Origin of the sequence: Vibrio sp. OPT20 (assembly GCF_963889365.1) — a bacterium.
Classification (GTDB): domain Bacteria; phylum Pseudomonadota; class Gammaproteobacteria; order Enterobacterales; family Vibrionaceae; genus Vibrio; species Vibrio splendidus.
On the sequence record NZ_CAWPOA010000052.1, the window covers coordinates 304,656 to 362,326 of the forward strand.

The 57,671-nt window shown below is 44.2% G+C and carries 55 protein-coding genes, 1 riboswitch and 1 other annotated feature (1 of these 57 only partly in view); of the genes, 16 read left to right on the plus strand and 39 right to left on the minus strand.

Annotated elements, in window-relative coordinates:
- Positions 1-235: 235 nt before the first annotated feature.
- Together focA and AACR09_RS11475 are read right to left on the minus strand one after the other, a co-directional pair.
- Entirely contained in the window at positions 236-1,078 is an 843-nt protein-coding gene (gene focA, locus AACR09_RS11470) for a formate transporter FocA (protein WP_017078992.1), read from the minus strand.
- 363 nt (positions 1,079-1,441) lie between these two features.
- Positions 1,442-2,749: an ATPase gene (locus AACR09_RS11475; RefSeq protein WP_193834997.1), complete on the minus strand. Its 1,308-nt coding sequence runs from the start codon at positions 2,747-2,749 to the stop codon at positions 1,442-1,444.
- A gap of 257 nt (positions 2,750-3,006) precedes the next feature.
- On the opposite strand from AACR09_RS11475, the gene AACR09_RS11480 reads away from it, so the two are divergent.
- The 3 genes from AACR09_RS11480 (at position 3,007) to AACR09_RS11490 (ending at position 4,891) form a co-directional block, all read left to right on the plus strand.
- The gene (locus tag AACR09_RS11480) at positions 3,007-3,237 is read left to right on the plus strand and encodes a TIGR02647 family protein (RefSeq protein WP_004734587.1); all 231 of its coding nucleotides are present in this window, start codon (positions 3,007-3,009) and stop codon (positions 3,235-3,237) included.
- A gap of 114 nt (positions 3,238-3,351) precedes the next feature.
- A complete protein-coding gene (locus tag AACR09_RS11485) occupies positions 3,352-4,206 on the plus strand; it encodes an NAD(P)H-binding protein (RefSeq protein WP_193834998.1) in 855 nt (284 codons plus the stop codon).
- Positions 4,199-4,891 (plus strand): YdcF family protein, encoded by a 693-nt coding sequence (locus AACR09_RS11490; RefSeq protein ID WP_193834999.1) that lies wholly within the window; start codon positions 4,199-4,201, stop codon positions 4,889-4,891. The genes AACR09_RS11485 and AACR09_RS11490 overlap by 8 nt, the downstream gene beginning before the upstream one ends.
- A gap of 129 nt (positions 4,892-5,020) precedes the next feature.
- Here AACR09_RS11490 and AACR09_RS11495 read toward each other — a convergent pair whose 3' ends face one another.
- Together AACR09_RS11495 and cysS are read right to left on the minus strand one after the other, a co-directional pair.
- Positions 5,021-5,599, minus strand: a complete 579-nt coding sequence (locus AACR09_RS11495) for a thymidine kinase (protein WP_004734584.1) — start codon at positions 5,597-5,599, stop codon at positions 5,021-5,023.
- Positions 5,600-5,696: 97 nt separating this feature from the next.
- The gene (gene cysS, locus AACR09_RS11500; RefSeq protein WP_017078988.1) at positions 5,697-7,082 is read right to left on the minus strand and encodes a cysteine--tRNA ligase; all 1,386 of its coding nucleotides are present in this window, start codon (positions 7,080-7,082) and stop codon (positions 5,697-5,699) included.
- Positions 7,083-7,273: 191 nt separating this feature from the next.
- Here cysS and AACR09_RS11505 point away from each other — a divergent pair, with 191 nt between their 5' ends.
- The 4 genes from AACR09_RS11505 (at position 7,274) to AACR09_RS11520 (ending at position 10,564) form a co-directional block, all read left to right on the plus strand.
- Entirely contained in the window at positions 7,274-7,768 is a 495-nt protein-coding gene (locus AACR09_RS11505; RefSeq protein WP_004734582.1) for a peptidylprolyl isomerase, read from the plus strand.
- 77 nt (positions 7,769-7,845) lie between these two features.
- Positions 7,846-8,580, plus strand: a complete 735-nt coding sequence (gene lpxH / locus AACR09_RS11510) for a UDP-2,3-diacylglucosamine diphosphatase (RefSeq protein WP_193835000.1) — start codon at positions 7,846-7,848, stop codon at positions 8,578-8,580.
- 123 nt (positions 8,581-8,703) lie between these two features.
- The gene (locus AACR09_RS11515; RefSeq protein ID WP_102491431.1) at positions 8,704-9,921 is read left to right on the plus strand and encodes an EAL and HDOD domain-containing protein; all 1,218 of its coding nucleotides are present in this window, start codon (positions 8,704-8,706) and stop codon (positions 9,919-9,921) included.
- A gap of 118 nt (positions 9,922-10,039) precedes the next feature.
- Entirely contained in the window at positions 10,040-10,564 is a 525-nt protein-coding gene (locus AACR09_RS11520) for a YchJ family protein (RefSeq protein ID WP_193835001.1), read from the plus strand.
- Between the two features lie 249 nt (positions 10,565-10,813).
- On the opposite strand, the gene hisIE is transcribed toward AACR09_RS11520, so the two are convergent.
- The 9 genes from hisIE to AACR09_RS11565 form a co-directional block, all read right to left on the minus strand.
- Positions 10,814-11,464, minus strand: coding sequence for a bifunctional phosphoribosyl-AMP cyclohydrolase/phosphoribosyl-ATP diphosphatase HisIE (hisIE, locus tag AACR09_RS11525; protein WP_017094419.1), 651 nt, complete (start codon positions 11,462-11,464; stop codon positions 10,814-10,816).
- Positions 11,461-12,234: an imidazole glycerol phosphate synthase subunit HisF gene (hisF, locus tag AACR09_RS11530; RefSeq protein ID WP_017109916.1), complete on the minus strand. Its 774-nt coding sequence runs from the start codon at positions 12,232-12,234 to the stop codon at positions 11,461-11,463. Before hisF ends, hisIE begins: the two co-directional genes overlap by 4 nt.
- Positions 12,216-12,953 carry a 1-(5-phosphoribosyl)-5-[(5-phosphoribosylamino)methylideneamino]imidazole-4-carboxamide isomerase gene (gene hisA / locus AACR09_RS11535; RefSeq protein WP_193835002.1) on the minus strand — a complete coding sequence of 246 codons (738 nt, stop codon included), beginning with the start codon at positions 12,951-12,953 and terminating at the stop codon, positions 12,216-12,218. The genes hisF and hisA overlap by 19 nt, the downstream gene beginning before the upstream one ends.
- A 43-nt stretch (positions 12,954-12,996) precedes the next feature.
- Positions 12,997-13,611, minus strand: coding sequence for an imidazole glycerol phosphate synthase subunit HisH (gene hisH / locus AACR09_RS11540; RefSeq protein WP_017094420.1), 615 nt, complete (start codon positions 13,609-13,611; stop codon positions 12,997-12,999).
- 24 nt (positions 13,612-13,635) lie between these two features.
- Positions 13,636-14,724, minus strand: a complete 1,089-nt coding sequence (hisB, locus tag AACR09_RS11545) for a bifunctional histidinol-phosphatase/imidazoleglycerol-phosphate dehydratase HisB (RefSeq protein WP_054541046.1) — start codon at positions 14,722-14,724, stop codon at positions 13,636-13,638.
- 131 nt (positions 14,725-14,855) lie between these two features.
- Positions 14,856-15,896, minus strand: coding sequence for a histidinol-phosphate transaminase (gene hisC / locus AACR09_RS11550; RefSeq protein WP_193835003.1), 1,041 nt, complete (start codon positions 15,894-15,896; stop codon positions 14,856-14,858).
- A gap of 9 nt (positions 15,897-15,905) precedes the next feature.
- On the minus strand, positions 15,906-17,225 hold the full coding sequence (gene hisD, locus AACR09_RS11555) for a histidinol dehydrogenase (protein ID WP_017094422.1): 1,320 nt from the start codon (positions 17,223-17,225) through the stop codon (positions 15,906-15,908).
- Positions 17,225-18,121, minus strand: coding sequence for an ATP phosphoribosyltransferase (gene hisG, locus AACR09_RS11560; protein ID WP_029222074.1), 897 nt, complete (start codon positions 18,119-18,121; stop codon positions 17,225-17,227). The genes hisD and hisG overlap by 1 nt, the downstream gene beginning before the upstream one ends.
- Positions 18,122-18,174: 53 nt before the next feature.
- Positions 18,175-18,310, minus strand: a sequence feature (His leader region).
- A 189-nt stretch (positions 18,311-18,499) separates the two neighbouring features.
- Positions 18,500-20,092: a Na+/H+ antiporter NhaC family protein gene (locus tag AACR09_RS11565; RefSeq protein WP_193835004.1), complete on the minus strand. Its 1,593-nt coding sequence runs from the start codon at positions 20,090-20,092 to the stop codon at positions 18,500-18,502.
- A gap of 112 nt (positions 20,093-20,204) precedes the next feature.
- Positions 20,205-20,382, minus strand: a riboswitch (Lysine riboswitch).
- Positions 20,383-20,746: 364 nt separating this feature from the next.
- Between AACR09_RS11565 and AACR09_RS11570 the strand changes: the two genes are divergently transcribed.
- Positions 20,747-21,157 (plus strand): H-NS family histone-like protein, encoded by a 411-nt coding sequence (locus AACR09_RS11570; protein ID WP_004734569.1) that lies wholly within the window; start codon positions 20,747-20,749, stop codon positions 21,155-21,157.
- A gap of 166 nt (positions 21,158-21,323) precedes the next feature.
- Here the strand turns inward: AACR09_RS11570 and AACR09_RS11575 are convergent, their stop codons facing one another.
- The gene (locus AACR09_RS11575; RefSeq protein WP_004734568.1) at positions 21,324-22,628 is read right to left on the minus strand and encodes an inosine/guanosine kinase; all 1,305 of its coding nucleotides are present in this window, start codon (positions 22,626-22,628) and stop codon (positions 21,324-21,326) included.
- 102 nt (positions 22,629-22,730) lie between these two features.
- Positions 22,731-23,000: a hypothetical protein gene (locus AACR09_RS11580; protein ID WP_004734567.1), complete on the minus strand. Its 270-nt coding sequence runs from the start codon at positions 22,998-23,000 to the stop codon at positions 22,731-22,733.
- Positions 23,001-23,203: 203 nt separating this feature from the next.
- Between AACR09_RS11580 and mnmA the strand changes: the two genes are divergently transcribed.
- From mnmA to purB, 3 genes are all read left to right on the plus strand, one after another.
- A complete protein-coding gene (gene mnmA / locus AACR09_RS11585; protein ID WP_193835005.1) occupies positions 23,204-24,340 on the plus strand; it encodes a tRNA 2-thiouridine(34) synthase MnmA in 1,137 nt (378 codons plus the stop codon).
- Between the two features lie 53 nt (positions 24,341-24,393).
- Complete coding sequence (hflD, locus tag AACR09_RS11590) at positions 24,394-25,011, plus strand: high frequency lysogenization protein HflD (protein WP_004734565.1); 618 nt, start codon at positions 24,394-24,396, stop codon at positions 25,009-25,011.
- A 143-nt stretch (positions 25,012-25,154) separates the two neighbouring features.
- A complete protein-coding gene (purB, locus tag AACR09_RS11595; protein ID WP_017083261.1) occupies positions 25,155-26,525 on the plus strand; it encodes an adenylosuccinate lyase in 1,371 nt (456 codons plus the stop codon).
- A 261-nt stretch (positions 26,526-26,786) separates the two neighbouring features.
- Here purB and htpX read toward each other — a convergent pair whose 3' ends face one another.
- Positions 26,787-27,650, minus strand: coding sequence for a protease HtpX (gene htpX, locus AACR09_RS11600; RefSeq protein ID WP_010439977.1), 864 nt, complete (start codon positions 27,648-27,650; stop codon positions 26,787-26,789).
- 277 nt (positions 27,651-27,927) lie between these two features.
- On the opposite strand from htpX, the gene AACR09_RS11605 reads away from it, so the two are divergent.
- Positions 27,928-28,095 (plus strand): hypothetical protein, encoded by a 168-nt coding sequence (locus AACR09_RS11605; protein WP_004734547.1) that lies wholly within the window; start codon positions 27,928-27,930, stop codon positions 28,093-28,095.
- Positions 28,096-28,205: 110 nt separating this feature from the next.
- Here AACR09_RS11605 and bioD read toward each other — a convergent pair whose 3' ends face one another.
- Genes bioD through bioB form a run of 4 tightly spaced genes read right to left on the minus strand, consistent with a single transcriptional unit; the run spans position 28,206 to position 31,940 of the window.
- The gene (gene bioD / locus AACR09_RS11610; RefSeq protein WP_029225749.1) at positions 28,206-28,889 is read right to left on the minus strand and encodes a dethiobiotin synthase; all 684 of its coding nucleotides are present in this window, start codon (positions 28,887-28,889) and stop codon (positions 28,206-28,208) included.
- A complete protein-coding gene (gene bioC, locus AACR09_RS11615) occupies positions 28,886-29,689 on the minus strand; it encodes a malonyl-ACP O-methyltransferase BioC (protein ID WP_108150658.1) in 804 nt (267 codons plus the stop codon). The genes bioD and bioC overlap by 4 nt, the downstream gene beginning before the upstream one ends.
- Positions 29,690-30,901: an 8-amino-7-oxononanoate synthase gene (gene bioF, locus AACR09_RS11620; RefSeq protein WP_193835006.1), complete on the minus strand. Its 1,212-nt coding sequence runs from the start codon at positions 30,899-30,901 to the stop codon at positions 29,690-29,692.
- Positions 30,888-31,940: a biotin synthase BioB gene (bioB, locus tag AACR09_RS11625; RefSeq protein WP_004734551.1), complete on the minus strand. Its 1,053-nt coding sequence runs from the start codon at positions 31,938-31,940 to the stop codon at positions 30,888-30,890. Before bioB ends, bioF begins: the two co-directional genes overlap by 14 nt.
- A gap of 159 nt (positions 31,941-32,099) precedes the next feature.
- On the opposite strand from bioB, the gene bioA reads away from it, so the two are divergent.
- Positions 32,100-33,377 carry an adenosylmethionine--8-amino-7-oxononanoate transaminase gene (gene bioA, locus AACR09_RS11630; protein WP_193835007.1) on the plus strand — a complete coding sequence of 426 codons (1,278 nt, stop codon included), beginning with the start codon at positions 32,100-32,102 and terminating at the stop codon, positions 33,375-33,377.
- A gap of 104 nt (positions 33,378-33,481) precedes the next feature.
- Here bioA and AACR09_RS11635 read toward each other — a convergent pair whose 3' ends face one another.
- From AACR09_RS11635 to lrp, 6 genes are all read right to left on the minus strand, one after another.
- Positions 33,482-33,748, minus strand: coding sequence for a DksA/TraR family C4-type zinc finger protein (locus tag AACR09_RS11635; protein ID WP_017093538.1), 267 nt, complete (start codon positions 33,746-33,748; stop codon positions 33,482-33,484).
- A 211-nt stretch (positions 33,749-33,959) separates the two neighbouring features.
- Positions 33,960-35,267, minus strand: a complete 1,308-nt coding sequence (gene serS, locus AACR09_RS11640) for a serine--tRNA ligase (RefSeq protein ID WP_004734554.1) — start codon at positions 35,265-35,267, stop codon at positions 33,960-33,962.
- Between the two features lie 142 nt (positions 35,268-35,409).
- The gene (locus tag AACR09_RS11645; RefSeq protein ID WP_276527036.1) at positions 35,410-36,765 is read right to left on the minus strand and encodes a replication-associated recombination protein A; all 1,356 of its coding nucleotides are present in this window, start codon (positions 36,763-36,765) and stop codon (positions 35,410-35,412) included.
- Between the two features lie 64 nt (positions 36,766-36,829).
- Positions 36,830-37,426, minus strand: a complete 597-nt coding sequence (gene lolA, locus AACR09_RS11650; protein WP_004734556.1) for an outer membrane lipoprotein chaperone LolA — start codon at positions 37,424-37,426, stop codon at positions 36,830-36,832.
- A gap of 341 nt (positions 37,427-37,767) precedes the next feature.
- Complete coding sequence (locus AACR09_RS11655; protein ID WP_193835008.1) at positions 37,768-40,950, minus strand: DNA translocase FtsK 4TM domain-containing protein; 3,183 nt, start codon at positions 40,948-40,950, stop codon at positions 37,768-37,770.
- A gap of 162 nt (positions 40,951-41,112) precedes the next feature.
- Positions 41,113-41,607 carry a leucine-responsive transcriptional regulator Lrp gene (gene lrp / locus AACR09_RS11660; RefSeq protein WP_004734558.1) on the minus strand — a complete coding sequence of 165 codons (495 nt, stop codon included), beginning with the start codon at positions 41,605-41,607 and terminating at the stop codon, positions 41,113-41,115.
- 156 nt (positions 41,608-41,763) lie between these two features.
- Here lrp and ald point away from each other — a divergent pair, with 156 nt between their 5' ends.
- Positions 41,764-42,888 (plus strand): alanine dehydrogenase, encoded by a 1,125-nt coding sequence (gene ald, locus AACR09_RS11665; protein ID WP_102545086.1) that lies wholly within the window; start codon positions 41,764-41,766, stop codon positions 42,886-42,888.
- Positions 42,889-43,117: 229 nt separating this feature from the next.
- Here the strand turns inward: ald and AACR09_RS11670 are convergent, their stop codons facing one another.
- Together AACR09_RS11670 and cysB are read right to left on the minus strand one after the other, a co-directional pair.
- Positions 43,118-44,326 carry a methyltransferase gene (locus tag AACR09_RS11670; RefSeq protein ID WP_193835009.1) on the minus strand — a complete coding sequence of 403 codons (1,209 nt, stop codon included), beginning with the start codon at positions 44,324-44,326 and terminating at the stop codon, positions 43,118-43,120.
- Positions 44,327-44,668: 342 nt separating this feature from the next.
- Positions 44,669-45,643 (minus strand): HTH-type transcriptional regulator CysB, encoded by a 975-nt coding sequence (cysB, locus tag AACR09_RS11675; RefSeq protein WP_004734561.1) that lies wholly within the window; start codon positions 45,641-45,643, stop codon positions 44,669-44,671.
- 322 nt (positions 45,644-45,965) lie between these two features.
- On the opposite strand from cysB, the gene AACR09_RS11680 reads away from it, so the two are divergent.
- Both AACR09_RS11680 and miaE read left to right on the plus strand, forming a co-directional pair.
- Positions 45,966-46,730: a hypothetical protein gene (locus AACR09_RS11680; protein WP_004734562.1), complete on the plus strand. Its 765-nt coding sequence runs from the start codon at positions 45,966-45,968 to the stop codon at positions 46,728-46,730.
- A 102-nt stretch (positions 46,731-46,832) separates the two neighbouring features.
- Positions 46,833-47,627, plus strand: a complete 795-nt coding sequence (gene miaE, locus AACR09_RS11685; protein ID WP_322621709.1) for a tRNA isopentenyl-2-thiomethyl-A-37 hydroxylase MiaE — start codon at positions 46,833-46,835, stop codon at positions 47,625-47,627.
- Positions 47,628-47,732: 105 nt separating this feature from the next.
- On the opposite strand, the gene pyrF is transcribed toward miaE, so the two are convergent.
- The 11 genes from pyrF to AACR09_RS11740 form a co-directional block, all read right to left on the minus strand.
- Positions 47,733-48,428 (minus strand): orotidine-5'-phosphate decarboxylase, encoded by a 696-nt coding sequence (pyrF, locus tag AACR09_RS11690; protein ID WP_017078954.1) that lies wholly within the window; start codon positions 48,426-48,428, stop codon positions 47,733-47,735.
- A gap of 122 nt (positions 48,429-48,550) precedes the next feature.
- Entirely contained in the window at positions 48,551-49,726 is a 1,176-nt protein-coding gene (lapB, locus tag AACR09_RS11695; protein ID WP_004734543.1) for a lipopolysaccharide assembly protein LapB, read from the minus strand.
- A 12-nt stretch (positions 49,727-49,738) separates the two neighbouring features.
- Positions 49,739-50,011, minus strand: a complete 273-nt coding sequence (locus tag AACR09_RS11700; RefSeq protein ID WP_004734544.1) for a LapA family protein — start codon at positions 50,009-50,011, stop codon at positions 49,739-49,741.
- Between the two features lie 129 nt (positions 50,012-50,140).
- Positions 50,141-50,425 carry an integration host factor subunit beta gene (ihfB, locus tag AACR09_RS11705; RefSeq protein ID WP_010439923.1) on the minus strand — a complete coding sequence of 95 codons (285 nt, stop codon included), beginning with the start codon at positions 50,423-50,425 and terminating at the stop codon, positions 50,141-50,143.
- Between the two features lie 121 nt (positions 50,426-50,546).
- Entirely contained in the window at positions 50,547-52,217 is a 1,671-nt protein-coding gene (gene rpsA, locus AACR09_RS11710) for a 30S ribosomal protein S1 (RefSeq protein ID WP_017057038.1), read from the minus strand.
- Between the two features lie 106 nt (positions 52,218-52,323).
- Positions 52,324-53,004, minus strand: a complete 681-nt coding sequence (cmk, locus tag AACR09_RS11715; protein ID WP_193835010.1) for a (d)CMP kinase — start codon at positions 53,002-53,004, stop codon at positions 52,324-52,326.
- A gap of 293 nt (positions 53,005-53,297) precedes the next feature.
- Positions 53,298-54,044, minus strand: a complete 747-nt coding sequence (gene kdsB, locus AACR09_RS11720) for a 3-deoxy-manno-octulosonate cytidylyltransferase (protein ID WP_193835011.1) — start codon at positions 54,042-54,044, stop codon at positions 53,298-53,300.
- On the minus strand, positions 54,044-54,223 hold the full coding sequence (locus AACR09_RS11725) for a Trm112 family protein (RefSeq protein ID WP_004736429.1): 180 nt from the start codon (positions 54,221-54,223) through the stop codon (positions 54,044-54,046). The genes kdsB and AACR09_RS11725 overlap by 1 nt, the downstream gene beginning before the upstream one ends.
- On the minus strand, positions 54,204-55,211 hold the full coding sequence (lpxK, locus tag AACR09_RS11730; RefSeq protein ID WP_193835012.1) for a tetraacyldisaccharide 4'-kinase: 1,008 nt from the start codon (positions 55,209-55,211) through the stop codon (positions 54,204-54,206). The genes AACR09_RS11725 and lpxK overlap by 20 nt, the downstream gene beginning before the upstream one ends.
- A gap of 14 nt (positions 55,212-55,225) precedes the next feature.
- On the minus strand, positions 55,226-56,974 hold the full coding sequence (gene msbA, locus AACR09_RS11735; RefSeq protein WP_004736248.1) for a lipid A ABC transporter ATP-binding protein/permease MsbA: 1,749 nt from the start codon (positions 56,972-56,974) through the stop codon (positions 55,226-55,228).
- A gap of 31 nt (positions 56,975-57,005) precedes the next feature.
- Positions 57,006-57,671 carry the 3' end of a DNA internalization-related competence protein ComEC/Rec2 gene (locus AACR09_RS11740; RefSeq protein WP_193835013.1) on the minus strand. 1,662 nt of this gene lie beyond the right edge of the window, so 666 of the gene's 2,328 nt are visible here — the last part of the coding sequence; the start codon falls outside the window, past its right edge; the stop codon is at positions 57,006-57,008.

Below are 57,671 nucleotides of genomic sequence, written 5' to 3' on the forward strand. Positions count from 1 at the left end.
TCATTGCCATTGATCCTTGGGTGATTTCAAAGACATATACACACGTGCAGAACTGCGTTGTTAAGCGTTCAAATGATAATTTAAGAAATCAACGAGTAAGTTTTCCACAAATAAAAAACGGCCTGCAATGCAGGCCGTCTTGTAAATGTCATAAGTCAGTTCAATGTTTTCACTGAGCTTTAACTAATCTTGTCACTGAGCTAGTCACACAAGCTTTGTTGATCCGCCATCTTTATTAATCGCGTAAATAAATCAACCAATACCACATGCCAACAAAGATACCGCCGCCGATGATGTTACCGATAGTAACGGGCAGCAAGTTGTTCATCAGAAAGTCCATCATGTTTAGGTCAACATAGTCTGCCGGATTAGCCCCTGTCATTGTCCAGAATTCAGCTGGAGCAAATGTTTTGATACCGATAGCTAAAGGAACTTGGAACATATTCGCAATACAGTGCTCAAAGCCCGATGATACAAACATCGCGACAGGTAAAATCAGTACTGCAATTTTGTCAGTCAGTGTTCGTCCACTAAACGTCATCCATACCGCGATACAAACCAATACGTTACACATAATGCCAAGCGCGATAGCTTGGATAAAACCATGGTGCATTTTGTGCTGAGAAATGGCCATGGCATTCAAACCCACTTGCCCATGGTCGAACATGTACTGTTTAGTCAGAAGCATGCATGCCACTAGCAATAAAGCACCAATAAGGTTACCGATATAAACGGTCGCCCAGTTCTTTACTAGGGTTCCCCAGGTAATCTTGCCACTTGCGCGAGCAACAAGCGTCAACACCGAACTGGTAAACAGTTCACCGCCAGTAACAACAACGAGGATTAAGCCCAAGCTAAATGCAAGGCCACCTAGGACGCGAGTAATACCCCAAGGTAAATCACCAGCGCCAGTGGTTACAATTGTGTAGAACACAAACGCAATACCGATATGTATGCCAGCTGAAATCGCTAGGAGAAAAGATTTGGTTGGATCTTTGGTTGCTTTACCTACGCCAATATCTGCAGCGCGCTCAGCCATTTGTGGCGGTAATAATGAGTCAAATTGGTTCAGATTCATGATGATTTACATTTTGAAACATGTTGTCGGGAGCGAGATAATCCTCTCTTTCATTTCTGAATTCAAGAGCTATTTGGGACTCAAAATACCTCCCACAACCTTGTGGAAAGGAAATAGCCCAAGTTATTCAAAATTCATACAACTTTAGTAGTAAAAAGAAAACTATGCTGAATGAAAGGTTATCAACTTAAAAAATGGCACACTTATAAATATCAATAAGTTACGAAAGAAAGCAAAGGAATAACGTACACTATAATGACTCACAGATCGCTGTTGCCTCTAGATTTTGATATAGATCAACAGAACGTAAAAAAGCGCCCTTAGGCGCTTTTAACTGAATCACAAATACAGAAATTAGTGATGCTAAACCGAAGGTTCAATCACTTCTTCTGATGATTGTTCTAAAGCAGAGCCCTCTAGATTCGACTCTGGACTCAAAGGGATTACATCAGAATCACTTTCATTGGCAACTTTACCACCTAGGTTTCTCAAGCTGTCCACTAGCTCTTCTAAACTCTTAATATGCGCATCACTATTGGTAATCTGCTCATCTAGAAGATTGCTATGCTTAGTCGCCTCAGACAATTGTTGCGCCTGCTTCTGATTATCACTCTCTAGCTTAGCGAGTTGTTCAGTCAAAGTTTCAATTTCTGACTTTAATGACTCTGTCATATCTAAGCTTTTTAACGCTTTCACACTCGCTATAATCTTCTGAGATTGCTGACGCAACCCAACATCTCGGTAATCTTCATCATTAACCACTTGTGAAATGCTCAGCAACTGATTCTCTGCATTCAAAACCGATTGTTCGAACTTGTCGCCTTTTACACTCGCGAGCACTTTTACTTCATGAGCGACACTGCGTACGTGGTTCAACTCAAACTCCGCAGCGTGCACCGCATCTTCAATGATCGACTTTTCACGGGGACTGGCTTTGACTTGGCTTTCTGCCAAAGCAATTTGAGATGCTGCTTTAGCAAACGTCAGTGGAGCAACGTCATCAAAATCTTCATCTTCCAAGAACTCTAACTCGTCCTTCAATGGTTCGATGTATTTCTTATGTGCCACTTTAACTTCTAATAAGCGAGCATTATTAAGAAACTCCACCTGTGCTTCTTGAGCGTCTTCAAGCTCATCGACCAGCACATACTCAAACAACTCGCTGTATTCTGAATACAAGCGTTTGTAGCTAGAGGTAAACATGGTATCTGCGCCAAGGAACTTGAGGTAATCCATTTGCACAATCGAATCCGCTAGTACTCGGTCAGCCTTCTTCTTTAGCACTAATATCGAGTCATAATTTGATTTGATCAACGCAATTTTTTCATCAAAAGCTTCAGCGTAAGTCAGGCTCGAAAAAATTGAATAACTCTTGGTGAGCCGAGTTTCGTCTTTCAGTAAATCCGCATAAATGCTTTCAGCGTCGTCCCAAGCGTCTAAGAGTTCATTGTAATTCTCTGGAGCATAGAGAGACAACTGAGCGTGGTCTTCAAGCTTAGCCTCCCATTCGGAGTAAACGCTTTGGACAGACTGAAATGAACGGACCTCGATTGTAGATTCGTTATTGTTGTTTGTGGTTTGGTTCGCGTCTGTCTGCTCTGAAGGTGTACTCTGACACCCTGCGATAGCAAATAGCATACTGATCATTAATGCTACTTTGTTCGCTCTCACTTATGCATATCCTTTTTATACAATATTCGCTCAATGCAAATTATTTCTAGTCACAATATATTACAACCACTTAGCAATAAACATCACTGATGATTTAAGTGGGTGCAAATCACCCAATATAACCAAAATAAACCCATCACTCGATGATTAATCAATCAATTTGGTATCACTTATCAATTCTCTTTATTTGCTATTGCCTGAGCCGTGAATGCGCACTAAGGTGAAGGTAGAGAACGTTATGAATATATAGGTTAATTATGAAGTACAACGCTGAAAACATTGCTGATTTAAACCTCCTTCTTCAATTTGATGTAAGTAGTGCCGCTACTGGAATTAAAGTTCATCAAGAGGCAGCTCAAGAAACTCAAGACGCTGTTAAGCGCCTATTCGAAAAGAACCTTTGTACTCAGCCAGACGGCGGTTACCTAACAGATGAAGGTATACAGATGGCAGAGCGCGCAGACAAACTACTTCGCGTACTAAACTAAAGCTCCATTGTTCTAGTAAAAACTCCACTCGCCTCGGCCGTGGAGTTTTTTCATTTTTGGGTAAAGGTTTGTTAGGCTTACTATAAATCCATAGCTTGCAGTTGTGAGGAACACATGGCTTCTATATTTATTGTTGGTGCAGGATGGGTCGGTGCACCTTTATCTAAACATCTAGAAAAACATGGTAACCAAGTGGTGGTCACAAAAACGACCCGAGCGGGTGCAGACGCCATTGGTAACAAACGTATCCCATGTGAAGTTTTCAGCTTTGACTCATCGGAGCCTGAGCATACTATCGGCCAACTCTATTCGCTGTTACTCGAAAATAATGCAGAGATCGTCATTGGTAGCTTCCCTCCCGGCTTTAGAAAAGGTGCGGGACAAGAATATGCTGAATACTGGCAACAGCTAACCAAAGCTTGTCAGAAAGCCAATGTCAAAAAGCTGATCATGGTTAGCTCGACTACGGTCTACCCGACCAAGCCAGGGATCTTATACGAGCAAGATGCCTCATTAGCGATTTCTACGTTAAGTGATGAACAGGCCAACTCATTTTCAGACAATGCACGAGTCATGCTACAAGCAGAACAGTGCATCATTGATTCCGGTATCGACTACACCATCCTTCGCTTCAGTGGGTTAATCGGCCCTAGCCGCCACCCCTCTAGGTTTGCAAGCAAATTGAAACAGGTCAGCACTCAAGCTCCTGCCAACATGCTTCATCTTGACGACGCGATTGGCGCGGTCAACTTCGCTATCAACCAACTGCACAACGAAGTGGTTAATGTTACGACCCCAAACACAGTGAGTAAGGCGGAATTTTATGCCGCTGCACTGAAAAGCGCCAACAGCAGCGAGCCACTGCCCCTCGTGGTCGATACACCAGACAAGCTGATCTCTTCGAAAAAGATTCTCGACTTAGGTTACTCGTTTAAATTTGAATCCACGCTGGACGCTCTTTATGACTAAGCAATCCATAGCTAACCAACCCATAGCTAAGCAATCTATAACAAATAACTCAAGAATTAAGCTACATCGTTCGATCGACACCCTTTGGAACTTCATGTCTATGGGCCACAAGGTTACGCCTTCAGATTGCATCTTTGTGTTATGCAGTAACGACACTCGCGTTGCTGAATACGCAGCTGAGCTCTATCACCAAGGTGTGGCGCCTTATATCGTATTTTCTGGAGGTGTGGGACGCTTTACAGAAGGGAGCTTCGAACGTTCAGAAGCCGAAACATTCGCGGCTATTGCACGAGATGCTGGCGTGCCAGACTCTGACATTATCATTGAGAAACACGCAACCAATACTGGGGAGAATGTACGATTCACCCACAAATTGCTTATTGAGCGTGGGCTGTCACCGAAAAGACTGACCTTAGTACAGAAGCCCTTTATGGAGAAACGTACCTACGCCACGTTTAGTAAACAATGGCCTGAAGAGAGTGTAGAAATAACCGTGACTTCACAATGGCAAAATTGGGATGATTACTTTAACGAAGAGTTGCCGTTAGACATGGTGTTGGGCGCATTGATTGCTGATTATGAACGAATCAAATTCTACCCAGCCCAAGGCTTTCAAATTGAGATGCCAATCCCCGATGACGTTGATCATGCCTATCAAGCATTGAAGCAACTCGGCTTCGAATAAATCAAAAGCTTCATTTCGAATAAATCAAAGGCGTGACTTGGAATAAAGTAAAAACACAGGCTCAATAAACAAAAACGGTGACACTTGGTCACCGTTTTTCGTTTTAGCAAGCTGAACTATGAGATCGGTTTATTTACCTAACGCTTCTTTATAGTGCAGACGGCAAGCAGAAACATACTGATCATTACCGCCAATAGCCACTTGGTCACCTTCAGCAATCGCCACACCGTGCTCGTCGGTACGGATCACCATATTAGCTTTACGGCCACAGTGACAAATGGTTTTAAGCTCAACCAGTTTATCTGCCCAAGATAATAAGTAACGGCTACCTTCAAACAGTTCACCCAAGAAATCGGTACGTAAACCGTAGCAAAGTACAGGGATATGCAGTTTATCGACCACTTCTGTTAACTGGTACACCTGCTCTTTCGACAAGAACTGACACTCATCAATCAGAACACAATGACGCTTTTCTTCTTCATTGAGTTTTTGGATTGCGTCAAACATATTGGTGTCATTTTTAAAAAGTTGAGCTTCAGATTGCAAACCAATTCGAGAGCTAACTTTACCGATACCATAACGATCATCCAATGCTGCCGTAAAGATCACTGGCGTCATGCCACGCTCTTGGTAGTTGAATGAAGACTGAAGAAGTGTTGTTGATTTACCCGCATTCATTGCCGAGTAATAAAAATACATCTGAGCCACAGAAATATTCCTGTTAATTAAAAGTTGAAGATAAAAAGGTGATATTAGAGAATTTTTGCTAGAAAAAAGGGCTGAAAATCAGCCCTTTTTATAATATTTACTTACGACGCCAAGTCGTACCTTCTGGACCATCTTCCAGAACAATACCCAACTCGTTTAGTTTGTCACGTGCAAGGTCGGCATTCGCCCAATCTTTCGAAGCACGAGAGTCGTTACGCAGTTTGATCAACGCTTCGATTTCAGCTACTTCGTCATCGTTGCCTGCCGCATCACCTTGCAAGAAAGCCTCTGGATCTTGATGAAGAATACCGATGATGTCTGCCAGTTCACGCATCAATGCACCTAGTGCACTTGCTTTTTCGACGCTTTCAGTTTTGATGCGGTTAATTTCACGAGCCATTTCAAACAGTACTGAATAAGCTTCTGGAGTGTTGAAATCATCGTTCATCGCTGTAGAGAAACGAGTCACGTACTCTTCACCACCAGCCGGAGCTGCTGTAACGTCTAGGCCACGAAGTGATGTGTAGAGACGCTCAAGTGATGCACGAGCTTGGGTTAGGTTATCTTCGCTGTAGTTCAGTTGGCTACGGTAGTGACCAGACATTAGGAAGTAACGTACTGTTTCTGCATCGTAATGCTGAAGTACGTCACGTATAGTGAAGAAGTTACCCAGTGACTTAGACATTTTTTCTCTGTCTACCATCACCATGCCACTGTGCATCCAAGTATTCACATACTGGGTGCCGTGTGCGCAGCAAGATTGTGCGATTTCGTTCTCGTGGTGCGGGAACTGTAGATCTGAACCGCCACCGTGGATATCGAAGTGATTGCCAAGAATAGAAGAGTTCATTGCTGAACACTCGATGTGCCAACCCGGACGACCTGGACCCCATGGTGATTCCCACGTAGGTTCACCTGGCTTAGACATCTTCCAAAGAACGAAATCTAACGGGCTACGTTTTGCAGAATCAACATCAACACGAGCACCCGCTTGAAGCTGATCAAGGTCTTGCTTGGAAAGCTTACCGTATTCGTCAAATTTCTTAACTTCGAACATCACGTCGCCGTTGCTTGCAACATAAGCAAAACCACGCTCAATTAACTTTTCAACAAGCTCAACGATTTCAGTGATGAATTCAGTCGCACGAGGCTCAACATCAGGGCGCTTCATGTTCAATGCATCGAAGTCCGCGTGCATTTCCCCGATCAGGCGCTCAGTCAGAGAATCACAAGACTCACCGTTTTCATTAGCGCGCTTGATGATTTTATCATCGATATCAGTGATGTTACGAACGAAGTTCAAATCGTAACCAAGGTAACGAAGGTAACGAGTTACTACATCGAAAGAAACAAACGTGCGGCCATGACCAATGTGACAGAGATCGTATATGGTTACCCCACAGACATACATGCCGACTTTGCCAGCTGTAATTGGTTTGAATTCCTCTTTCTGTCTTGTGAGTGTGTTATAAATTTTCAGCATGATCTCTATCTATATTTGTGTATTAATCAAAATAAGAGGTCAAGTATATCAATTCATGCGTTATTAGGTAATCCCCCAAAGCAGTAATTACCTCAAACAACCAAGTTAAGTTAATGATTTGGTGATTTGAAAGTCCGCCAACATGCGCTAGAATTCGAACTTCATATTAAAAAGACAGTAAGGTAACAATCATGATCATCCTTCACACAAATTTTGGTGACATCAAAGTTCAACTTAACGAAGAAAAAGCACCAGAAACAAGCGCAAACTTCCTACAGTATTGCCGTGACGGTTTTTACGACAACACGCTATTCCACCGTGTTATCGATGGTTTCATGGTTCAAGGCGGCGGCATGACTTCTGGCCTTAAAGAAAAAACAACTCGTGCAACTATCAAGAACGAAGCAAACAACGGCCTAGCGAACAAAGTTGGTACGCTAGCAATGGCTCGTACTATGGAACCGCATTCAGCGAGCTCTCAGTTCTTCATCAACGTTAACGACAACTCTTTCCTAAACTTCCGTAGCGAAAGCCTAGACGGTTGGGGCTACTGTGTATTCGCAGAAGTTGTTGAAGGCATGGACATCGTAAACAAGATCAAAGGTGTTAGCACTGGTTCTATGGGTATGCACCAAGATGTACCTCTAGAAGAAGTGATCATCACTGGTACTACAATCGAAGCTTAATTCATCGCTTTCGGTTAGTATTGATGAGCCGATAAAATCAGGATACAGGGAGCGAATCGCTCCCTTTTTTTAGACCTATGAAAACATATTTTATATCAGATCTGCACCTTTCTCCGTCACGACAAGACATCACAGACTGCTTCTTAACCTTTATGAAGAAAGAAGCCGTAGAAGCGGATGCACTTTACGTATTAGGTGACCTTTTCGAATTCTGGATTGGTGACGATGATAAGAGTGAATTCGCGACTTCTATCCGCCAAGCGTTTATCGACTTAGTGAAAACAGGCGTGCCTTGTTACTTTACTCAAGGGAACCGCGACTTCTTAGTCGGCAAAAAATTTGCTCAGCAAACGGGCGTGCAACTTCTCGACGAAGTTTCTACGATCGATATCTACGGACAAAAAGCGGTGGTATTGCATGGTGATACCCTATGTACTGAAGATGTAAAGTACCTCGCCTTTCGCGAAAAAGTGCATCAGCCATGGTTACAATGGGTCTTCAACCGAATCCCATTTTTCATCAAGAAGAAAATTGTTTCGAAGGTTCAATCAGATATCAAAGATGACAAGCAGACCAAGTCTCTCGACATTATGGATGTGACACAGCAAGAAGTCGAAGATGTGATGGAACGAAACAATGTCGATCTGATGATCCACGGCCATACTCATCGCCCAGACATCCATACATTTAATGCTAATAATTGCACTAAAACTCGTATCGTATTGGGTGATTGGTATACGCAAGGTTCAGTGCTGGTGTTCACTCCGCAAAGTTTTGAACTACAGAATCGAGAGTTTAGCAACCGCTTTTAACATCACTATTAAACTTTCACTTTGATTATTATTATCGGTCAGACTTTAATAGAAAGTGTATGGTAATTTCTACTGAATTAGCTATTATCTCTCTACCAGAAATAAACAGAACACAGTACCAAGTTGAAATATTCATACGTAGCGCGTCAACCAATACTCGATACAGACAAGAAAACCATAGGTTACGAGTTGCTATTCAGGGATGGTCCTAAGAACACTTTCCCTGAAGTAGAGCCGGAGCTCGCTACTAGCCGTTTGCTTTCCGATCACTTTTTATCAACTCACTATAATACGTTGGGTGATAAATTGGGGTTCGTGAACTTCCCTTATGCAAGCCTAATCAACTTAGTCCCGACTCTGTTCCCCAAAGAAAGCCTCGTTGTTGAGGTTCTTGAAGATTGCCAACCAACAGACGAACTACTTGAAGCAATAAAAGCTATCTATGACGCGGGTTACACCATCGCGTTAGACGACTTTGTACCAAGCAAAGCATGGAAGCGCTTTTTACCGTACGTTTCAATTATCAAGTTTGATATCCGTTTGATCTCAATCGCGAAAGCTTCGATGTTCATGAACTCTCTCAAAGGGTTGGATATTAAGTTCCTCGCAGAAAAGGTCGAGACTTACGATGAATATCAAGAAGCAAATCGAGCAGGCTTCACCTACTTCCAAGGTTATTTCTTCAGTAAGCCGGAAATGATTCAAACTCGCGCTCTCAACCCTGCGTTTTTGACGATTGTTCAGCTGTTAAAAGAGATTGCGCACGACCCTATCGACTTTGGCGAAGTAGAACGTTTAATTACGCTAGATGTCACGCTGTCTTACAAGTTACTTGCCTACGTGAACTCCGCAGGCGGCTCAGCAACGACCATTCGTTCATTCCGCCAAGCACTTATTTTCCTCGGCGAACAAAAGCTGCGTAAGTTCGTTTCACTGGTAGCGATTGCCTCAGCGAAAGAAGATAAGCCGGACTCACTCTATGGTTTAGCCGTGTTACGAGCACGTGAGTGTGAACTCTTAGTAGAAAAAATGAATGTAAAGGTAGAACCCGGACAAGCCTTTTTAACCGGTATGTTCTCTCTACTTGATTCACTCTTTGACCAACCGTTACAGCAAGTCTTGGACTCAGTACCAATCGATGAAGAGATCAAGCAAGCTTTGATTCAACGAAAAGGCGTGCTGGGCGCAATTTTGGCGATGGTTATCGCTTATGAGCAAGCTCGATGGGACGAAGCAACGCGCATCCGTAAACTTCTCAAGCTAAGTGAAGCGGAACTCGGTCAAGCTTATGATGAAGCGACTACTTGGGCTCAAGAGCTATTATCACCTTCGTTGAAATAGTTCACTTCACATTGCTGCTTCAATAGAAACTAAGCTTTGGTGAGCGATCGTTTCTTGGTAAACTCCAACGCATTCATATATGGCCTCTTAATAGAGGCCATTTTTACAGGACCTGACTATGTCTTTATGCCCATGCGGTAGCAAAAATACTTACCAACAATGTTGCGAATCAGCACACCTTAACCACTGTGCAGTTGAAACACCCGAGCAATTAATGCGCTCACGTTATTCTGCACATGTACTTGGTTTGGTTGATTATGTGGTTGCTACTTACCACCCGACTTGTAATGCAGAAGCGCAGAGAGAAGGTATTGCCGAATCCATAGATAGTGATTGGGCGGGTTTAGAGGTCATCGGTACAGCCGCAGGTTCACATGAGAATGAAGGCTTTGTTGAGTTTAAAGCTTACTTCAACGACGGAGCTGAGCAGTTCTGTATGCAAGAACGTTCGCGCTTTGTTCGTGAAGACGGTTTTTGGTATTACATTGATGGCACCTTCCCTGAGCAAGAAGATGAACAAGAAAAACGATCAGAGCCTGAGATTGACCCCCGTCTAAACCAAACGGTTGAGAGCTTTAAAATCGGCCGCAATGACCCATGTATCTGTGGTAGCGGAAAGAAATATAAGAAGTGCTGCGGGTAAGTCAAAAAATTAGAATGTTTGATTAAGTAAAGAGATTCCTGATGTCGCTTAGGCTCCTCGGAATGACGTAAAGTCAGAGTTTAGCAAAGTGACGTAGGGCTTAGAAATCTTGAAATCTTGAAATCTTGAAATCTTGAAATCTTGAAAATTTAAAAGCTAAAAAGCTAAAAAGCTAAAAAGCCCCGTAAACATGGTTGTTTACGGGGCTTTTATCTAGCTGTTACGTAGTTCGATTAACCCAAAGAGAGCTTACTTATGGCGCTCTTTTAGTTTGTTCACCACATCGTTCATCGATAAGCCTTGGTCTTGTAAAAGAACCATCAAGTGATAAATCAGGTCTGCTGATTCACACACTAGTTCCGCCTTATCGCCCGACGTCGCCGCAAGCGCGACTTCAACGCCTTCTTCGCCCACTTTTTGCGAAATACGCTTGGTGCCACGGGCATATAAACTGGCAGTATAAGAAGACTCAGGGTCTGCGTCCTTGCGGGCAGCCAGTAGCTGCTCAAGCTGATGAAGCCACACCATCTGAGACTCTTCTTGCTTGTCTCCATCCCAACACGTTGTTGTACCTGTGTGGCACGTTGGGCCAATGGGATTAACCTTAACCAGCAAGGTGTCGTTGTCACAATCCAATGACATGTTTTGCAGTTGCAATACGTTACCCGACGTTTCACCTTTGGTCCAAAGGCGCTCTTTAGTGCGAGAGAAAAACGTCACTTGGCCAGTTTCACCTGTTTTCTCGAGCGCTGCTGGGTTCATGTATCCCATCATCAGCACTTGGCTCGATTGGTAATCTTGAACAATAGCTGGCACTAAGCCATCTACTTTTTCCCAATCAATACGCTCTGACAATGCGCCTACTTCTGTTTTTGATAAGCTTACGGGTTCAAAACTCATAGTCGCACCTCTACATCTTGTTGTTTCAAATACTGTTTAAGTTCACCAATATTGATGACTTGCTTGTGGAATACCGAAGCCGCAAGTGCTCCATCCACGTTGGTCTTTTTATAAGCTTCAGCAAAGTGCTCCATCGCACCTGCGCCACCTGACGCAATCAATGGAACATTACATACTGAGCGAACCATGTTGAGTTGCTCGATATCGTAACCGTTACGAACACCATCTTGGTTCATCATGTTCAACACAATCTCACCTGCACCACGCTTCTGTACTTCTTGCACCCAATCTTTGGTTTCCCATTTGGTTGCTTTGGTACGCGCTTCGTCACCTGTGAATTGGTAAACCTGATATTTACCGGTTTCTTTGTCGAAGTATGAATCGATACCAACAACGATACACTGCACGCCGAACTTATCAGCAAGGTCAGTGATCAACTGTGGGTTAGCCAATGCCGGTGAGTTGATTGACACTTTGTCCGCACCAAACTCAAGAATACGCGCTGCATCTTCCGCTGATTTAATACCACCAGCGACACAGAAAGGAATATCGATCACTTCTGCTACGCGTTTCACCCAGCTCTTGTCGACTACACGCCCATCGCTTGATGCAGTGATATCGTAAAATACTAATTCATCAGCGCCCTCTTCCGCATAGCGTTGCGCTAACGGAACGATGTCACCAATAATTTCGTGGTTACGGAACTGAACGCCCTTAACCACCTGTCCATCACGGACATCCAAACAAGGGATTATTCGCTTTGCCAACATTCAAATGCCTCCTCAGCGGTGAATTTGCCATCAAGCAGTGCGCGACCCACAATCACGCCAGCAACGCCGCTGCCTTTAAGCGCTTCAATATCAGCTAAGCTGCCAATGCCGCCAGATGATTGGAATTGTACCTGTGGGTACTGCTTACAAAGATCAACATAAAGCTCTACGTTTGATCCTTCTAGCGTGCCATCTCGCGAAATATCTGTACACAGAACGTGTTTAAGACCAACCGTTAGATAGTCTTCAATCAGTGCTTCAATCGTCACGCCTGAATCTTCTTGCCAACCTGAAATCGCGACTTTACGTGTGCCGCCTTCGTCAATATTGATGTCCAGAGCCAGCACGATTTTTTCTGCGCCGTACTTCTCCATCCAACCTTTAACCAACTCAGGTTGCTTAACTGCTGTAGAACCAACCACAACGCGCTGTGCGCCAGCTTCTAGCAGATCAACGACATCTTGTTCGTTACGCACACCACCACCAATCTGGATGTTCGCAGGCGTGCTAGCAAGTAGCTTAGCGATCAAGTCTAACTGACGAGCCGTTGTATCTTTTGCACCGGTTAAATCAACAAGGTGAAGCCAACCTGCGCCAGCTTGGTGATACAGGTTGAACTGCTCTGCTGGGTCTACTTTGTATTCTGTTACTTGCCCGTAGTCCCCTTGGAATAAGCGAACTACTTGGCCTTCAATTAAATCTAACGCGGGAATAATCATTTACATTCCTTATAGGGCAACGTTAGCCGCTGCCAAATCCTTATTACAATTCCAAGAAGTTCTGAATCAGCTTAGAGCCAGCTTTTGACGAACGTTCTGGGTGGAACTGAACACCATAATAGTTGCCACTTTGCACTGCGGCAGTAAACGGATTACCGTAATCACATTGTGCGATTGTGTAGTCACCCACTGGCATTGCGAAGCTGTGTACAAAGTAAAAGTACTCGCCCTCTTCAATATCTTTGAATAGAGGGTGGTTAGGTGTCGCGGTTACTGTGTTCCAACCCATGTGTGGTAATGGCAAATCACCCGTTTCAAGTAAACGAACTTCGCCATCACATAATCCTAGGCATTCAACCAGCGCGTCAGCCTTTTGGCCTTTCTCTTGAGACAGTTTACCTAACAGTTGCATACCTAAACAGATACCCAGCAGAGGCTTCTCTACTTGTTTCACAAGGCTAACAAGGTCGCGCTCTTGCAGGTTCTTCATTGCCTCACTTGCTGTACCTACACCGGGTAGGAACAGCTTGTCCGCAGCAAGAACAACTTTTGGTTCTTTTGAAATTTCAACTGTATAGCCCAGGCGTTCAATAGCAAACTTCACTGAGGAAACGTTGGCACAACCAGTATCAATAATAACGACTTTTTGATCTTTCATTGTTTTTCCTTGCTAACGTTAGCCTTACAGAACGCCTTTGCTGCTTGGTAACTCATTACCTTCAACTTTGATTGCTTGACGAAGAGTACGACCAAACGCTTTGAACAGGCTCTCAATAATGTGGTGATCATTATTGCCAGCTGAAGAAAGGTGCAATGTACAAGCCAGTGTATCGGTTAAAGAACGGAAGAAGTGAACCACCATCTCCGTAGAAAGGTCACCCACTTGCTCGCGGCTAAACTTAGCATCAAATTTTAGGTACGGACGACCAGAAAGGTCTAAAGCACACTGAGCTAAACACTCATCCATAGGCAAGCTGAAACCGAAACGGCCGATACCACGTTTGTCGCCTAATGCATCTTTAAGTGCTTGGCCTAAAGCAAGAGCGGTGTCTTCGATTGTGTGGTGATCATCAATGTGTAGGTCGCCCTTCACAGTCAGGTTCATCTGGAAACCGCCATGTGTCGCGATTTGATCAAGCATGTGATCGAAGAAACCCATGCCAGTATCGATCTTGTTACCACCGGTTTCATCAAGGTTTACGGCTACCTTAATGTCAGTTTCTTTCGTTGTACGAACCACTTCGGCAACACGAGCATTAACCGTTAAATCTTTAACGATCTGTGGCCAGTTGAGTGTGCCTTCCGTTTCTGCATCCGGGCCGTATTGGATACCACGAATTGCCATGTTCTCAGCAAGTTGAAGATCCGTCATTCGATCGCCAATGACAACAGAGTGTTGGAAGTCGACTTTGCCGCCTTGTAGGTATTCTTTAACCATACCCAGTTTAGGCTTACGGCAAGAGCAGTTGTCTTCGTCAAAGTGAGGGCAAATAAGTACATCGTCAAACTTAACGCCTTGAGATTCGAAGAACTCCATCATCATATTGTGTGGCGCATCGAAATCTTCTTGTGGGTAGCTGTCGGTACCTAGGCCATCTTGGTTAGTGACCATCACTAAGCGGTAACCCGCATCTTGCAATGCCAGTAGGCTAGGGATCACTAGCGGTTCGAATTTTAGTTTGTCTAAACGGTCTACTTGAAAGTCGACTGGCGGCTCAACAATTAAGGTGCCATCACGGTCTATAAAAAGTATTTTCTGTTGTTTACTCACTTGAACTTCCTTTTAATTTTAAATCTGCTGGCCTAGCTAAAATCAAACGCTAACCCAAAATATTGGTTTCATTTGCCAGTCTGTTTTTAATCAACTCAGACTGACAAATGTTATTAATGGTAAGCCTTTCGTTACTGAAAAAAGTTACGAATGAATCCAAGTGTCTTTTCGCACTCTTCTCGGTTACCAATACTAATACGAACACAGTCTTCAATAGGTGAATTACGCAAAATAATACCCGTATCCCATGCCGCTTTGAACAACTCATCGCCGTTCGGGAATTTAACCAGCAGGTAGTTACCCCAACCATCAAATACCGTCACTTGAGGCATACTCAACAAACCAGCTTGCAAATACGCTCGGTTAGCACTTAAATCCAGAACTTGGAACTTCGCTCGCGCAAGCCCTTGTTCAGAAAGCGCTTGAACGGCAATGTCAGCAACTGGAATTGGAACCGGGTAAGGCGCAATCACTTTCAACAGTACATCGATAAGCGCTTTGTTCGCCAGCGTAAAGCCACAACGTAAACCCGCCAGAGCAAAAGCTTTCGACAAGGTACGCAGAATCGCAAGGTTCGGGTATTGCTCAAGCAAGTCGACCGTTGACGCTTCTGGACAAAAATCGATATACGCTTCATCCATCACCACAATCGCTTTGTCTTGCGTCATTTCAAGCAGTTTGATGATGTCTTTGCGATCAACCAAGTTACCCGTTGGATTGTTTGGGCTACAAACAAACACTACTTTCACGTTGTCTAGTTGAGCTTCAATAGCAGGAAGATCCAATTGCCATTCAGCCGTCAAAGGCACAACCTTGCGCTCAACACCAATCGTCTCGGCACTGATAGCATACATACCGTAAGTAGGAGGGCAGTACAGAATCGAATCTTCGTTCGGCTCGCAGAAAGCTCGAATCAAAAGTTCGATACCTTCGTCAGCGCCACGAGTGATCAGCGTTTGCTCTGATTTCACGCCTGCATATTGAGCGTAAGCATCGATCAGCTCTTTAGGCTGGCACTCGCTGTAGCGATTAAGACGAGACAGGTTTAGGTTGTACTCGTTATCAAACGGAGACTCGTTAGCGTTTAGCCACACATCTCCGCTGCCACCAATGCGTCTTGCAGACAAGTAAGGTGTAAGAGCCTGAACTTGTTTTCTTGCTAACTTTTCCATGCCCTACCCTTATTTCGCTTTATTTAGCTGTTCAAATCGATTTAATTTTTCAACTCGGATGGTCACCGCACGTTTGTGTGCGTCCAAACCTTCGGCTTCCGCCATTGTAACTACCGTTGGCGCTAGGCCTTTCAAGCCATCAGCCGTTAACTCTTGTACCGTCATACGCTTAGAGAAATCAGCCAAACCTAGACTTGAATAGGTTTTGGTATAGCCGTAAGTAGGAAGAACGTGATTTGTACCTGATGCGTAGTCACCTGCAGATTCTGGAGACCAGTCACCAAGGAAGATTGAACCGGCATTGTCTAACAACGGCAGCAATTCACGTGGGTTCTTGGTCTGAACAATCAAGTGCTCTGGACCATAGAAGTTAGAAATCGCAATCGCTTGAGTGATCGATTCAGCAATGATGATTAGGCTTGAAGCCAATGCTTGCTGAGCGATGTTCGCACGAGACAGTTCTTTCAGTTGCTTCTGAACCGCATCGGTTACTTGGTCGGCAATAACTGGCGATGGTGTTACTAATACAACCTGTGAATCTGGGCCATGTTCAGCTTGGCTCAGTAGATCAGCAGCAATGAAGTCAGCATCCGCAGTTTCGTCTGCAATCACCATCACCTCCGATGGGCCTGCCGGCATATCAATCGCAGAACCACGGAAGTCGTTACTCACTTGGCGCTTAGCTTCCGTTACATACGCATTACCAGGACCGAAAATTTTATCTACTTTAGAGACACTCTCCGTACCGTAAGCCATCGCCGCAACGGCTTGACCACCACCTACATTGTAAACCTCATCGATTTTACAAAGATTAGCGACATACAAGATTTCATCCGCGATTGGCGGAGGTGAACAAAGCACAACCTTGCGGCAACCCGCGATTTGAGCGGGTACACCTAACATAAGAACCGTTGACGGAAGTGGCGCGCTGCCACCCGGAATATAGAGTCCAACAGTATTAATAGCGCGTGTCACTTGCTCACACACCACACCTGGCTGTGTTTCAACCTTAATTGGCTGCGGCTTCTGAGCTTCGTGAAACTTAGCAATATTGCTATAAGCTTGTTCTAACGCTTGCTTCATTTCTGGTGTTAAACGAGCACATGCCTCTTCAATCTCAGTCGAGCTGACTCGAATGGATTCTGGAGTCACACGATCGAACTTTTCAGTCAGTTCTTTAAGTGCGGCATCGCCTTCATTTCGTACTTTTGCAATAACATCAGAAACAGTCGCTGTGATGTTTGCACCTTCAGTAATAGCTGGACGCTCTAGTACCGAGTCTTGCTGTGATTCACTTAAAGATTGCCAAACAACGGTTCTCATCGTCACTACCCCATCATTTTTTCGATTGGTAATACTAGAATCGAGCTTGCACCCAACTCTTTCAGCTGTTCCATAGTTTCCCAGAACAAGTTCTCGGTACTTACAAGGTGAACGGCAACTTTGTCTTTGTCTGTTGATAGTGGAAGAACAGTAGGATCTTCAGCGCCAGGCAATAATGCTTTGATTTGCTCTAGCTGAGATGTTGGCGCGTGAAGCATGATGTACTTCGACTCTTTCGCTTGTTGAACACCCTGCATACGAGTCAGTAGTTTTTCAATTAATGCTTCTTTGTCTGCATCAAATTCGCCAGTGCGTTGAATTAACGTTGCTTTAGATTGGAAGATAGCTTCTGCTTCTTTTAGGCCGTTCGCTTCTAGCGTAGCGCCTGTAGAAACTAAATCGGCGATAGCGTCTGCTAGGCCTGCGCGAGGCGCAACTTCAACCGAACCCGTTAGCATACAAGCGCTGAATTCAACACCCTGCTCATCCATGTAGGCTTTCAGTAGTTGTGGGTAAGTTGTCGCAATACGTTTGCCTGCTAGATCTTGTGGGCCGTTGTATTCTTCGTCTTTGTTAATCGCGATAGAAAGGCGGCAACCACCGAAGTCTAAACGACGTAGTGTGCGAAACTCTGATGGCTCTTTTAAAGCAACACGGTCTAGGCGAACTTCTTCTAGTTCATTTTCACCGATGAAACCAAGGTCAACCACACCATCCATGATAAGACCTGGGATGTCGTCATCACGAACTAATAACAAGTCGATTGGCATATTTAGTGAATGAACAACTAAACGCTCACCCATGATGTTAAATTTAACACCACATTTTTTAAGTAGATCTTGGCACTCTTTACTTAAGCGACCTTTCTTTTGAATTGCGATTCTTAGGCGTTGTGTCTGCATTGCTGTATCCCTGTGCAAATATTTGAATTTATTGATTATTTAAAAGTGCTAAAACTAAAAAACCCTCGGAAGACTTTGTCGTCCCGAGGGTTTAAATCTAAATTCTTTGACTTAACCTCCGGGAGAATTCTTGCTCCCGGGTATACGTAAATCTCCCCGAAAGACTAGATAGGGTGATGATGGTGATGAATGTTCATTACTAATTTACGCATACTTATCAGCTCTTAGGTTGTTTGCTGTCTTGTCTCCACACTAACTAAGCTGACACCCTTTTTCAACCATTTATTCGAACTTTTTTCACGAAATTTAAAATTAAATTAACGAGCACAAAAAAAGGGAGGCAAACGCCTCCCTTTTCATTATTCAATCAAGTGATGATTAGCTTTTGCACGTCAACATTTTACAACGTGAGAAATAAGCCAATGCAAAACATACTGCCACAAACGTTAGAGACGCTGCCCCGAATGCGATGCCAGTTGATGATGTCATACCTAGAGTGATGAAGCCGATACACGATACGAACGCCACAGACAGCGCATAAGGAAGCTGAGTCGATACGTGGTCAATGTGGTTACAACGAGCACCTGTAGAAGACAGAATCGTTGTGTCTGAGATTGGAGAACAGTGGTCACCAAATACAGAACCAGCAAGAACCGCACTTAACATCGGTAGAATCAGCGCGATGTCAGAAGCTGCAGCCATGTCACCCGCGATAGGAAGCATGATACCGAACGTACCCCAAGATGTACCTGTCGAGAATGCCATTAGGCCAGCAAGAAGGAACAAAATAACCGGTAGCCAGTGGTAATCAATGTTGCCAGTTGCTAGAGATGACAGGTACGAACCTGTTTTCATGTCACCGATGACAGAACCGATAGTCCAAGCGAACACAAGAATCAGGATAGCGCCAAACATAGAGCTAGCACCGATCCACATTGTTCTTGCGATATCAGACATTGGTAGCTTTTGCTTAAACACTGTCGCTAGCGCAACAAGCAGACCTAAAACACCACCGTAAACAAGAGACTTGCCTACATCTGTATTTTCGAACGCACCAAGCAGGTTGAATGCTTGACCGTCAGCAGCCAGCGCTTGCCCACCCGTGTAAAGCATAGCGGCAACTGTTGCTACGATTAACGATACGATTGGCATAACGAGATCAGAAACAGAACCGTTTTCGCTCTCTTGAATGTCTAGCTCTTCGTTTAGATCGTGAGCTTGCTTTTGATCGTTGTCGCCTTCAAAGCCACGGCCTTGAGATGCTTCGATCTCATGTTCACGCATCTTACCAACGTCTAGACCGAACCACGCAACGGCAAATACCATTAATAGTGCGAACACAGCGTAGAAGTTCATTGGGATAAGACGAACGTAAGCACCCAGTGCAGAATACTCTGTCACACCGTGTGTCACTAGGATGCCACCAATAATAGTGATGATGTAAGCACCCCAGCTAGAAGCCGGCATAATCACACACATTGGAGCAGCGGTAGAATCTAGAATATAAGCTAGCTTAGCGCGAGATACGTAGAAGCGGTCTGTTACAGGGCGAGAGATAGCACCTACCGCTAAGCTGTTGAAGTAATCATCGACAAAGATGAATACGCCTAAGAAGGCAGCAAGTAGTTTTGAACCACGTTTGCTCTTCACACGAGACTGTGCCCACTCTGCGAATGCGCGAGTACCACCAGATAGTGTGAGTAATGCAGTTGTCATTCCGAGAATAATTAGGAATGCGATGATGCTCATGTTCCAAGTGTTAATGCCACCATCTTCGATGAAAACACCAGATGCTTTAGTGAACACGTAACTAGCTGCGTTACCTACTGAGTAGTCAGCAAGTAGAATCGCACCCATAAAAATACCAACACCTAAGGAAACCAATACACGGCGGGTAACAATTGCTAAAGTCAATGCAACCAAAGGAGGAAGCAGCGATAAAGGCGATGTTGCAAAATCTATTAAATTCATGATCTTCAAAAACCAGTTTTTTATTTGGCTAGAGATCTACTGCAGACAAACTTGATACGACTTATCAAGCTCATGTTGAACTAAGCGAAAGGGAAGTGAACACTTCACCCAACCCTACAGTAGCGCTCCATAGTTTAAAATTAAGACTATGGCAGTGTTGTACCTATTGAGCACAACCCCAGCAAATTGCTTAGATATACAATTTACTTCGGCAATTAGACCTTTCATTCCCGCTCATTGGCATCACCCCAACGAAAACTACTTTTTATAATTGCACCTCTACGTGCGATAACATTATTAACTGTGTAAACCAGAATTTAACAACAAATTAACCAAAGCATCGCATCAGGTAGCCGCAATTGTACCCATCAAGAGCAACAATGCAACATATCATTCCGACAAAAATGTCTTTTTGTTAATGAACTAATCAATAAAAAAATAGTCTACATATAACAATTACTCCACCAGTCACATATCGATTTTTAAGATAATCTTAATAATTATTATAAATTCATCAAAAGTGAGTCGTTTCTTTTTCAACTATTCATCTCACTTTTATATTTAAATAACCAATACAAGAAATACTATTTGTTTTATTCCTAGGCTCTGTTTATTATTAGGAGGATTATTTAGTTTACCTTGATGGGAAATATCATGTCTGAATTAACAAAAACACTATTAAATATCCGCAGCCTTCGTGCGTTCTCACGTGAATTAACTCTTGAGCAACTTGAAGAAGCGCTAGACAAGCTGACTATTGTTGTACAAGAGCGTCAAGAGTCTGAAGCTGAAGAACGTGCTGCTAAAGCAGAGCAAGAAGCTAAGCTTTCTGCTATTGCTGAACAAATTGCAAAAGACGGAATTGATGTTGCAGATCTTATTGCTGCACTTTCTGGTGAAGCAAAATCTAAAACAACTAAAGCTAAACGTGCTCCTCGCCCAGCGAAATACAAATACGTAGACGCAAACGGCGACGAGAAAACTTGGACAGGTCAAGGCCGTACGCCTTCAGCTATCCAAGAACAGCTAGATGCTGGTAAATCTCTAGAAGAGTTTGCTCTTTAAGGCATCATGTTTGCTAAGTGAATAATCAATAAAACACTAAGCAATAGAATTAATATTAAGTCGACTAAAGTATTATTTACGGCTTCAATATATTCAGAAACAAAAAAGGCTCCTTTCGGAGCCTTTTTTATATTTCACTATTAGAAATATAAATGAAAAAGATATCTTATCTTTCCCAGTATGCTTCTTCTAGACTATCTTCTCTTTCAGGAAGGCCACGAGACAAGCGAGGAGAGTGCTGAACCAACACTTCATAACTTGCACGGTTTGAATATTTACAAACTTGTGAGAAAGATGAATACGTTAAAAATGCATGTTGGTGTTTGCTAGAATTCGGTACATTTTCTTTATGATATTTATTTGCTGCCATATCATGTAATAAAGCCGACAGCGCCGCATCCCCTGCACCATTGGTATTCTTGATCTTTTCTGGACCACCCATGTAAGGCGCGATATGCGAATAGATTTTCGTTGGGTTGTCACATAACTCTTTATGTGCAGGACGGCTAAACTCATAGCGGTTAAATTCTGCAATCGAGCCTGGTAACAACGGCAATGAAGTTTCACGCTTCACCGCGTCTTCAGTATAACCCGCCATGAATAAGCCAACAGGGCCTGCCGTACATAAAACTAAGTCTACCCACTCTAGTGCTTTGTCTGAAGCAGCAAGCGGATCGCTTTCTCCTGTTAAGGCTTCAGCTTCGTCTTCATTCATTGCAACAACAGTGACGTGCTGTTCAAGGAAATCTTTCCAGAACTCTGGATCATCTTGAATAACGAACTTAGTACCAAGAGTTAAAACAACAGGCACATCGTATTTCTTCGCGTATTCGATAGCTTTCATTGTTGCTTCAGGCATAGGGTCACCTGGTTTACAACGAACTAAATACGCCGTTAACACTAAAGCAGAAGCACTTTTGAAAATTTTCTCAGGGATGCTTTCTGGTTTTAATTGGTTCATTTGTCCTTCGCTAATTGCGAAAGTACGTTCACCATCTTCTGTAATTAATGCAAAGCAGCGACCAATTGCGCCATCTACCCCTTGTAAATGGTTCAGATCCATTCTGCTTGATGTATTACATAAATAGCGGTAACCGTAGCTACCAATCTTAATATCTTGGCTCATTACACCCAATAGCGTTGAACGGTCATCCGCAAGTACTGAATAGTTGTGTAATGTATTACCAATTGTGCCACCAGCGTATTCATTGGTGATCAGGCACTGTTCTTTTAATTCTTGATACAAGGATTCAGCAGCTTCATCACCAATAACCAGTGAGTGTCCCTTACTTAGGCCATATTTTTCGATTAGCTCAGAACTCACTTTCGCTTCAATATCCACCAAAGTTTGATCAATACCGATAATATGAGTACGTGACATTCTTTTACTAGTTTGAGCTTGGCTTACTAAAGGATCACGAGCGTGAACCGGAAAATAGTGCTTTGATTTACGTTGTCCAGGGAATTTCATAAGGCTAGTCTAAGTCAAGGGGAAATAGGTGGCGGATTCTACCGCGCTATATTTAACGCGGCAATCTTTCAAACTATAGCAAACGTTTGCGAGGCTATTTTTTTATTCGCCTTCCATAAAGCTTAAGTCAGGTAGCATACCCAAATGCTCGGCGTAACGTTTTTGATTAAACTCAGCGCCGTTTTTCATTACATCAAATACTTCAATAGCCAGTGCACATGCCATAGCCGCAATCGCCTCTTCACGAGGAGTTCCTGTCATCATTAAACGCATCAGCGTCTCTTTCACTTTCACAGGTTGGCCATCTTCAAGTTGGTTTTCGATAATCTCGATCAACTGTTCTTCTTGCATAAACTCATTTTGTTCAGACATTTTTTATCTCAGGTCTTGGATTTCGAGCGACTATGCCACATATAGATCTGACATCCTAGCGAGTCTCCTCGCGTTCATGCGATTCTCTAACGAATTCAGCGCAATATTTGTGCAAATGAAACTGTGATTCCGGTCTCGGATCTGTCGCGGTGTTTCTCTTTCTGTTAGAATCTGCGACCAAGTAATAGTAACGGTGTTTAGACATGTCAGATATCAGCTCTGGAAACAGCGAAAAGAAAGTAATTGTCGGTATGTCCGGCGGTGTAGATTCGTCAGTATCGGCGTATCTTCTTCAGCAACAAGGCTATCAGGTAGAAGGCCTTTTCATGAAAAACTGGGAAGAAGACGATAACGAAGAATACTGCACGGCAGCTGAAGACCTTGCTGATGCTCAAGCGGTATGTGACAAACTAGGTATCCACCTTCACACTATCAACTTTGCAGCAGAGTACTGGGATAATGTATTCGAGTACTTTCTTGAAGAATACAAAGCGGGTCGTACACCGAACCCAGATATCCTTTGTAACAAAGAAATCAAATTCAAAGCATTCTTAGAGTTTGCGGATGAAGTATTAGACGCAGACTACATCGCGATGGGTCACTATGTTCGTCGTACTTTCCCAACACAAGAAGAGCTCGATGCTGGCGTAAAACCAGAAATGCTACGTGGCTTAGACGGCAACAAAGACCAAAGCTATTTCCTATATACGCTAAGTTCAGATCAAGTGGCACGCAGCCTATTCCCAGTTGGTGAATTAGAGAAGCCTGAAGTGCGACGCATTGCTGAAGAGCAAGACTTGATCACAGCGAAGAAAAAAGACTCAACAGGTATCTGCTTTATTGGTGAGCGTAAGTTCACAGAATTCCTTGGCAAATATCTACCGGCTCAACCAGGTAACATCGAGACACCTGAAGGCCAAGTTATTGGTCAACACCAAGGTTTGATGTACCACACGCTAGGTCAACGTAAAGGCCTGCATATCGGTGGCACCAAAGGCGGTGGCGGTAATGAAGACCCATGGTTTGTTGGTGAAAAAGACCTTAAACGTAATGTTCTGATCGCGGTACAAGGTAAAGACCACCCTCTTTTAAAATCAGAAGGTTTGATCGCTTCTCAGCTTCATTGGGTAAATCGCACACCAATTACTGAAGTTATGGCATGCACGGTAAAAACACGTTACCGTCAGACTGATATTCCTTGTACAATCATCCCAATTGACGATGATAACATTAAGGTTATCTTCGATGAGCCGCAAATCGCTGTAACGCCAGGCCAGTCGGCTGTGTTCTACCAAGATGAAGTCTGTCTTGGTGGTGGTATCATTGAAAAGCGCATCTAATCGAATCTAATCGAACGAACAACAAACGATAGAAAACAACTAGGAGTTACTACGTGGCTAATACACTTTATGACCGTACTATTGCTTTCGCTGGAATTTGCCAAGCTGTGGCTTTGGTTCAACAAGTAGCGAAAGACGGCCGTTGTGATAAAGATGCCTTCGAAGCTTCACTCAATGCCATTTTAAATACTAACCCAGCGAACACTGTGGGTGTATTTGGCCGTGAGGCGAACCTAAAGCTAGGCCTTGAATGCTTAGTAAAAGGTATCGACAGTACTCCTGCTGGTAGCGACATTACTCGCTACATCATCAGCTTGATGGCGCTTGAACGTAAACTATCTGCTCGTAATGACTCTATGTCACAGCTTGGCGATCGCATTCAAACTGCAGAGCGTCAAACTGAGCACTTCGATCTGTTTGACGAGCAAATGATCAGCAACCTTGCGAGCATCTACTTAGATGTAGTGAGTCCTATTGGCCCTCGTATTCAGGTTTCTGGTACGCCAGCAGTACTTCAACAGACATCGAGCCAGCACAAAGTTCGTGCACTCCTTCTGTCAGGAATTCGAAGCGCTGTTCTTTGGCGCCAGGTTGGTGGTAAACGTCGCCACCTTATCTTCGGTCGCAAGAAGATGATCGAGCAAGCTCAAATCCTGCTAGCTCGCATGTAATTTATTAGCTCGCGCCTCGTCGCGAGCTTGTTTTTTGTACCAACACAATTCTCACGCAAACGATTGCGCAATATGCGTGACAATTGAGATTGTTACTGGTATAAACCTCTCAAAATTTAGAAAACTCAATTCAGGAGAACACCATGGAACTGTCAGCATTGACTGCTGTTTCACCAGTAGACGGCCGTTACGGAAGCAAGACTGTTGCATTACGCAGCATCTTTAGTGAGTTTGGCCTACTAAAGTACCGCTCTATCGTTGAAGTTCGTTGGTTACAAAAGCTTGCAGCTACAGATGCAATCAAAGAAGTACCAGCGTTCAGTGCAGAAGCTAACCAGTTTCTTGATGAACTAGCAGCTAACTTCAGTGAAGAAGATGCTCTACGTATCAAAGAGATCGAGCGCACGACTAACCACGACGTTAAAGCGGTTGAGTACTTCTTGAAAGAGAAAGTTGCTGGCGTTCCTGAACTTCACGCTGTAAATGAATTTATTCACTTTGCATGTACTTCTGAAGACATCAACAACACCTCTCACGCGCTTATGCTTAAAGAAGCTCGTGATACCGTGATTCTTCCAGAAATCCGTAACGTAATTGATGCTATCAAAGCACTTGCGAACGAGTACCGTGACATTCCATTACTGTCTCGTACACACGGTCAGCCTGCTTCTCCTTCTACTATGGGTAAAGAGATGGCTAACGTTGCGTACCGTATGGAACGTCAATACAAGCAAATCGAAAACGTTGAGATCCTAGCGAAGATCAACGGTGCTGTAGGTAACTACAACGCACACCTTTCTGCATACCCAGAAGTTGAATGGCACCAGTTCAGCGAAGAGTTCATCACTGAATCTCTTGGCGTAACTTGGAACCCGTACACAACTCAAATCGAACCTCACGATTACATCGCTGAGCTATTCGATGCAGTTGCTCGTTTCAACACTATCCTTCTAGACTTCGACCGTGACGTTTGGGGCTACATCGCTCTTGGTCACTTCAAGCAGAAGACTATTGCTGGCGAAATTGGCTCTTCTACAATGCCGCATAAAGTTAACCCAATTGACTTCGAAAACTCTGAAGGCAACCTTGGTCTAGCGAACGCAGTATTTAGCCACCTAGCACAAAAACTTCCAGTTTCTCGCTGGCAGCGTGACCTTACTGACTCTACAGTTCTTCGTAACTTAGGTGTTGGTGTTGGCTACGCAATCATTGCATACACTTCGACTCTGAAAGGTATTAGCAAGCTAGAAGTCAACCGTGCTGCGCTACTTGCTGAACTAGACAAGAACTGGGAAGTATTGGCTGAACCAGTACAAACAGTAATGCGTCGTTACGGCATCGAGAAGCCATACGAGAAGCTAAAAGAGCTAACTCGTGGTAAACGTGTAGATGGCGAAGGCATGCGTGCATTCATCGATGGTCTTGAAATCCCTGCAGACGAGAAAGTTCGCCTGAAAGAGATGACACCAGCGAACTACATCGGTCAAGCAATCGAGCTGACTGACAAGCTGTAAGATTCGAACAAACGAATAAACAAAGGCTTCCCACGTGGAAGCCTTTTTGTTGCGTAGAACAAATGTTTCGAACAGTAGTCCCTAAATAAAACAACATCCGTCAATCAAACCTGACTTCTCCAACTAGCCTCCCCCATTCAAATACTGCAAACCGCATTAGACAGGCATCCGTTCCTTTTCTTAAGCAGCAAGTACAAAAAAGGCCTCCCGAAGGAAGCCTTTAGAATACATATTACCGCTTAACGAAAGCAGCTTTAGAGATTACATGTTACGTAGAGAAGCAATACGCTTGTCTAGCGGCGGGTGGCTCATTAGAAGCTCAGTTAGAGACTTCTTACCGTTGATACCAAACGCCATCATAGAGCCTTCTAGTTGTGGCTCGTGGCTCACCTTTAGACGCTCTAGCGCTGCAATCATCTTCTCTTTACCTACTAGGTTCGCTGCACCTGCATCGGCATGGAATTCACGATGACGGCTGTACCACATCGTAATGAAGCTTGCTAAGAAACCAAATACCAATTCCAACACCATAGACACACCGAAGTACACCATCATGTTGCTGCCGCCCTCTTCTTCGTTGTCATTCGACGCAACAATGTTGGCGATGAAACGAGATAGGAAGATAACGAACGTGTTCACTACACCTTGCATTAACGTCATGGTCACCATATCGCCGTTCGCGATGTGGCTCACTTCATGCGCTAATACTGCTTCAGCTTCATCACGCGTCATGTTGTGCAGCAGGCCTGTTGATACTGCTACCAATGAATCATCACGCTTAGCACCCGTCGCGAATGCGTTGATGTCAGGCGAGTCGTAGATCGCCACTGTTGGCATACCAATACCAACTTGTTGAGATTGACGGCTTACCGTCTCCATCAACCAATGTTCTGTTTCGTTACGTGGGCTTTCAATGACCATGCCGCCTACTGAGCGTAGCGCCATTTTCTTTGACATCATTAATGAGATGAATGAGCCGCCAAAACCAAACACCGCAGCCATTAACAACAAGCCTGAAAGGCTTCCTGGTTGCATACCTGTGACTGCATATACAATATTAAGAACAACACTTAGTACCAATACAACCGCAAGGTTGGTTGCAAGGAACAACATTACTCGCTTCATTACTTATCTCCGCATGAAAGCTGTTTTTATAAAACTTATTGTTATAGACAAGGCAGACAGCAATAGATTCCAACCTTGAAGACTTATACTTACTTATACATATAGTCTTAGATTAAGAAAACAAGGTTAAGCATTAAATTGCAACATTTGATTACGAGATTGTAGATGAGTTAATCACGGTCTATTAGACCTAAGTCGTATGGTGTCGATATAACAATCCGTTTACAGTGACCTCAGATGATTTATTGGCTAGTCCATGTACAAAAAGGGAAGGATCATGGTTGAAGGTACTAACACTCAAATGGCTATCGATTTACTGTGCTGTCACCTAGGGATTACTGAAGAAGAAGCAAAAAAGCAGATTGGGGTCCTAACACCACAAACGGCACAGACAAAAATCACAGAAACGCAACAAGCATTAATGGGACTGACAAAAGAACATTAATCCCAAACTTGTTCAAAAGACCCGTTTTTACAAACGTATGGTCTAAAGGCTTAACATAGCAAAAGGGCTGCAATCGCAGCCCTTTTCTTATTTAGTACACAAGGTGAGAATCAAAGCGCAAGTAAAGGCTGCACATCAATGTACTTACCAATGTTCTTAGACTTTGCTCTTGGTACGTAAGGGATTTCACCTAACTTCGGCGCACCTAGCTTGTCTTCAAGCATCGCAATAATATCAGCATAATGTTCAGTGCCTGGATTAATGCGGTTCGCTACCCAACCTACTAGGTTTAGACCATCTGCACGAATCGCTTCAGCAGTTAACAGAGCGTGGCTCAAACAACCCAGCTTAATACCAACAGTCAGGACAACTGGAAGCTGCTCTTTCTTAACCCAACTAGATAAGTATTCGTCATCTGAAACGGGTACACGCCAACCACCAGCACCTTCAACTAAAACGATGTCAGAGTTTTGCTTATGCTGTTCTAGCTTCGCTGATAATACCGCTTCATCAACCACGACACCGTCATGCTTTGCCGCGATGTGAGGCGATGATGGTAGCAACAATGCATACGGGTTAACGTCTTCGTAAGCAACATCTTGCGTCGCAGCTTCTTGAAGGTGCAATGCATCACTGTTACGTAACCCTTCAGGGTATTGTTCACACCCTGCAGCAACTGGCTTATAGCCAATTGTTGATAAATCTTGTGCGGCCAAAGCTTGAAGAATCGCTTTTGAAACCACAGTTTTTCCCACTTCGGTATCCGTACCTGCAATGAATAATGCATCAATCATAATTGAATAACCCCTAAACAAACTTGATATGTTGCTGGTAAGAAACCTTGATGGTTTTTAAACTCTCGATATTCCCGTTCAACAAGCTGCAACATGCGGCGACTTGTTAAACCTTGTGAGCGACCACTTACGTGATTAGCGCCGATACCTTTAAGGTCGCGCATCAGTTCAAACGCAGTGTCGTACCAAACGGTGATGGTGGGCAAGTCTAGTTGATGAGCAGTACAGCTAGATTGCGCTAACGCAATTTTTACCTGATTGATTGTAATAAAATGGTTAACGTGTTGATGTGCGTCAATTTTGGACCATGATTTTTCCAGTTCAAACAGTGACCCATCAAGCAAAGTTGAGAAAATTACACGTCCGCCAACCGCTACAACGCGCTTCATCTCTTGTAAAGGTGAGGATAAATCATCACACCATTGCAACGCTAAGCTTGAAAAAACGATGTCAAAACACCCATCTTCAAACGGCAATTGTTCAGCATCGGCTTGTTGATATAAAGAAACCGATGCACCACAGCGCTGCTCTGCCCTTTCTAACATTCCAACAGAAAGATCAGCACACACCACTTCAGCACCACGCTTTACCATCTGCTCAGAGAAGTAGCCAGTACCACAACCTAAATCGAGCACCTTTAAGCCAGAGAGGTCTCTCGGTAGCTTGTCTAGGAGTCGGTGGCCGACATCGCGCTGAAATTCAGCGTGTTTGTCATACGTTGTCGCTGCTTTACCGAAGGCTTCGGCAATCGCACTCTTATCTTGGCCTACGTAATTATGCACTACTGCTTCTTGTGACATTTACTGAGCCTCTTTCTTTAATTCAAAGCTTGATTCTATGCTTGGTTGGCTTTCAGAGTCGTTGTTTCGCTCTATTGCTTGAAGCAACGAATCAGTTAACTGAAGAATCTGTTCCTGACTGTGATTGGCCGTTAACGTAATTCGTAAACGAGCAGTCCCAATAGGCACCGTTGGTGGCCTTATTGCCGTTACCCAAACTTGGTTACACTTTAATTCTTCGGCAATAGATAATGCAGCTTGAGCTTCGCCAATCACAAACGGCTTGATTGGGATCTGAGTATCAATAAAGCCTTTCACGCCACTCACCTGCTCAGCATAAAGGGCGCCAAGTTCTGTCAACTTCTCACGACGCCACTCTTGCGTCTGAATCATCTTACACGCATGAGACAAAGCCACCGCTTGTGAAGGTGGCATCGCTGTCGAATACACATGATGACGAGCAAACTGAGTTAAGTAGTCACCCACCTCTGACGAACAAAGAATCGCAGCACCAGAAAGGCCAAATGCTTTACCAAAAGTCACCACCAAGATATCAGGTGAGATTTGTGCCGCACTGCAGCTCCCAGCCCCTTTATCACCTAATACGCCAATACCGTGGGCATCATCAACCGCCAACCAACTGTCGTATCGATTAGTCAGGTTAAATATCTGGCTAAGAGGCGCTTTGTCGCCATCCATGCTGAACACACCTTCAGTCACGACTAACGATTGTGGAGAGCGACTTAGTAAAGACTCGAGGTGCTGCGTATCGTTGTGCTTGAAACGTTTCATTGTCGCAGGAGAAAGCATCCCCGCTTCCATCAAAGAGGCGTGGTTAAGCTTATCTTGCAGTAGAGAATCGTCTTTCTCGATCAGAGAAAACAACAAGGCTTGATTAGCACTGAAACCAGAACTAAAGAGAATGGCACGTTCAAAGCCAAGCCATTCACACAGCTGAGCCTCTAAATTTCGATGAGCAGGACTAAAGCCCGTGACCAATGGCGATGCTGCACTGCCAGCACCATATTGGGAAAGTCCGGTTTGCCATGCATCGACCAGTTCAGGATCGTTTGCCAAGCCTAAATAGTCATTACTCGAAAAGTTAATGAAGCGAGAACCTTCACTATTAAGCAAAGGGCTATTGCTGTTTTCGAGTACCTTAAGTTGACGAGTTAAACCTTGCTCACGGCGATGAGCAAGGGCACTTTTGATGCGAGATTTAAACAGTGGCATCGTAGAACATGTCATCTTTCGTTGGACGAGCAGCAACGCGCTCCACCACTTGATCTAACAGTTCGTTTTCTTGAATTTCATCAGGCTTCTGAGCCACTTGTTGGCTGTTGATACCTAACTTCTTAAACAGCTGCATATCCGTGTCTTCATCTGGGTTTGGTGTAGTCAGTAGCTTACAACCGTAGAAGATAGAGTTCGCGCCAGCCATGAAACACATCGCTTGCATCTGTTCATTCATATTCTCACGACCCGCTGATAGACGAACCGCAGACATTGGCATCATGATACGAGCAATGGCAATCAGTTTGATAAAATCGAAAGACTCAACATCGTCGACGTTTTCCATCGGTGTGCCTTTCACTTTTACGAGCATGTTGATTGGCACACTTTCAGGGTGTACAGGAAGGTTAGCAAGTTCAACAAGTAAGCCGGCACGGTCATTGGTGCTTTCACCCATACCAATAATACCACCAGAGCAGATCTTCATACCGGCATCACGCACATGAGATAAGGTATCTAAACGATCTTGGTAAGTTCGAGTAGTAATGATGCTGCCGTAGAACTCAGGAGACGTATCAAGGTTATGGTTGTAATAATCCAAACCCGCATCCGCTAACTCACCCGCTTGATCGGGCGTTAACATGCCCAGTGTCATACAGGTTTCCAAACCCATGCCTTTCACACCTTTGATCATGTCGGTAAGGTGAGGCATATCGCGCTCTTTCGGGTTTTTCCATGCAGCGCCCATACAAAAGCGAGTTGAGCCCGCATTCTTAGCTTTTAGCGCAGCATCCAAAACACGCTCGACTTCCATTAAGCGTTCTTTGTCGACATCCGTTCGGTAGTGAGCACTTTGAGGACAGTACTTACAATCTTCAGGACAAGCACCCGTCTTTATCGATAGAAGCGTACTCACTTGCACGTGGTTGTGCTCTTGGTACCGTCTATGAACGACTTGAGCTTCAAACATTAAATCCATAAACGGTTTTTCAAGCAGTGCTGTTACTTCAGCAACTGTCCAGTCATGACGAACTTCCACGTGTCGATCCTTTTTTATTATTTGATGTTGCATCCCTATTAATAGAGATTGCATTTATGCTTGGCTAGTCTACCGACAAGCTTTAGACTGTCAACACATTGATAATATCAAAAGTTTACATTTGGTTATTTTTTAATCACACCAAGAATGGAAGTTACTATGGATCTCGCCTTTGATCGCCAGCATATCTGGCATCCTTACACATCAACGTTAACACCTCTGACCTGCTACCCAGTCACCAACGCAGACGGTGTTTATCTAGAATTAGAAGGCGGAAAACGAATTATTGATGGTATGTCATCTTGGTGGTCAACCATCCACGGCTACAATCATCCAGAGCTCAATGCTGCGGCTCACAACCAAATCGATAAGGTTTCACACGTTATGTTTGGCGGTATCACCCACCAGCCCGCTATCGATTTATGTAAGAAGTTGTTGAAACTAGCGCCAAGTAATCTAGAGCACGTATTCTTGGCCGATTCAGGTTCAGTGGCCGTGGAAGTTAGCCTTAAGATGGCACTGCAGTACTGGCATGCTAAAGGGCAACCTCGTTCAAAGTTCCTAACGCTAAGAGATGGTTACCACGGAGATACCTTTGCGGCGATGTCAGTGACCGATCCGGATAACTCGATGCATAGCCTTTACAAAGGCTTTCTACCTGAACATATTTTTGCTGATTCACCAAAGACTGGCTTTTGGGATGAGTGGAATTCAAGTGACATCAATAGCTTTCGAGAGAAACTCACAGCCCATCATGCAGAAGTTGCCGCCGTAATCTTAGAGCCTATCGTTCAAGGCGCTGGCGGCATGCGCATCTACCACCCTGAGTTCCTGAGACAGGTTCGCTTGCTGTGTGATGAATTCAACGTATTACTTATTTTGGATGAGATTGCGACCGGATTTGGCCGAACAGGCAAACTGTTCGCCTGTGAGCATGCCGATGTTCAACCCGATATTTTATGCGTAGGCAAGGCTTTAACTGGCGGCTATATGACGCTGTCAGCGACGCTTGCGAGTAAAGACGTTGCTGACACGGTATGTGGCGGTGAAGCGGGCTGCTTTATGCACGGGCCAACCTTTATGGGTAACCCATTGGCTTGCGCAGTCGGTGCGGCAAGTTTATCCATCATCGAGCAAGGTCATTGGAAAAATCAGACTCAGCAGATTGAACAGCTTTTCTCTGAGTTGCTACCACCGTTGCGAGAGCATGATCTTGTCAAAGACGTTCGCTGGTTGGGCGCGATTGGCGTCGTTGAAACCCACACACCTGTCGATATGGAAACCATTCAAGCGCACTTTGTAGAGCAAGGTGTTTGGATACGCCCGTTTGGTAAGTTGATTTATATGATGCCTCCGTTCATTAGCAAGCCTGAGCACATCGAGAAACTTGTTTCCGCTATTGATTGCGCATTAAAAGATCGCCACTGCTTTAAATAGAAGACAAAGCTATTACCTCTCCTTGCTGGTTCATTTGCTATCTGCAATATTGAAGTTAAGGAGAGGTCGGTTCATTATTATTGACAATAGAGAACGACCGCCTTCTAACGAAGTTGGCTGTCTTTACTTGCTCTGCGATTGAACAATAAGTGACGATGCGCAACGTGTTCAAACATGGACTGGCATCCAATACAGAAACGCACGCCTTTAATCGCTAGCCGTCTCTTTTCTGATATCTCATCACCGCACTCGTCACAATAATGCAAGCTTTCCCCACTTTGAATATTCCCTCTTACACGAGAGATCTCATCATCAATGGTATTTTGAATTTGCTGACTGACGCTATCGTCACCTGCCCATCCTACGGCCATAAGTCCTCCTCTGTATTTGCATGAGAAAATTTGTACCTACCGCGGTAAGAGCGCATTATAACCATTTCTGAATGATGTAATAATAACCAAAATTAGAGAAACACTATTACAAATGAGTAATGAAACTGGCCCTCGACTTACTGCTTTCCGGTGTAACAGATAATAAAAAACCCAGCCGATTGACTGGGTTTTCGTATAACAGTTTTACTGATTAACCAATGTGCGTTACGCCGCCCATGTATGGTTGAAGTACTGTTGGGATAGCAATACGGCCATCTGCTTCTTGGTTGTTCTCAAGAATAGCAACCATAGTACGACCAACAGCAAGACCAGAACCGTTTAGTGTGTGTACAAGTTCAGGTTTCTTCTCGCCTTTACGACGGAAACGAGCTTGCATACGACGCGCTTGGAAATCCCACATGTTTGAACAAGAAGAGATTTCACGGTAAGTCTCTTGTGCTGGAACCCATACTTCTAAGTCGTAAGTTTTCGCAGAACCGAAGCCCATGTCACCTGTACATAGAATCACTTTACGGTAAGGAAGCTCTAGAAGTTGAAGTACTTTCTCAGCATGACCTGTTAGCTCTTCAAGCGCTGCCATTGAGTCTTCTGGCTTAGTGATTTGTACTAGCTCAACTTTGTCGAATTGGTGCATACGGATAAGACCACGAGTGTCACGACCGTAAGAACCCGCTTCAGAGCGGAAACATGGCGTGTGAGCTGTCATCTTAAGTGGCAGTTCAGCTTCATCAGTAATCGTGTCACGAACCATGTTCGTTACCGGTACTTCTGCCGTAGGGATAAGCGATAGAGTCTTAAGAGGTACGTCACTTACTTGTTCAGTTAGCGGGCTTGTGTGGAACAAGTCTTCGCCGAACTTAGGAAGTTGACCAGTACCGTATAGGCTATCGTGGTTCACTAGGTACGGCACGTACATTTCTGTGTAGCCGTGCTCATCAGTGTGAAGATCCAGCATGAACTGAGCAATAGCACGGTGTAGACGTGCAAATTTGCCTTTCATCACGATGAAACGAGAACCTGAGATTTTAACTGCGCTAGCAAAATCAAGACCGCCAGACATTTCGCCAAGATCTACGTGATCTTTCACTTCGAAGTCGTAAGTCTTAGGTTGACCCCAACGAGAAACTTCTACGTTGTCGTCTTCATCTTTACCGTCTGGCACTTCTGCATCAGGTAGGTTAGGAATTGACATGGTGATCGTTTCTAGCTCAGATTGAAGCTCAGCCAATGTTACTTTAGCTTGGTCTAGTTCTGCGCCTAAGTTGCCTACTTCAGCAAGGATACGCTCAGCTTCTTCATGGTCGCCTTTTGCTTTCGCTTGACCAATGGACTTCGATCGAGAGTTACGTAACGCTTGCAGCTCTTCAGTTTTCATCTGAAGGGACTTACGTTTTTCTTCAAGTTCACGAATTGTCTCTACATCAAGGGTGAAGCCTCGACGTGCTAATTTTGCCGCTGTTTCATCCAGCTCAGCTCGAAGTAATTTAGAATCCAGCATTGCTAATCCTATGCTTTAGTTATTTGAATATTCAGTAGATTGCTACTGAATCACTGCTAAACCCCTAAAACTGGTGCTATTTCGACCAATTTCAAACGATTTAATTGAATTTTTATGACTAGGTAACGATATCCAAAAAAGACTACTTTTCATAGCGTTTTTGTGGGCTTTTTGCGTCCAAATCCGCCAGATAATCTAGCTTCTCGCCAATTTTGGTCTCTAAGCCTCGTTTTGTTGGGAAATAGTATTGTGTTTCGCCCATTTCAGGCGGCAAATACTTTTCGCCAGCGGCGTAGGCACCAGGTTCGTCATGAGCATAACGGTATTCTTGCCCGTAGCCCATGTCCTTCATCAAAGTTGTAGGTGCATTTCGTAAATGATGAGGAACTTCATACTCAGGCAGATTGTGTGCATCCGTTAACGCTTGCTTCCAAGCGGTGTAAACGGCGTTACTCTTTGGCGCACACGCGAGATAAACAACCGCCTGTGCAATAGCACGCTCACCTTCGGCAGGACCAATTCGAGTGAAGCAGTCCCAAGCGGACATTGCGACCTGCATTGCTCTTGGGTCAGCATTGCCGATATCTTCAGAAGCTATCGCTAGCAAGCGTCTTACGATATACAAAGGGTCACAACCCGCAGCAATCATTCTTGCTGACCAATACAACGCCGCATCAGGGTTTGAACCGCGAATCGATTTGTGAACAGCGGAGATCAAGTCGTACCAAATATCGCCCTTATTATCAAAGCGAGCGACTTTCTCCCCTGCTACCTCAGCCAGCAACTGTAACGTTATCGCTTTCTCGCCTTTGTCGTTGTCTTCTGCCATGTCATACAGCAGCTCAAGATAGTTGAGCGACATACGTGCGTCACCGTTGACCAGTTCAGCGAGGCGATCTAAGACGTTATCAGCAAAATCAGCCGTTACATCACCCAGACCGCGCTGTTTATCTTCAATAGCTTGGCGAATAACGAGAGAAATATCATCGGTATGAAGCGAAGTCAGCTTGTAAACACGCGCACGTGACAACAAAGCGTTGTTCAGTTCAAAGGATGGGTTTTCTGTGGTCGCGCCAATAAAGGTCACGGTGCCATCTTCAATGTGTGGCAAAAAGGCATCTTGCTGACTTTTGTTAAAGCGATGGACTTCGTCCACAAACAGGATCGTTCTGCGCCCTGCTTGTTTATTTTCACGCGCTTTTTCAATCGCAATACGAATGTCTTTAACACCCGAGGTTACCGCTGATACGCGCTCAACTTCAGCATTCGCATAGTTTGCTGCCACTTCCGCCAGCGTGGTTTTACCGGTGCCAGGAGGCCCCCATAAAATCATCGAGTGAATATGGCCCGCTTCCAACGCTCTACGAAGTGGTTTACCTGGGCCTAATATATGCTGCTGACCGATGTACTGTTCGACAGTTTCAGGTCTCATACGAGCAGCAAGGGGACGAAAATCTTCGTCCCCTGCAAAATCTAAGCTGTAATTACTCAATTGCAATCTCTTGATTCGTTGATGGCATCTGTGCCTATCGACGTATTACCAAATGATCTGCTTCATTAGATCAGTTTCTTTGGTCGTCGACCTCGACACCTTCCGGTGCCACAAAAGTAAAGCGGTCTGCTGCAGGTTTACCTAAGTCAACATTGCTAAAAGTAAACTCACCTTTCTGACCGTCTTGTTCAATCACGTTAAAGCCCTGAACAATACCCTTTTCAGTGATCTTAATCTGGAAGTCGCCCTGATTAGAATCTACGGCTGTCGGCGTTAGCGTAAATTGGTTACCGGTTTGCGCGACATTGTAGTTGTCCCAATCGCTTTCTTGGTTACGAGTCAGCAAGACAAAAGGTGTTTGTGATGTTGCTTGCTCTTGCCAGTAAATACTAACCTGCTCAATGAACGGGCTGTAGTACCACAAGCTTTGACCATCAGATACCAACACATTTTCATCAGGGAAAGTCGTTTCCCAACGGAATAAGCTTGGGCGTGCAATCTCAACCGTGCCCTCGCCTTCCATAACAACATCACCATCAGGGCTAGTCACGACTTGTTTAAAGTCGGCGCTAAAACCTGCATTCAATGACAAGCGGCTACTCAGTTCTTCTTTCGGAGAAGCCAATACTGAAAAGCTCATAAATAAAAGTGCGAATACTTTTTTCATCAATAATCCTGTTAGAACATACGTCGGTCATATTTTCGATTTGACCGACTTAATGGATATAAGTTCATAGGGCGTGTTGACCTTTCGTGGTTGAATTTTGTTCGAGATAAAAGCGTTTTAATCGCGGCGAGGGGGAAGTAGCCTAGTCATTCTAAGCAAATCTCCCTCAACAAAGAGTAAAACGCTTTTAGCCGAACCCTTCGGGCAGCGTTTGCTGGTCATTTCTACTACGTTATCGGCTTCTCATGTAGGCTAGCTACACATCAAAGCCTCTGCCTTGTATAAATACCCAGCAACTCGCTGCAAAAATCAGCTCGAAAGATCTACACGCCCTAGTAGAACTAATTTTTTGGTGGCGCTGGCGCTAAGACTTCACGGTTACCGTTATGGCCCGGAGCACTCACAATGCCTTGAGCTTCAAGCTGCTCAACAATTCGTGCCGCACGGTTGTAGCCAATCTTAAATCGACGTTGTACGCCAGAAACTGAACCACGACGTGAATGGACAACGTGTTCTACCACTTGATCAAACAGTGGATCGACTTCTTCATCGCCTTCCATCTTCTCACCCGGTAACAGTGTTTCCGGGGTTTGGTCGCCGTTCGTAATCTCTTCAATATAGTTTGGCTTACCGCGTGCTTTCCAGTTATTCACTACCGCGTGTACATCATCATCAGATGCAAACGCACCGTGTACACGAGTTGTGTGGCTTGAACCCGGTGGTAAGTACAACATATCACCCATACCCAATAATGATTCTGCACCACCTTGGTCAAGAATAGTTCTTGAATCCGTTTTGGTTGATACCGTAAAGGCAACACGTGTTGGGATGTTTGCTTTAATAAGACCAGTAATAACATCCACCGAAGGACGCTGAGTTGCTAAGATCAAGTGAACACCAGCCGCACGCGCTTTCTGCGCCAAACGTGCAATCAGTTCTTCAACTTTCTTACCGACTACCATGATTAAATCAGCGAATTCATCGACGACAACAACAATATAAGGCAGTTTTTCCAACAATGGTGCTTCAGGGTCCATGCTGTCGCCCGGCTTCCATAGTGGGTCATGGATTGGGTGACCCGCTTCCGCGGCCATCTTCAATTTGTCGTTGTAGCCTTTGATGTTACGAACACCGAGAGCCGACATCAGTTTGTAACGACGTTCCATTTCACCTACACACCAACGAAGGGCGTTAGATGCATCTTTCATGTCAGTCACAACTTCAGACAACAGATGTGGAATACCTTCATAGATAGATAATTCCAACATTTTCGGGTCGATCATGATGAAGCGAACATCTTCCGGTGATGCCTTGTAAAGCATACTCAAGATCATCACGTTTACACCGACCGACTTACCAGAACCGGTTGTACCAGCAACCAGAACATGTGGCATCTTCGATAGGTCAGCAATAACCGCTTCACCAGCAATGTCTTGTCCGAGAACAACGGTCGTTGGTGACTTCGCTTCTTGGAACTGAGGGCTGCCCACCACATCGGAGAAGAATACGGTTTGACGGCTCATGTTCGGCAATTCTAAACCAACATAAGGTTTACCCGGTATTACCTCGACGACACGTACTGCCAATGCAGAAAGCGAACGAGCTAAGTCCATAGAAAGGCCAGAAATACGGCTTACTTTGACGCCCGGAGCCAGATCGAGTTCAAATCGAGTGATGACAGGACCTGGGAAAATATCAACCACATCAGCTTTGATCTTGTAGTCCGCTAGCTTCGATTCAACAAGACGAGCGATCGCCTCTAGTGCATCGCGGTCAATAAAGGTTTCACGTTTTTCAGGGTGGAACAACAGCTCAAGCGTTGGCAATGGTTCGGCCGGTTTCGGTAAGTTAACATCTTGCTGTACCAGGAACGGGTTTTGTGTCGCCGCCATGTTCGCTTGTGCCTCAGAGACAAGGCTTTGGAAGGCTGCTACATCTTGGTCTGGGTGAAGAGGCTCTTCTTCTGTTACCTGTTCCCAAGGAAGATCAACCGTTGGCTCTTGAGTTTGTTCGTTTGATTGCTCAAATTCTGAATTATTTTGTTGGTTAACTAAAGGCTCAGGTTGCTCTGCATTATCTTCTTCAATCGATACAGACTCGAACTCTGAAGGCTGCTCATAACTTTGTTCTTCAGCCACATCAAACGGTGATGCTTGTACTGAGAAATCGTCTTCGCTTGGTTCTTCTGGTTCACCCATTGGCGAAGCGTATAACGATTCAGGTTGAACATCTTCCGTATCGAATTCGCTCTCAACTTCTGAAGTGCGATCAACTTCTGAAGTGCTATCGACTGCTGACTCAGCACTTTCAAGGCCAATATCAGTAGAGGCAACTTCTGGTTGATCGTTCTGCATGTATTGTTGGTACGCAGCCTGAGATTCGTGAGCATCCGTCTGATCTTGCTCAGCGAGATCATCTTCATACATAGCGGCATTTTCTAGCTGCTCTATCGTCGCATTCAACTGCTTCGAACGCTCAATACCTTCTTCGAAAGGTTCTTCTGGCGCGTGGTAAACAGGAGCGACAGAGATAGGTTGCTCTGGTTGAATTTTAGATTGAACTTGCGGTGCTTCATAAGTAGAAACCTCTGGCTTAGCTGGAGCCTCTACTGGCATATGAATATTGTAATGACGCTTCGACGTTGCACTGTTGTCCAACGCATTTACGCCAGTGTCTGAAGAGTCGTTGGTCGCAGAGAAGCTCATCGCAGGGTCGAGCTGATCTTGTTCTGCTTCTTTATACCCTTCTATAGTCTTACCTTCGATAAGATTGTCTTCTAACGCAGGGACATCACGGAAAGTCGGCTTTTGATGACGTTCCGTTAGAGAATCTCTGTCTGTCGATTCTTTCAATTCAGGCTCAAGTAGCTCTTGATCTTGGCCACGAGCCTTATTAACAGCAGATGTAAAAAATTTAATGGCACATTCGCCTAGCCATTCCACAATACTTAACCAAGAAATTCCGGTTAATAGCGTCAAGCCAGCTCCCCATAAGAAAAGAAGAACTAGCGTACTACCGAGAACATTTAACGTGGGAAGCGCAAGGCTTGTTAGTACATCACCCACGACGCCACCTGACGAAAAGTACCAAATGTCGTCAAAGTTGATATCGGCTAGACCGCAACTAGTAAGAATAAGGACAGTAAGGCCAAGTAAGCGAGTACCCCACAGCATGAAATCGATCTGCTCGTCTTCATTACGTTTACGGAATAATACCCACGCAGCAACCGTTACCAAGATAGGTAAAGGGTAAGCCAGAGAACCAAACACAAAGAAAAGCGTATCCGCCAACCATGCTCCTAAGTAGCCACCCGCATTTTGAATGTCACCACCCCACGCCGTTTGCGACCATGACGGGTCTGCAGGACTAAAAGTTAATAACGCAACGGCAAGTAGAATAGAGAAGAGAACACCCATAATCAGGCTGCACTCTTTTAGACGTTGAGAACCATTCAAACGAGGAGACTGAGGCTCTTCACTCGTTTTAATGATTGTTTCTACTTTATTACTGCTCTGCTTGAACATAAACCAACTTAATAATTAAACGGAATAAAACATCTCGAGCGACCAAAGCCGCCCGTTTCAATGAAACTACTGTTGATTTAACCATATCAAACAGAAAAACCCAATTCCAGAAAGCAAGAAAGCGGAACAAATGTCCGCTTTCTTTCATTTCACCAATTGTGACTAACGAGTTTTAATCACAAGTTGATTGGTTTGTTTCACTTCTTCCATTACAACGTAAGTTCGAGTGTCGTTTACGCCCGGTAGACGAAGTAACGTATCACCCAGTAGCTTACGGTAAGCACCCATATCCGATACACGTGTTTTTAGAAGATAGTCAAAATCACCCGACACTAAATGACACTCTTGGATGTCATCCAGTTTCTGCACAGCGGTGTTGAATTGTTCGAACACATCTGGAGCACCACGGTTCAACGTAATTTCAACAAACACTAAAAGTGAAGCATCAAGATACTGTGGGTTCAGCAACGCTGTGTACCCAGTAATGTAACCTTGACGTTCTAAACGACGAACACGCTCAAGACATGGAGTTGGAGAAAGTCCTACTCGTTTTGAGAGTTCAACGTTTGAGATACGACCGTCTTTTTGCAACTCATTAAGAATGTTGCGGTCAATACGATCTAGTTCCTTGGACGGCTTCTTATAATTGTCTGCCATTTTTTATTCCACCTTATTACTTCCTTGCAAAAAAATATACTACAACTTTTTAATATTCGGTATCAAATTCTATCTGAACCTATCTATACTAGATATTAATTCGACAGAATTACCCTACACATAGATAAAACAACCATAATATAATGAGGAGTCAGGATGATCATTGGCGTACCGAAGGAAATCAAGAACCACGAATACCGCGTTGGTATGACCCCAGCTAGCGTGAGAGAACTAATCTCACATAGCCACCAAGTTTTTGTTGAAACCAATGCCGGTACTGGTATCGGTTTTTCAGACGATGATTACATCGCTGTAGGCGCATCCATTCTTCCTACTGCTGCTGACGTTTTCGCGAAAGCAGAGATGATTGTAAAGGTTAAAGAACCTCAAGCTGTCGAGCGAGCTATGCTTCGTGAAGGGCAAATATTATTTACCTATTTACACCTTGCACCAGATTTTCCACAAACGGAAGAGCTAATCAAGAGCAAAGCTGTCTGCGTAGCCTATGAGACTGTAACAGATAATATGGGTCGCTTGCCACTATTAGCACCAATGTCTGAAGTCGCTGGTCGCATGTCTATTCAAGCAGGTGCACAAACACTAGAAAAATCTAACGGTGGTTGTGGTCTTCTTCTTGGCGGCGTTCCTGGTGTTGAACCAGCGAAAGTTGTTGTTGTTGGCGGCGGTGTTGTGGGTGCTAACGCAGCACGTATGGCTGTTGGCCTTCGCGCAGACGTAACCATTCTTGATCGCAACGTAGATACGCTTCGCCGTCTTGATGAAGAATTCCAAGGTCGCGCAAAAGTGGTTTATTCTACTGAAGACGCTATTGAGAAGCATGTTCTAGAAGCAGACCTAGTGATTGGTGCAGTACTGATCCCAGGTGCAGCAGCGCCTAAACTGGTTACAAAAGAGCACATCGCTAAGATGAAGCCAGGTTCAGCTGTTGTTGACGTTGCAATCGACCAAGGTGGTTGTTTCGAAACTTCACACGCAACCACTCACGCCGATCCAACTTACATTGTTGATGACGTAGTTCACTACTGTGTTGCTAACATGCCAGGTGCCGTTGCTCGTACTTCTACTTACGCGCTAAACAACGCAACACTTCCTTACATTGTTAAGCTAGCGAACAAAGGCTACCGCGAAGCACTTCTATCTGATGAAGGCTTCCTAGAAGGTCTTAACGTTATTCACGGTAAAGTAACTTGCAAAGAAGTTGCAGAGAGCTTTGACCTAGAATATGTAGACCCAGCTGAAGCAATCGCAATGTTTAACTAATGCTGTAATAGCTAACTGAACGCAATAATCTTCTCGTTGAAGCGTTCAGTTAACTCATACACATTAAACAAAAAGCCAGTACGACATTATGTCGCGCTGGCTTTTTTGCATTTATAGCTTTGTCTTGTATTTATAGCTTCATTTTTCATTTATGACTTTGTTTTGCGTTTATGAGTTTATGAGTTTATGAGTTTATGAGCTTAGCTAGTAAAACACGCAACAGTTCTGTCTATTGATAACGCTCGACTTTAACCCCATGAATCAATAGGTTTCTTGGCGTAATACTGCGTTCACAGAACTCTTCAATCGAAGCTTCATAACCTTGTTCTTGCAGATAGATGGCACGATCTAAGGCCAACCATATCTCCAATGGTCGTCTAAAGACTTGTTGTACTAAGCTCAACTTCTCCATTTCCCAGAAAAGCGCCTCGCCTTGGGCTAAGTAGAAATCAAAATCGACGTCTGAACCAAGCGATACTTTTTTAACTTCAGATGCCCAGCGGCAGAATGATTCAAAACCCTTAGATAACTCTGACTTTTTAATGCTTGGCACTGGAATGTATTCGTCGATATGACGTTCAGCTTTGAGCAGTTTGCTGAAGCCCAAACGATAACTCATCTCTAGTTGGCGATGTCTCTTTACTCTTTCACCACCAGTGACGGTTTCTTGAAGCGGGATTCTTAAATCGCTTTTGCTCAACGTTAATGCTGAACCTTTGGCCACGGTAGACATAGCTTGATACACATCGCCTCGAATAAGGTGATAGCAACAAGGGGAAATTGTTACCGCCGATAGCCCATGTGAAACAGACTTTTTCACCAGTTCAACATGCAGATCACCACAAGCATGGAGCGCAACAGCGTGTTGATCAGAGTTAAATACGCCATCTGCTTCCTCTGAAAACGCGTCACCTTGGACAAAGTGCATTTCTAATTTCTGGTCGTCTGCTACCTTTTGTCCGCTTTCACATAACGATTGTTGCCATTCAAAGCTAGTGACCTTTTGATCTGATTGTTGAGATAAAATTCGGCCCAGAAAACCTTTGCCAGAACACCACTCTAGCCACTCTTTACCATGATGGTGTTCAAGTGCAGCCTCTCCCATCGCCACGATTTGTTGCAGCTTTCTGCCGGGAATACCATCAGCAGTACCACGTGGGAGGTCTAATCCAACCAAAGCCGTATTATCAAACTGGATATTTTGGTTAGCAGCATCTAATTGAGGGAGGAAGCGAGTCAGTTCCTCGACCAAAAGCTGAGGCTGCTCTTTTAACGTTTGAATGCGCTCAATACTCAAACCTTCTAACCAATCGACAAGTGGACGATTCACATCTTTCCATGGTTGATGGTGAGTTTGGCATAGATGAAAAGGCTCCGAACGCCAATAGACTTGGTGCTCTAACAAGAATGAGTCGAGTGTTGTAAATCGTGAATGCATGCTTCCCCCTATGATGCGAGGATTGTAGGGGTAAGAGGCCAAAATGGAAAGGAAGGATACAAATCGAGGCTATAGGGACAGGCTATCAGTAAGTCATACCAATCACGGGAAGTCAGTGAACAGAAGTAGCGCAGGTAAAGGCTTGAGAACAAGGCAGCTCTGTTCGGCAAGTCGTTTCGATAAGTACTTATTCTGCAATCAAAAGTTCTAACAACGTTATCGAGCGTTTTAACAAGCTAGGGTGACCCGTTATTTACTACGATTGGTATAAACCAAAACCGAGTTCAAATGAAAACGGCCTGTAAACAGGCCGAATAGGAATCGAATTAAAGACTATGCCCCTTAGCGAACAGGCAGGTCGATATCTTTAAACATCTCTTCGATTTCTTCATTCGATTTCAAAGAAATAGCCTGTTCAACCACAGGACGAGTTAAGTGCGGTGCAAAACGCTCCATAAAATCAAACATGTAAGAACGCAGGAAAGTGCCTTTTCTAAAGCCAATGCTTGTGGTGCTAGCACCAAATAGGTGGCTCGCATCAATAGCAACCAAATCTGTATCTTGCTCGTGGTCAATCGCCATACTTGCGATTACACCAACTCCGATCCCCATACGAACATAAGTTTTAATTACGTCTGCATCCGTTGCGGTAAACACAACTCGCGGTGTTAATCCTACTTTGTTGAATGCAGTATCAAGCTCAGAACGGCCAGTAAAACCAAATACATAAGTCACGAGAGAATAAGCAGCAAGATCTTCAATCGAGATAGTTCGTTTTTGCGCAAGAGGATGATCTTTAGTTACGACGATTGAACGGTTCCAGTGATAACAAGGCAGCATAATTGCATCTTGATAAAGGTGCAGCGCTTCCGTTGCAATCGCAAAGTTCGCAGTCCCTTTAGCGACCGCTTCTGACATCTGGCTTGGTGTACCTTGGTGCATGTGAAGCGACACTTTTGGATAACGTGCCGTGAAACCTTTAATCACATCAGGGAGCGCATAACGAGCTTGAGTATGAGTGGTTGAAATATTCAATGTGCCCATCTCAGGATGAGTGTGCTCACCCGCTACTGCTTTAATACTCTCTACACGTGCCAAAATCTCTTGAGAGATACGAATAATATCCTCACCGGCTTGTGTAACCTGAGTTAAATGCTTACCGCTACGTTCAAAAATCTGAATGCCTAGCTCGTCTTCAAGTAACCTAACTTGCTTACTAATGCCGGGCTGAGATGTATACAAACTCTCTGCTGTCGCTGAAACATTTAGGTTATGGTTTAGAACCTCAACAATGTACTTCAGTTGCTGTAACTTCATATCTAACCTCGTAATCCTTTACTCATTTCTGCGCTAACTTATTTGCAAATAGAGCTTTATAGTCTCGTGTAATATAATTAATAGTTATAACGCTTCGAGAACCAAAATGACAGAAATAATGAGTTTTTCTAGCTTAACAAACAAAAACATCACTAACGCTTTGCAACCCACACCTCATTCTCATACATTAGTTGGTAAGTTTTGATTGCCGATTGTGCTCAACAAGAGATAATCAGAAATTGCAATTTACGAGTGCCGATACACAATGGAATCGTGTATCCTCTCAAGTTAGCTATAGAAAACAACAAGCAGACACAAATATATGAATATTGGTTTAATAATCGCCTTAGTCGCCGTTCTTTTGGTGTTGGTTTTAGGCTACAACATCATGCTTCAATACAAAGTTAAGGTAGAAACAGCGAAGAAACAGGAAGCTTCTCGTTATCTAACCATTATTGACGGAACAGAAGAGTTGATTGGCAATGCTCACCACATGCCGTTTAGCCAAGATCTTCTTATATGCTTAAACAATCGAATTCTTGATGCATTAGAAAACATGTATCAGCTCGATCCCAAAAACAAGCAGCTTGCCCAACGCATTGAAAGCGTAAAACAACAAATCACTCAGCTTAAAGAGAACTACCAAGGTGGTGAAAGTACTACCTTCCGCGTTCCAAGCAGTGACAAACAAGCGATCATGATGCTGAAGCTAGTTAAGCGCCTACGTGATACGGTCCGTAACGAGCACAATAAAGGCCGCTTCGAGACTCAAGCTTATGTGGTTGAAAACGCTCGTTTAGAGACGATTCAAATTCGCATCAATATCGAAAATGTTATCAAGCGTGCAAACGACTCGATTTCTCGCGGACAGCCAGGCACAGCAATTCAGTTACTGCGTAAAGGTATCGACGCATTAGCAACTAAGAACGATTCATACTCTACTCAAGCGAAAGAAAAGCTTCAGCAGATGCTTAACGATCTTGATCAGAAGCGCCAAGATAAAAACGCGCAAGATTTACAACAGATCGAATCTAAAGAGCGTGACGAAGACATGGACGCCCTCTTCGGTCAGAAGAAGAAATGGTAACTGTCTAACGCAATACTTAAAGGCCGCTTATTTACATTAAATTAGCGGCCTTTTTTGTAGCTGTTGAATTTCCTTTCTCTGTATAGGGAGATCTCTTGAGCTGTGATAAAATCCCGCATTATCAACAAACTTGCCCTGACCATGTATCAAGAATTATTAGCTCCAATCCACTCTTTTCTTAAAGCTGAAACGCCAGGTTCATGGATCGATGAAGCCAAAAAGCCTGAAAACCTTCACATCATTCTACGCGATCACATGCTTTGTGAGCTTAAGGCGGCACAGAGTGCTTTGTTCCTTATCCGCAAGTACGCAGTTGATAAAGAAAGCGCAAAGCAACTGAATGAATGGATTTTGCCCTACGAGCAATTTGCTTACCGTCGTATCGGAGACTTAGAGTCTCTGCGTGGTAAAAGCAACGTATCAAAGCAAATTACAGCGAAAGAAGGCTGCAATTACGGCGCTGACCTGATCGATAAAATGGTATTGCTGATCAAAGAAGAGCTGCATCATTTCTACCAAGTCATGGAATTGATGGTAAAGAAAGGCGTCACTTACCAACCGATTGAAGCGGGTCGCTACGCTAAGGGTTTAATCAAGCAAGTCAAAACTTACGAACCCGATGCTCTGGTTGATAAGCTCATCATCGGTGCGTTTATCGAAGCTCGCTCTTGTGAGCGTTTCGCTAAATTAGCTCCATTCTTGGAAGAAGATATGGAGAAGTTTTACGTGTCTCTGCTTCGCTCAGAGGCTCGACATTACCAAGATTACCTTGAGTTAGCAGAGCAGATCGCAGGGAAAGATATCTCAGAGCGTATTGCTCATTTCGCGCAAGTAGAAGCGGATCTTATCACTTCAGAAGACAGCGATTTTAAATTCCATAGTGGCGCTCCGCTTTAGACTAGGCAAGATAACTCAAGTCCAGACCAATTCAATGCCTCGTACACAAATAAGAAGGCCAGCAATTTGCTGGCCTTCTTATTCGAATAGCTTTCTGATGCAAACTTAAGCTAGCGTACCGTTGATCTCTGCAAGTACAGCGGCAGGGTCTATCGCTTGAGTGATAGGGCGACCGATAACAAGGTAGTCAGAACCTGACTCAATCGCTTTAGAAGGCGTCATGATTCTCTTCTGATCACCAACATCAGCACCTACAGGACGAATACCAGGAGTTACTAGCTTGAATTCTTGGCCAAGTGCACCTTTCAGTAAAGAAGCCTCTTGTGCCGAACATACAACGCCGTCTAAGCCTGAGTTTTTAGTCAGAGATGCCAAGCGCATCACCTGCTGCTGTGGCTCAAGATCCAAACCAATACCCGCCAAGTCAGATTGCTCCATACTAGTCAGCACTGTCACGCCAATTAGCAACGGACGATCTTTACCATACGGTTCCAAAATTTCGCGAGACGCCGTCATCATGCGCTCACCGCCACTAGCATGTACGTTCACCATCCAAACGCCTAGTTCCGCGGCAGCTCGCACAGCTTTTGAACATGTGTTCGGGATGTCGTGGAATTTGAGATCCAAAAATACTGAGAAACCACGTTTATGCAATTCACGAACAAATTCAGGACCAAACAAGGTAAACATCTCTTTGCCCACTTTTAGACGGCAAGATGCTGGGTCAATACGATCAACAAAGGCTAACGCATCCGCTTGGTTATCATAATCCAATGCTACAATGATTTTTTGGTCGTTCATTTCATCTCCTAACGCAGTTAACTTTCTACAAAATATTTATACCAATCAGGCCATAAATAACAGTCATAAAAATGCAGCCCGAAAGCTGCAATTAATAATTTGGTCTTAAAATGACCACGAATCTATTCACCATCAAGCCCACGAATAGGCTTGATCGTTCCCCACCCCTTACATGAAGGGCAGTGCCAATACATTGAGTGTGTTGAGAAACCACACTGACGACAACGATAATGAGGCTTAACCTTAAGTTGTTCACCAACCATAGATTGAAGTGTGGTTAAGCTGTCTTTCGCACGACCTTCTTCTGCTTCCGCTAGGTGATAATCGATTAATCGATAAAAACCCTTCATGGTTGGATTTTTGACAAGCTGCTTTGTTAGTAGCTCTTGAGCAGAACCAACATCTTCATGATGAGCAACCAATTGAGCGAGCATCAGTTCAGCGGACACACCAGCTTTATTCTGAATACAAGCTTTAAGGAACTCGACCAATTGAGCCTCTTGCCCAAGCTTGTGGTAACACTCAGCAAGGGTTGGCAACACCTCACTAATAAAGTCGATATCTTGCTCGAGTACCGATTCCAAACAATCGATTGTCTTTTGGTAGTCTTCGTTCGCTAAGTGGAACTTGCCTAGAGCAATGCTAGCACGGACACATTTAGGGTCTTCAGAAAGTGCCTTTTTGAAATGCTGAAGCGCTTTAGAACGATTACCATCGGCTTGCTCTTGCATCGCAAGTTCACACCAGAAATGTGCAACTGTCGCACGCATCTTCATTTTCTTCTTACCGAGCTTAACTAGGATATTTCCGTAATGAATAGCCTTGTTCCACTCTCGAGTTTGCTGATAAATAGCAACCAACTGCTGTAGAGCACCCTCTTTGTGATCGGGTTCTTCTACAAGCTGTTCAAAGATTTTTTCGGCGCGATCAAGAAAGCCAGAGACCATATAATCTTTAGCTAATTGTTGTAGTGCGAGGTTTTTCTGATCGAGAGTAAGCCCCGAACGAGAGATAAGATTTTGGTGAATACGAATAGCACGGTCGACTTCGCCTCTTGAGCGGAACAAGTTGCCCAAAGCTAAGTGAGTATCGATGGTTTCATTGTCGACTTGAAGGAGTTCAATGAAGTGATCAACCGCTTTGTCAGACTGATCTGACAGTAATAGGTTCAAACCCGTCACGTATTGACGGGAAATCTGGTGTGATTGTTTCTGTTTTTCTTGCTGAGCATTACGATTACCCATATACCAACCGTAAGCGGCGGCAATAGGTAAGAGCAAGAACAGTAACTCTAACATCAAATAAGACCTTTAAGCTTTGGTATCAGCAGCTACCTGCTTTGATTGCTTATTGAGTTGTTTCTTCAAACGATGAATTCTCAGTTGAGATCGCATGTGCATATTGCCGAAGACTAACCAAGCAAGACCAAAACCTGAAACGAAGACAACACCTAATAAGCTTGATAGGTGGAAGTCACCTTGCGCTAGCAGATAGTTGAAATTCACACTTGTTTGGTTTTGAGAGCCTAAAGCCAGTGCAATTAGGAAAAGTGCGATAACGGCGACTATTTTTATAATTTTCATAGTTCATCACTCATTGGTTAGTTAGCTGTACGATTATGCAGGAAAATTACTAATCAGACCACCATATTATGGTCATAAAAAAGCGGCATACATTATAGTATGCCGCTTTTCTTAATTCCGATAAGTAGTCTACAGTCCTGAGTTTACTCGTTCGCGTAGCTCTTTACCTGGTTTAAAGTGAGGAACGTATTTGCCTTCCAACTCAACCTTGTCACCAGTTTTAGGATTACGTCCAACACGAGGTTCACGGTAATGCAGAGAAAAACTGCCAAATCCGCGAATTTCGATTCGATCACCACTTTCTAGTGTTGAAGCCATGTGCTCTAAAATGTCTTTTACAGCGTCTTCAATTTCTTTTGCAGAAAGGTGCGTTTGCTCAGCGCACAGTCTTTCAATCAATTCAGACTTAGTCATAGTTACCCTCGTTGGTTTTCTTTTTAGAAATTATAGACCTATCGGAAAAATAAGCAAAAAAAAAGGAGCCTTACGGCTCCTTTCTTGGCTATATAGCTATAATTCTCTTAACGAGAAGCTATTATTCGCCTTTAGCAGCTTTGAATGCGTCTGCCATTGCGTTACCGAACGCGCCTTCATCAGACTTGTTCAGTGAAGCCATTGCTTCTTGCTCATCAGCTTCATCTTTAGCTTTGATAGATAGGTTGATTACGCGGTTCTTACGGTCTACACCAGTGAACTTCGCTTCAACGCTGTCGCCAACGCTTAGGATTAGAGATGCATCTTCGATACGGTCACGAGAAACTTCAGAAGCGCGTAGGTAACCCTCAACGCCTTCGATTAGCTCGATAGTAGCGCCTTTCGCGTCAACTGCAGTTACAGTACCGTTTACAAGAACACCTTTCTTGTTGTCAGCAACGTATGCGTTGAACGGGTCGTTTTCCATTTGCTTAACGCCAAGAGAAATACGCTCACGCTCTGCATCTACTGCTAGAACAACAGCAGAGATTTCGTCGCCTTTCTTGTATTCACGTACAGCTTCTTCGCCGGCAGCGTTCCAAGAAATGTCAGATAGGTGTACAAGACCGTCGATACCGCCTTCAAGACCGATGAAGATACCAAAGTCAGTGATAGATTTGATCTTACCAGTAACTTTGTCGCCCTTAGCTTGCATTTCTGCAAATGACTGCCATGGGTTAGCTTTACACTGTTTCAGACCTAGAGAGATACGACGACGTTCTTCGTCGATATCAAGAACCATAACCTCAACTTCGTCGCCAACATTAACAACTTTAGAAGGGTGGATGTTCTTGTTAGTCCAATCCATTTCAGAAACGTGTACTAGACCTTCAACGCCTTCTTCGATTTCAACGAAGCAGCCGTAGTCAGTTAGGTTTGTAACACGACCAGAAAGCTTGTGACCTTCAGGGTAACGCTTAGCGATTGCTACCCATGGATCTTCGCCTAGTTGCTTAAGACCTAGTGAAACACGAGTACGCTCACGATCGAACTTAAGAACTTTAACTAGGATTTCGTCACCAACGTTAACGATCTCTGATGGGTGCTTAACGCGCTTCCAAGCCATATCTGTGATATGTAGAAGACCGTCAACACCGCCAAGGTCAACGAATGCACCGTAGTCAGTAAGGTTCTTAACGATACCTTTAACTTCAGTACCTTCTTGTAGAGTTTCAAGAAGTTCGTCACGCTCAACACTGTTTTCAGATTCGATAACAGCACGACGAGAAACAACAACGTTGTTACGCTTCTGGTCTAGCTTGATTACTTTGAACTCTAGCTCTTTGTTTTCTAGGTGAGCAGTGTCACGGATAGGACGTACGTCTACTAGAGAACCTGGAAGGAAAGCACGGATACCGTTAAGTTCAACAGTGAAACCGCCTTTAACTTTACCGTTGATGATACCAACAACAGTTTCAGCTTCTTCGCAAGCTTTCTCAAGTACGATCCAAGCTTCGTGACGCTTAGCTTTCTCACGAGAAAGTTGAGTTTCACCGAAACCATCTTCAACAGCGTCTAGAGCTACGTCTACTTCAGCACCAACTTCAACTTCAAGTTCGCCAGCAGCGTTCTTGAATTGTTCAGCAGGGATAGCAGATTCAGACTTAAGACCAGCATCTACAAGAACGAAACCGTTCTCGATAGCTACTACAGTACCTTTAACGATGCTGCCTTGTTGGAATTCAGTTTCAGATAGAAACTCTTCAAAGAGTTGAGCAAAAGATTCAGTCATTATTTAATCTTCAATAATTAAACGTCCATGGGTATCCTACCGCATGGGGTTGATAAATTCGCCGGTCATCATCCTTGCGACCAACGTTCGTACTAGCTCGGCGAAATTACCCAGCCAGTTTCGATTCCATATAGTGTAGTGCTTTTTCTACTACCTGCTCAATATTCATTGAGGTGGAATCAAGCACTAGAGCATCCTCTGCAGGGCGAAGTGGCGCCACTGGGCGATTACGATCTCGGTCGTCTCGCTCTTGGATCTCGCTCAAAAGGTCGTCAAATTTAACATCTAACCCCTTCTGTTGCAACTGTTTAAGGCGGCGACTCGCACGCTCTTCAGCACTTGCATCTAAAAATATTTTCGCTTCAGCTTCAGGGAACACAACCGTTCCCATGTCACGGCCATCAGCAACCAAACCAGGTGCCGTGCTGAATGCACGTTGACGACGAAGCAGAGCTTCACGAACGCGAGGTAAAGCGGCCACTTTTGAAGCTGCCATGCCGGTTTCTTCTTTGCGAAGTTCACCAGACACATCTTCACCTTCTAGGATAACCTTAACTAAGTCGCCTTCAGCAATAAACTGCACGTCTAAGTGTGTCGCAAGCGGTACTAAAGCATCTTCTGATTCAGTATTCACACCATGGTGAATTGCCGCTAAAGCCAATACGCGATAAATCGCGCCTGAATCTAGAAGATGAAAGCCTAGCTTATCTGCTAGCAACATACACAGGGTACCTTTACCTGCACCACTTGGTCCATCAACCGTAATCACTGGGCTTTGAGAAGGCATCTTTTACTCCACATTTTGTCGTAAGTTTTATTCTGTACTAGCGATTCGCCACTACTTTATAGGCGGCATATTATAGAGAAAAATTGGAAGTCGAGCGAGGTAAATCTCAGATAATTCCGAGTTGATGATGCATAAACCAATGCAACCAGCCCAATATCCGTTTGCTTAGGTCAATAAGACACGCACGAGCTTTTCGATAGCGCACTTTTCGATAGATAGAAAAAAGCCTCGCAACAAGCAAGGCTCATGAATTTGCATTTTGTAAAGCAAAGAAGAAGTAGCTCAAAGAAACATTAGCCAATAATAGCTCGAACCGCTTCTAGATCTTCAGGCGTATCAACACCAGCAGCTGGCGCTTCAACCGCAACGTCTACATGGATTTGTTCACCATACCAAAGCACTCGTAATTGCTCTAGGCACTCAATACGCTCAAGAGTACTAGGTTCCCAATTAATGTAGGTATTGATAAAGCCCGCTCGGTAAGCATAGATACCAATATGACGAAGCAAAGGAGATTCCGCTGCAGTACCGCTGTTCGCGTAAGCATCTCGATCCCAAGGAATGGTTGCTCGACTGAAATACAAGGCGTAACCGTCTTTATCGGTTACAACTTTAACGGCATTAGGGTTAAACACTTCATCAGCATGAGTGATTTCCACACCGAGTGTTGCCATCGGAGCTGTACTGTTCGCAAGATTGTTCGCAACCTGATTAATGATCGCTGGTGGGATAAGTGGCTCATCACCTTGAACATTCACGATAATATGATCATCAGGAATCTTCATAACTTCAATCACTTCAGCTAGGCGTTCAGTACCTGACTCATGATTCGGTGATGTCATACAAACGGTCGCGCCAAATGCTTTAGCCGCTTTTTCAACTCGAGCGTCGTCGGTAGCGATAATAACGTTATCGGCACCCGCTTTCATTGACTGTTCGTATACCCATTGAATCATCGGCTTTCCACCAATGTCAGCAAGCGGCTTCCCAGGTAAACGGCTCGATTGGTATCTCGCAGGTATAACAACCGTATAAGACATTACTTACCCTCATCCATTGAAACGGTGCGAGCTTCAGGTTCTAAAAGAACAGGAATACCCTCTTTAATTGGGTAAGCAAGGCGATCAATTTTACAAACAAGCTCTTGCTTATCCTTGTCAAAAGTTAGTTTACCTTTACATACAGGGCAAGCAACGATCTCAAGTAGACGGTGATCCATAGTATTCCATAACCTCTTTTATTCTTTTTAAAATTTGCTGTCGCGAATCTTCATCAAACTGCGCAGAAACTGGAAGATACCACCAGTTATCTTGAGCATATTCTTCGCATTTTACAGCGTCTTTTTCTGTCATAATCAGATTCATACCTTTCTTAGCTAAGGCATGAAGTTCATCTTTATCAAAATCTTGATGGTCGGCGAAGCCCTGTGTGAAAACAACATCACCATCAAGATCTTCCAATGTTTTAAAAAAGCGTGGTGGGTGACCAATACCAGCAAAAGCCACCAACTTCTGTAGTTCTGCTACCGATATTTTCTCACCAGTCTTTAGGTTAACGGCTTGGCTTGGTAGCAAAGACATAGAGAACTCTCGTCCTTGCACTTTACCGCCATTGTTAACCAAAAAGTCTACGTCATCTAAACGAGATATAGGCTCTCTTAGCGGGCCTAAAGGAATTAGGCATTCGCTACCAAAGCGTCTAGCACCGTCGATAACCGCAAATTCAATATCACGTTCAAGTGCATAGTGCTGAAGGCCATCATCCGTGATGATGACATCAACCCCTTCGCTCAACAAAGCCTTTACCGCGTTTGCACGCACAGGATCGACAGCAACAGGCGCACCGGTTCGCTTTCGAATTAAACGAGGTTCATCGCCAGAGTGTTCAGCAGGCGTGTTTTCATCCAATACTAACGGGTAGCTTGGCGCTTTTGCCCCATAACCTCGAGAAACCACCCCAGGCTTAAAGCCGTTAGCTTGAAGCACCTCAACTAACCAAATCACAACCGGTGTTTTACCATTGCCACCAGCGGTAATATTACCAACAACAATTACTGGTAAGGGCGGACGGTAGGTCTCTTTTTTACCGGATAGATAGGCGTCACGTCTTTGACCGCTGATCATTTTGAACAGCAGACTCAATGGCCACAGTAGCGGCCAAAGAAGGTATTTTAACGGATGATTGTTAAACCAAATCTTTTCGATCACAACAAGACCTAATCTTATCCGCTGAACTGAATTCGGTGGAGTTGTGCATAAGCGCCATCATGCGCGATTAGCTCCGCGTGTGCACCTCTTTCTACAATACGACCATCATCAACCACTAAGATCTCATCGGCTTGTTCGATAGTAGAGAGTCGGTGTGCGATAACCAATACTGTCTTGTCCTTTTGCAGCTCTTCTAACGCAGATTGGATCGCTCTTTCTGATTCAGTATCCAAAGCCGATGTAGCTTCATCAAGAATCAATACTGGAGCCTCTCTTAACAACGCTCTTGCAATAGCGATACGTTGTCTTTGGCCGCCAGATAGGCTTGCCCCATTCTCACCAACAATCGTATCAATGCCGTTTTCCATGCCTTCGATAAATTCAGTAGCATGAGCAAGCTTAGCCGCGTGTTCGATTTGTTCGCGAGAATATTTAGCTTCTGCTGCGTAAGCAATGTTGTTGGCTACCGTATCGTTAAACAAGTGTACATTTTGAGAAACAAGCGCAAAGTGCTCACGTAGGTTTCTCAATTCGTAATCACGAATGTCGTGGCCATCAAGTTCGATAGAGCCTGAGTCTACATCATAAAAACGAGTAAACAGGTTCGCAATGGTACTCTTGCCCGAACCTGATCGGCCGACAAGTGCAACGGTCTTGCCCTTCGGTATATTAAAACTGACCTTATCAAGCGCTGGTTTCTCAGCACCTTGGTAAGTAAATGTCACATCTTTTACTTCGACTTCACCCGCTACGGTTTCAGGCTTCAACGTACCTTTATTTTGTTCCGTATCGAGATCCATCAAACCAAATAGGGTCGTACTCGCTGCCATACCGCGTTGGAATTCAGACGTTACATTGGTTAAAGCTTTAAGGGGGCGCAGTAAGCCAAACATCGCGGAGAAAACAACTGTAAACGTACCTGCTGTTAGCTCAGCTTTAATTGAATCAACACTCGCGAGATAAAGAACAACCACAATCGCAATTGAGGCAATCATCTGAATAATTGGGTTAGCGGCAGCTTGAGCCGTTACCAGCTTCATGCTTTGTTGGCGCATCTGGTTGCTAACGGTATCAAAACGGCCTCTTTCTAGCTCTTGACCACCGTAAGTTAGAACCACTTTATGACCTTTCAGCATTTGTTCTGCTGAAGAAGCAACATGTCCCATGCTGGTTTGCATGTTCTTAGAAATTTTTCTGAATCGCTTTGATACAATACTAATTGCCCAAGCAACAAAAGGAGCGACAGCAAATAGAACTAAAGACAACTGCCAGCTATTCCAGAACATTAGCGTCAGCAAGCCAATGATACTGGCACCTTCACGCACAATACTCACCAAAGCTTTACTGGTCGCAGCAGACACTTGTTCTGAATCGTAAGTAATTCGAGATAGCAGTGCGCCCGTCTGCTCTTTATCAAAGAAAGAAACAGGCATGTGCATAAAGTGGCTAAAGATCTTACGGCGAATTTCCATGACCACATTGCCAGAAACCCAACTGAGGCAATAGGTTGAAACAAAACCACTGACGCCACGAACAAACATCATAACAAATATGATAATTGGAAGTGTACGTAGGAAGTCTGACTCAGCGTTACCAAAACCTTCATCAAGCAGAGGCTTCAGTAGAGAAATCATATAGGTATCAGAGACGGCATTTATAATAAGCGCAATAACCGCAACACCAAGGCCGGCCTTATACAGTCGAATATAAGTCCAAAGTCTTTTAAATGTGACCCAGGTAGTTTCATCTGTTTGTGTTGACATAGAATCGCTTAATTTTCTCACAATAATCTATCTATTCTACTCCCTTACGAAGCATCTGCCTATACCACTGCCTGCCTTGTTGTTCTCTAATCGTATGATATTTCCAACCTTCCTGACTGATTGTGATGGTTATTTGTCCGCTTTCTCCGGTATCAAGCCAAGCACTACCCGTTTCATGATAACGTTCAATCACAGATTTGCTGGGCATTCCCCACTGATTACCTTTGGCCAAAGAAGCAATTGCTAGCTGAGGTGAAACTGTCTCAATAAACAGCTTAATCGACGACGAATTACTGCCATGATGCGGGACAAGCATCACGTCGCTCTTGAGCCGCTGACCTTCACGAGCAAGTAGCCACTCACTTACTCGTTCAATATCACCAGTTAGCAACATCGAGAATTCAGAATTGGGCTCAAAAATCCTGACCACACACGAATGTGGGTTGTACGCCCTCTTTACTCTTTGAGGTGGCCATAAAACCTCAAACTCTAGACCCTGCCAATTCCACGCCTCGCCAAAAGTACATGTTTGGATATTCGACTGAACTTGAACAGTCGATTGTGTTTGTTGATTGATGTTCTGACTGGCTCTTATCCACTTAGGATTGTAGTTTTCAAGTAACGCCGGATAGCCACCAGCATGGTCAGAATCGAAATGACTCACTATCACACCTTCCACCTCATGAACTCCTTTCTG

Coding starts and splice junctions, on each gene's coding strand:
- focA (WP_017078992.1), bottom strand. CDS start 1,078: ATGAATCTGAACCAATTTGACTCATTATTACCGCCACAAATGGCTGAG.
- AACR09_RS11480 (WP_004734587.1), top strand. CDS start 3,007: ATGAAGTACAACGCTGAAAACATTGCTGATTTAAACCTCCTTCTTCAA.
- AACR09_RS11485 (WP_193834998.1), top strand. CDS start 3,352: ATGGCTTCTATATTTATTGTTGGTGCAGGATGGGTCGGTGCACCTTTA.
- AACR09_RS11490 (WP_193834999.1), top strand. CDS start 4,199: ATGACTAAGCAATCCATAGCTAACCAACCCATAGCTAAGCAATCTATA.
- cysS (WP_017078988.1), bottom strand. CDS start 7,082: ATGCTGAAAATTTATAACACACTCACAAGACAGAAAGAGGAATTCAAA.
- AACR09_RS11505 (WP_004734582.1), top strand. CDS start 7,274: ATGATCATCCTTCACACAAATTTTGGTGACATCAAAGTTCAACTTAAC.
- lpxH (WP_193835000.1), top strand. CDS start 7,846: ATGAAAACATATTTTATATCAGATCTGCACCTTTCTCCGTCACGACAA.
- AACR09_RS11520 (WP_193835001.1), top strand. CDS start 10,040: ATGTCTTTATGCCCATGCGGTAGCAAAAATACTTACCAACAATGTTGC.
- hisIE (WP_017094419.1), bottom strand. CDS start 11,464: ATGAGTTTTGAACCCGTAAGCTTATCAAAAACAGAAGTAGGCGCATTG.
- hisF (WP_017109916.1), bottom strand. CDS start 12,234: ATGTTGGCAAAGCGAATAATCCCTTGTTTGGATGTCCGTGATGGACAG.
- hisA (WP_193835002.1), bottom strand. CDS start 12,953: ATGATTATTCCCGCGTTAGATTTAATTGAAGGCCAAGTAGTTCGCTTA.
- hisH (WP_017094420.1), bottom strand. CDS start 13,611: ATGAAAGATCAAAAAGTCGTTATTATTGATACTGGTTGTGCCAACGTT.
- hisC (WP_193835003.1), bottom strand. CDS start 15,896: ATGGAAAAGTTAGCAAGAAAACAAGTTCAGGCTCTTACACCTTACTTG.
- hisG (WP_029222074.1), bottom strand. CDS start 18,121: ATGCAGACACAACGCCTAAGAATCGCAATTCAAAAGAAAGGTCGCTTA.
- AACR09_RS11565 (WP_193835004.1), bottom strand. CDS start 20,092: ATGAATTTAATAGATTTTGCAACATCGCCTTTATCGCTGCTTCCTCCT.
- AACR09_RS11570 (WP_004734569.1), top strand. CDS start 20,747: ATGTCTGAATTAACAAAAACACTATTAAATATCCGCAGCCTTCGTGCG.
- AACR09_RS11575 (WP_004734568.1), bottom strand. CDS start 22,628: ATGAAATTCCCTGGACAACGTAAATCAAAGCACTATTTTCCGGTTCAC.
- AACR09_RS11580 (WP_004734567.1), bottom strand. CDS start 23,000: ATGTCTGAACAAAATGAGTTTATGCAAGAAGAACAGTTGATCGAGATT.
- mnmA (WP_193835005.1), top strand. CDS start 23,204: ATGTCAGATATCAGCTCTGGAAACAGCGAAAAGAAAGTAATTGTCGGT.
- purB (WP_017083261.1), top strand. CDS start 25,155: ATGGAACTGTCAGCATTGACTGCTGTTTCACCAGTAGACGGCCGTTAC.
- htpX (WP_010439977.1), bottom strand. CDS start 27,650: ATGAAGCGAGTAATGTTGTTCCTTGCAACCAACCTTGCGGTTGTATTG.
- AACR09_RS11605 (WP_004734547.1), top strand. CDS start 27,928: ATGGTTGAAGGTACTAACACTCAAATGGCTATCGATTTACTGTGCTGT.
- bioD (WP_029225749.1), bottom strand. CDS start 28,889: ATGATTGATGCATTATTCATTGCAGGTACGGATACCGAAGTGGGAAAA.
- bioC (WP_108150658.1), bottom strand. CDS start 29,689: ATGTCACAAGAAGCAGTAGTGCATAATTACGTAGGCCAAGATAAGAGT.
- bioF (WP_193835006.1), bottom strand. CDS start 30,901: ATGCCACTGTTTAAATCTCGCATCAAAAGTGCCCTTGCTCATCGCCGT.
- bioA (WP_193835007.1), top strand. CDS start 32,100: ATGGATCTCGCCTTTGATCGCCAGCATATCTGGCATCCTTACACATCA.
- AACR09_RS11635 (WP_017093538.1), bottom strand. CDS start 33,748: ATGGCCGTAGGATGGGCAGGTGACGATAGCGTCAGTCAGCAAATTCAA.
- serS (WP_004734554.1), bottom strand. CDS start 35,267: ATGCTGGATTCTAAATTACTTCGAGCTGAGCTGGATGAAACAGCGGCA.
- lolA (WP_004734556.1), bottom strand. CDS start 37,426: ATGAAAAAAGTATTCGCACTTTTATTTATGAGCTTTTCAGTATTGGCT.
- AACR09_RS11655 (WP_193835008.1), bottom strand. CDS start 40,950: ATGTTCAAGCAGAGCAGTAATAAAGTAGAAACAATCATTAAAACGAGT.
- lrp (WP_004734558.1), bottom strand. CDS start 41,607: ATGGCAGACAATTATAAGAAGCCGTCCAAGGAACTAGATCGTATTGAC.
- ald (WP_102545086.1), top strand. CDS start 41,764: ATGATCATTGGCGTACCGAAGGAAATCAAGAACCACGAATACCGCGTT.
- AACR09_RS11670 (WP_193835009.1), bottom strand. CDS start 44,326: ATGCATTCACGATTTACAACACTCGACTCATTCTTGTTAGAGCACCAA.
- cysB (WP_004734561.1), bottom strand. CDS start 45,643: ATGAAGTTACAGCAACTGAAGTACATTGTTGAGGTTCTAAACCATAAC.
- AACR09_RS11680 (WP_004734562.1), top strand. CDS start 45,966: ATGAATATTGGTTTAATAATCGCCTTAGTCGCCGTTCTTTTGGTGTTG.
- pyrF (WP_017078954.1), bottom strand. CDS start 48,428: ATGAACGACCAAAAAATCATTGTAGCATTGGATTATGATAACCAAGCG.
- lapB (WP_004734543.1), bottom strand. CDS start 49,726: ATGTTAGAGTTACTGTTCTTGCTCTTACCTATTGCCGCCGCTTACGGT.
- AACR09_RS11700 (WP_004734544.1), bottom strand. CDS start 50,011: ATGAAAATTATAAAAATAGTCGCCGTTATCGCACTTTTCCTAATTGCA.
- ihfB (WP_010439923.1), bottom strand. CDS start 50,425: ATGACTAAGTCTGAATTGATTGAAAGACTGTGCGCTGAGCAAACGCAC.
- rpsA (WP_017057038.1), bottom strand. CDS start 52,217: ATGACTGAATCTTTTGCTCAACTCTTTGAAGAGTTTCTATCTGAAACT.
- cmk (WP_193835010.1), bottom strand. CDS start 53,004: ATGCCTTCTCAAAGCCCAGTGATTACGGTTGATGGACCAAGTGGTGCA.
- kdsB (WP_193835011.1), bottom strand. CDS start 54,044: ATGTCTTATACGGTTGTTATACCTGCGAGATACCAATCGAGCCGTTTA.
- AACR09_RS11725 (WP_004736429.1), bottom strand. CDS start 54,223: ATGGATCACCGTCTACTTGAGATCGTTGCTTGCCCTGTATGTAAAGGT.
- msbA (WP_004736248.1), bottom strand. CDS start 56,974: ATGTCAACACAAACAGATGAAACTACCTGGGTCACATTTAAAAGACTT.